This is a genomic window from Mesorhizobium sp. B3-1-9 (assembly GCF_006439595.1).
In the GTDB taxonomy this organism is placed as follows: Bacteria; Pseudomonadota; Alphaproteobacteria; order Rhizobiales; family Rhizobiaceae; genus Mesorhizobium.
Genome location: NZ_VFTJ01000002.1, coordinates 223,795 through 277,121, shown reverse-complemented (window position 1 = coordinate 277,121; position 53,327 = coordinate 223,795). Strand labels below are relative to the sequence as shown.

Genomic DNA, 53,327 nt, shown 5'->3' with positions numbered 1-53,327 from the left:
GCCCGTGGGCGGCATATGTCAGATACATGGTCGTGCCAGTTGAAGGCATGATGACGGCGATAAAGACACGTATGGGCGCGGAAGCGAAAGTCTTGCCGTCGGGGGCCGGCGAGCCAGCGATACTGGAAGGCGCAATTGTCATCGGCGCGGGCGCCGCGGGGCTTGCCGCCGCGCATGCGCTGGCCAAGGCCGGCGTGACGATGCAGATCCTGGAACGCGAGGAACGGCTGGCCGAGCCCTGGCATCGCCGCCACGACAACCTGCACCTCAACACGCATCGCGATCTTTCTTCGCTGCCGGGCGTTTCCTATCCCGCGGGAACGCCGGCCTTCCCGCACCGCAGCGCCGTCATCCGCCATCTCAACGATTTCGCCGAGACGCACAGGCTGCCGATCGCCTTCGGCGTCAAGGTCGACGAGATCGAATTTCGCGGCGACCACTGGCTGCTGCGGACAAGCGCGGGCTTGAAGGCGGCGCGATATGTGGTGGTCGCCACCGGGCGCGACCGGCAACCCTTCATCCCCGCCTGGACGGGCATGGCGGATTTTTCAGGATCGATCATCCACTCGGCCGATTTCGGCAAGGCGAGCGACTATGCCGGCAAGAAGGTGCTGGTGGTCGGCGCCGGCAATTCCGGCTTCGACGCGCTCAACCATCTTTCCCGCGTCGAGACGGGCCAGATGTGGCTTTCGGCGCGCAACGGACCTTCGCTGCTGCCCAAGCGCATCGGCAAGATCGCGGTGCATCGCATCTCGCCGGTGATGGCAAGCCTGCCGACACGGCTCGCGGACGCGGCCATGGCGGCAACGCAGCGCCTGGTGTTCGGGGATCTGACGAAATTCGGCCTGCCCCCTGCCCCGTCGGGCGGCGCCAGCCGGCTCGGCTCCGACTATACGGCAATCGCCGCCGACGACGGCGCGGTCGATGCCATCAAGGCCGGACGCATCATCGTGGTGCCGCAGCTGCGCGAATTCAGGCGCGACGGCGTCGTGCTGGACAATGGACAGACGATCGCGCCCGACATCGTCATTGCCGCCACCGGCTACCGCACCGGGCTGGAGACGATGCTGGGCGGGCTCGGCGTGCTCGACGCCAAGGGCGTGCCGCTGTTCAACGGCGCCGCGAATGACCCGAAGCTGCCCGGACTCTGGTTCACCGGCATGCGGCCGAGCATTCGCGGCTGCTTTGCCAATGCAAGGATCCAGGGCGCTGCGATCGCCAGAAAGATCGTCGGCCAGAAACGCTGAGTGGCATCGTCAGTTCCGACCTCGGTTTTTGTGTTGCCTTCCGGGCGTGCGCCCCCTATACGCCGCGGGACGTCGGAGTGTAGCGCAGCCTGGTAGCGCACCTGATTTGGGATCAGGGGGTCGCAGGTTCAAATCCTGCCACTCCGACCATTGCTTCCTTCCTAGACCAAATCGGTCTCGCCGTCCCTGCATTACAGCCGGAAGGACAGGGACGATTGGGACGCCAACACCGACATCATCGTCGTTGCGGATGTTTCCAGGACAGCTGACATGGGTACTCCGCGACCTATGGTCCTCCCCTCTTCAACGACGCGCGTCAATGCGGCCTCGCCATAGATGGTGGCAGCTTGCTGCTCGGCGCGGGACAGGCTCACGGGCAAGCGGCCATTCAACGGCGCGGGCGAATCGGCGGTAAACCCGCCGGGCGAGAACCCCAACACCTCGAGCCCGGCGAGCCTACAACCCGATCTGGAACGCGACCGGGGCCGGGATCAACCGGCATTGTCCGCGTTGCAAGAGCGATGCCGGAAAGACTGTTCCGGAATGGGACGGCTACGCCGCGTGCTCCCACGGTTGATCACGGAAACGCCTGCCGTGGCTCGAATAATCCCTCGCCTCCAACTTTGTCGCCGGTCTAGACTTCGAACCAGGGGGATTTTCGATGCCCGTTCTCGAGGCTCTGCTGTCGCTGATCGGCCCGGCCTATCTGGCCTATTACGGCTTTACGGTTGCGGTGATGGTGGTCTGGGCAATTCTGTGCGCTGCCCTGTGGGTTTGGAACAACCGGCCCAGCAAGAGGAATGGCGGCGTAGCCCGGTCGCGGTCCGCCGGCCTGATGTTCTTCATCCTAGTCGCCGCCTGTTATGTGGCGGCGCACACGGGAGTCTATCTTTTGGCCCGGCATCTGGCCGGACTATGGGCGTGACAGGCCTCAGATATCGAACTCGCCCTGCCCCTCGTCCATGGCGCTGACGGTCTCGGCGGCCAAGGCGCGGGTGATCGGCGTCTTGCGCTCGAGGGCGGCGCGATCGAGGCGCTCGACAACGCGCATCGCGGTGCCGAGCGAACGCTCGATGCGGCGCACCAGGTATTGCACCACATGCGGCTCGACTTCGACCTGGCGGTCGGCGAACAGCTTTGTGATGACGCCGGCAAGCAAAAGGTCGTCGGGCTCGTGGATCTCGACCGTCGCCGCCGCCTTCAGCCGCGAGATGAGATCGGGCAGCGCGACGCGCCAGGCCGAGGGGAACCGCCGCGCCGTCAAAAGCAGCGTCGAGCCCGCGCCGCGCACGGCGTTGATCAGGTGGAACAGGTCCTGCTCGTCGACCATCGCCTTGTCGATGTCGTCGATGAGCGCCGGCCTGCTGCCGAGCCCGGCAATGTGCTCGCCGATCCGGCCGGGGTCGATGGCGACGGCATGCGTCCGCTCCTGCCAGATCCGGGCGAGGTGCGTCTTGCCCGAACCGGGCGGCCCGGCCAGCACGACCACCGGCGACGGCCAGTCCGGCCAGCGGTCGATCAGCGATGCCGCTTGCGCATTGGTGCCCGAGACGACGAGCTCGTCGCGCGAATAGCCGGTGCCGTGGCCGAGATCGAGCGGCAGCTGGCGCGGCGGGTCGGCTGGCTGCGCAGCCATTTCAGTCGCGCGTCGAGCGATGGCCGCCGCCGCGATCGGCCGGCAATTGCGGCGCGGGCTGGGTGGCGTGGCCCTTGTAAAGCGGCGATTCGAGATAGCGGGCGATGGCGAAGCGCACCAGCACGGCAATCGCCGCCGATGCCGGCACGGCAATCAAAAGGCCGACGAAGCCGAACAGCGCGCCGAAGGCAAACAGCGCGAACATCAGCCATACCGGATGCAGGCCGACGCTTTTGCCGACCAGCCGCGGCTGCAGGATGTTGCCCTCGATGAACTGGCCGACGAAGAACACGCAGGCCACGGCGACCACCATGGTCCAGTCCGGCCAGAACTGGACGAAGGCGACGCCGACGGCGAGCACCAGCCCGGTCAAAGAGCCGACATAGGGGATGAAGGAGATCAGCCCAGCGAAGAAGCCTATGAGGATGGCGAAGTTCAAGCCGGTCAGCGTCAGGCCCGTGGCGTACATGGCGCCGAGCACCAGGCAGAGCGTGCCCTGCCCGCGCACGAAGCCGGCGGTGGCGGTGTTGATGTCGCGAGCAAGCGCGCGCACCGTCTCGACATGATCGCGCGGCACCCAGCCGTCGACCTCGGCCACCATGCGGTCCCAGTCGAGCAGCATGTAAAAGGCGACGACCGGGGTGACGACGAACAGGCTCACCACCGAGACCAGCGCCACGCCGGAGCTCCAGATCGAGGTGAAGACGGTGGTGAGCAGGCTGAAGCCGGAGGTCAGCAGCGAATTCAGCCCGTCGCGCAGGCCGGCGGCGTTGACGCCGAAACGCTGCTCCAGCCATTTCGGGTCGAAGCTGGTGATCAGCGATTGCAGGCGGGTGAGATATTCCGGCAGCTTGCGGGCGAAATCGGCCATCTGGGTAGCCAGCACCGGCACCAGGATGACCAAGGCCAGCACCACCACAACGATGAAGGCAATCAGGATCACCACGGTCGCCATCAGGCGCGAGAGGCCGAGCCGCTGCAGCCGGTCGGCGACTGGGTCGAGGAAATAGGCGAGCACCATGCCGGCGACAAAAGGCAGGAGGATGCCCGAGAAGATGTAGAGGAACAGCGCCAGCAGGACCGCCGTCGCCAGCCAGAAGAAGACCTGGCGGCGAAGCCCGCCCGAGCTGTCGTCGACCGCGATCACCGCGGCTTCACCGTCAGGCGCCCGTGTTGGAGCCGCCCGACTTGCCGATGCCCGACTTGATGTCGCCGGTTTGGGAGTTGCTCGTCCGGGAGCCTTCGCCATAGCCGCTCATATGCCTTAGCCAGGCCACGAGATAGGCTGCGGCCGAAGCCACGGTCAAGACCCCGGTCAGCAATATGAGCGCGGTCCGCAACGGGTCCAGGTGCACGGAAAAGGCAAGTTCGCCCAGCACGAGCGCCGCCAGCACGATCTGCGCGGCGGTGTTGGCCTTCGACACGAAGAGCGGCTTCACCTCGACCGGATGGCTCATCACGCTGGACAAGAGCACGGCGCAGACGATGAGCCCGTCGCGCGAGACCATGGTCACCACCAGCCAAAGCGGCAGTTCGCCGGCAAAACCCATGACGACGAAGACCGAGACCAGCAGAAGCTTGTCGGCGATCGGATCGAGATAGGCGCCGAGGCTGGACGACTGGTTCCAGCGGCGCGCGATGAAGCCATCGACGCCGTCGGAGATGCCGGCAACGAGGAATCCGGCGAAGGCCCAGTCCCAACGCGTCTGCAGCATGGCGAGCACCACCGCGGGCACGAGCAGCAGCCGCATGATCGTGATCATGTTGGGAAGGGTCACGTGAGGTCCCGTCGTGATTTTTATTGGAGAATAGATGATGGAGATGGCGGGTGGGCGCAAGGGCGGAACTGCTGATCTCCCCCCTCGTAGGGGAGATGGTCGGCAGGCCAGAGGGGGGCGCGAAGGAATGCCGACATTTGGATTTTGGCGAGGACAGCAGTCAGCAGGCATCTGAAAGTTGAATAGAGATTTCCCTGATATGCCAGCGGGACAGCGCCCCCCTCTGTCCTGCCGGACATCTCCCCCACAAGGGGGGAGATTAGCGCTCGCGCCTTGCTCCCCGAAACCATTCATGCGAAGAGCCCGCAATGACCAACAGGGACGAGCCGACGATGAGCAAGGGCGATAAGGCCAAGCGCAAGAACGGGCTCACCTACGCCGAGGCTGGCGTCGACATCGATGCCGGCAATTTGATGGTCGAGAAGATCAAGCCGCTGGTGCGCGCCACGCGCCGGCCGGGCGCCGATGGCGAGATCGGCGGCTTCGGCGGACTGTTCGACCTCAAGGCCGCCGGCTTCACCGATCCGGTGCTGGTCGCGGCCAATGACGGCGTCGGCACCAAGCTCAAGATCGCCATCGACGCCGGCAAGCACGACACGATCGGCATCGATCTCGTCGCCATGTGCGTCAACGACATCGTCGTGCAGGGCGCCGAGCCGCTGTTCTTCCTCGACTATTTCGCCACCGGCAAGCTCGACCCGGACCAGGGCGCTTCGATCGTCGGCGGCATCGCGCAAGGTTGCCGGCAGGCCGGATGCGCGCTGATCGGCGGCGAGACCGCCGAAATGCCGGGCATGTATCACGACAAGGACTACGACCTTGCGGGCTTTGCCGTGGGCGCGGCCGAGCGCGGCCAGTTGCTGCCGACCGACGACATCGTCGAAGGCGACGTGCTGCTCGGCCTTGCCTCGTCCGGCCTGCACTCCAACGGCTTTTCGCTGGTACGCCGGATCGTTGAAGGGAGCGGCCTCGGCTGGAGCGATCCAGCGCCGTTCAACGAGGAGCTCAGCCTCGCCGAGGCGCTGCTCGAACCGACGCGCATCTATGTGAAGTCGATCCTGAAAGCGATCCGCAACACGCATGGCATCAAGGCGCTGGCCCACATCACCGGCGGCGGTTTCCCTGAAAATATCCCGCGCGTGCTGCCCAAGGATTTTTCCGCCGAGCTCGACCTCGAGGCGATCGACGTGCCGCCGGTATTCTCATGGCTGGCCAAGACCGGCGGCGTGGCGCCGGAAGAGATGATGCGCACCTTCAATTGCGGCATCGGCATGATCCTCGCGGTCGCCTCCGGCCAGGCGGCGCAGGTCGCGGCGGTGCTGCAGGAAGCCGGCGAGACGGTGACGCCGATCGGCCGCATCGTGCCGCGCCGCGACGCCGGCGTCATCTATCGGGGCTCGATCGGCCTATGAGCAGGAAACGCACGGTCGTCCTGATCTCGGGACGCGGCTCCAACATGACGGCGCTGATCGCGGCCGCCGCCGATCCAAGCTATCCGGCGGAAATCGTCGGCGTCATTTCCGACCGCGCGAACGCGGCCGGCCTCGGCATCGCCCAGTCGCGCGGCATCGCCACCAAGGTCATCCAGCGCGCCGACCATCCGAGCAAGGATGCCTATGACGCCGCGCTCGACGCCGCGCTTGTCGGCTTCGGCGCCGACATCGTGGCCCTGGCCGGCTATATGCGGATCCTCGGCCGCGGCCTGGTCGAGAAGTGGCAGGGGCGCATGGTCAACATCCACCCTGCCCTGCTGCCGGCCTTCAAGGGGCTGGACACGCATGCGCGGGCATTGCGCGCGGGCGTGCGCATCCATGGCTGCTCGGTGCATTTCGTCACGCCCGAGATGGATGACGGCCCGATCATCGCGCAGGCCGCCGTGCCGGTGATGGTCGGCGACAACGAGGACACGCTGGCCGCGCGGGTGCTGAAGGTCGAGCACCGGCTCTACCCGCTGGCGCTGGGGCTTGTCGCCGAAGGCAAGGCGCGCATGGAAAAGGGCCACACCGTGCTTGCCCATTTCGCCGACGATGCCGAAAACGCCACCTCGGTGGTGATGGCGCCGGATCCGCTGCGCGAGGAGAGAGACCTCGAACAGCTGGCGCGGATCACGCCGTAGAGGCATCAATGCCCGTGAGACAGCTGCTTATCCTGCGCCATGCCAAGTCGAGCTGGGACGATCCCTCCCTCGCCGATTTCGATCGGCCGCTCGGGCCACGCGGGCTGAAGACGGCGCCGCTGATAGGGCGCGAGCTTGCCCGGCGCGGCTGGCTGCCGGACCTGGCGCTGGTCTCGCCGGCGCTGCGCACCCGCGACACCTGGCGGCTGGTCGCGGCCGAACTTCCCAAGCATGTGCCGGCACAATTTGCCGAGGAACTCTACGAGGCGGCGGCCGGCGCCATCCTGGCGCGTGTGCGGCAGGCCAAGGCGGAGAGCCTGCTGGTGATCGGCCACAATCCCGGCCTGCAGCATTTTGCGCTGCGGCTGGCCGGCGCCGGATCGGATGAGGCTGTCTTCAAGAAGATCGAAGCGAAGTTCCCGACGGCGGCGCTCGCGCGGTTCACGCTGGACGAGGATTGGGTGGACCTCGACTTCCACGGCGCGCGCCTGACGCATTGTGTTCGGCCGAAGGATTTGGCCTAGAGCGAACCGTCGATCTCCTCGCACTGGATCGGTGCTGCTCGCCGCATAAGACAAAAGGCGGCGGAGCAAGTCCGCCGCCTTTGACAGTTCAAAGCGTCAAAGATCAGTTGCCCCAGATGCCCTGGCCCGGGTCGGACCAAGCCTTGGATCCAGCCGAACCTGTCGTCATCGAGGTGTCGACATCGGCCTGCTTGGCAACCTCACGCTTGCCGACCGAAGCCGTGTAGGCCCTGTCGACGCCGGCGGTCGGCCGGTTGACGTCATTGGGGTCGTAGTGATCGCTGCCGGCGAAGGCGGAGCCCATCGCGAGAAGCATTGCGGCAGTGGTGAGAGCGATCCTGGTCATTTCGGTTTTCCTTGTTCGTTCGGCTTCATCGGGGCGGAGGCCTTGGGAGGATGACCCCGCTGCCGACAAGACCCGCGGCGGCCGGGATTTATTCCCGGCCCGCTCGCTTTCTTTAGCGGCCCCGGCAGCGTCGGCCCAAACTTCGCCGAGAAAAAGACAAACGATTACAAATGCTTGTGATACAAATACTTGTGAAGCGATTTCACAATGCCGGTAGCCGGCTGTAGAAAAACAGAGCGGCGGGACAAGCCCGCCGCTCGAGGTCTTGGAACCAGGCCATTCAGCGGTTGCCGAAAAGATCCTGATCAGCGGCCTGGGCCGCCGGCTTCTGGACATTCGCGCCCGAATTCTTGATCGAAGCGGTGAACGAGCTGTCGACCGAAGCAGTCGGCCGGTTGGCCTCATTGGGGTTGTAGTGGTCCGACCCAGCGAAGGCGGCGCCAGTGGCGACAAGCAGGGCGGCGGCGGTAAGAGCGATCTTGGTCATTTCAAATACTCCTGGTTTCGGGTTGCGCTGTTTGATCAGGCGCGATCGACGATCAGATGACCTAGTGGATCGGCACAGGGGTAGCCTCGGACATCGCCCGGGTGCTGCCCGCTCGTTCGACACACTTGAATTTCCTTGGCATCGGCCCCGTCTATCGGCCCTTACTCCCACTTCGACGGCACCAGGGGCATCGTTACAGCATCACCGCTTCGTGATGAATGCTTGATCAACCCTGAAAAAGCCTGCCCGGGAGCAGCCGGCCTTAGAAAAACAGAGCGGCGGGACAAGCCCGCCGCTTTGAAGTCTTGGAAGACCAGGGCGTTCAGCGGTTGCCGAACAGATCCTGGGCAGGAGCCTGGGTCGCCGGCTTCTGGACGTTCGCGTCCGAAGTCTTGACCGAAGCAGTAATCGAGGTGTCGACCGGCCGGTTGGCTTCGTTGGGGTTGTAGTGGTCGGACCCAGCGAAAGCGGCGCCAGTGGCGACGAGGAGGGCGGCAGCGGTAAGAGCGATCTTGGTCATTTGAGTTACTCCAAATTCAAGGATGATGGGTTGATGGTCAGATTTTGGTCAGGACTGGAACCAGCTTAGCGGTTGCCCCAGAGGCCCTGGCCGGATTCCTGCTGGTTCGAGCTGGGCGCATTCTTGATGAAGCGCTGTTCGAACTTGTTGATCGAGCCGGTAACGGTCCGGTCGACGTTGCCCGCAGGGGCCGTCACGGCCGACTGGCTGGCGTCGTTGGGGTTGTAATGGTCGCTGCCGGCGAAAGCGCTGCCCGTGGCAATGAGGAAAGCAGCGGCGGCAAAAGCAATCTTGTTCATTTTAGGTACTCCAGATTTCAAAAAGTCATGTCCGTCTAGTGGCGTGCCGTAATGGAAATTCGCGTCGCTCGGACCACCCCGAAATGGGTCGGCCCTGCTGCCATTTCCAATCACGAAAAGTTGTGAACCGAACCGTTCGGTTCGATCTTGAAATTGGGCGAAGGACGCAGCGGCCACATTCTTATCGTTTAATATCAATCGGTTACAGAAAAGGCAGCGCGATACGGCATCCTGGTAAGGGCTGCCGGTGTTCACCATAGCTACACGAACCGTCAACATTAATTGAACCGAACGGTTCGATTTCATCGCTTGCCCGACCGAACAAGCGGCTCGGCAGGTGCCGCGACCGGGATGGCGACCGCCGGGAAACCACGTTTGCCTTGCGCGCGGATCGATACTATCGGTTGCCTCGGGAACCAATTTGGACGCCGCCCGCCGCGCTTTGGCGTCGGTCGACGCCATTGGGAGGAAACAGCGACAAACGATGCGGCTGCTGCTTGTCGAGGACAACCGCGAACTGGCCGATTGGCTGAGCAAGACGCTGCGCCAGGCGAGCTATGTCGTCGATGTCGTGCATGACGGCGAGGATGTCGAGCATGCTTTGGCCGCTGGCGACCATGCCTTGATCATCCTAGATCTTGCCCTGCCCCGCATGGGCGGCATGGAGGTGCTGAAAAGGTTGCGGGCGCGCGGCAACCCGGTGCCGGTGATCGTGCTCACCGCCAATGCCAGCCTCGACGGCCGGGTCAAGGGCCTCAACGAAGGTGCCGACGACTATCTGGCGAAACCCTTCCAGATCGAGGAGTTGGAAGCGCGCATCCGCGTGCAGTTGCGCCGCGCCAACGACCGCACCGCGCCAGTCATTGCCTGCGGCGATCTGGTCTTCGACACCAATACACGCCTGTTCTCGCTTGCCGGCGCGACGCTGTCGCTGACACCGCGCGAGCACGCCGTGCTGGAACAGCTGGTCGTCAAGGCCGGCCGCACGGTGAGCAAGGCGGCGCTCTCGACCGCGATCTACGATTTCGAAACCGACGCCGACCCCAGCGCCATCGAGATCTACGTGCACCGGCTGCGCAAGAAGCTGGAGGGATCGCGCGTCCAGATCGCCACCTTGCGCGGCCTCGGCTACCTGTTGCGCCACGACGATCCGGCGCCATGAGGATCGACAGGTTTCGGATCGGCAGCCTTCGCCTGCAATTGCTGGCCTGGGTGGTGCTGCCGCTTGCCGGGCTCGCCGCCATCAATCTGTGGACCAGCCAGCGCAACGCGCTGGCGACCGCGGATCTCGTCACCGACCGCATGCTGGTCGGCTCGGCCCGCGCCATTGCCGAGCAGGTGGCAATGGCCGACGGCGCGCTCGACGCCACCGTGCCGCCGGCGGCGATCGAGATGTTCGACACCGGCGACCGGGACAGCGTCTATTACCGGGTCGAGACCGCCGGCGGGCGGCTGCTGACCGGCTATCCCGATCTGCCCGTGGCGCCGGAGCGCGGCAGCATCGAGGCTGCCTATCGCGATCACCCGCTGCGCCTGGCGACGCTCAGCCATGCCGTGATCGGCGCCGGTACGGATTCGCCGATCAAGGTCACTGTCGGCGTCACGCTCGCCGGACATGACGCGATGGTGAAGCGCCTGTGGCTCAGCGCCTTCGCCCAGCAGCTTGCCTTGGTGGCTATTGCCGGCGTGTTCGTGCTGCTTGGCCTGCGCCGCGGGCTGGCGCCGCTGATCCGGCTGCGCGACGCGGTGCGCTCGCGCAGCCGCAGCGATCTCGATCCGGTCGAGGTCCCGGGCGCGCAGAGCGAGATCCGGCCGCTGATCGAAGCGCTGAACGCCTATATGGAGCGCGTGCGGGCGCAGATGGCGGCGCAGCGGCGCTTCATCGCCAATGCCGCGCACCAACTGCGCACGCCGCTGGCGCTCTTGTCGACGCAGGCAAGCTATGCCTTGCGCGAAACCGCGGCCGACCGGCGCCAGGAGGCGCTGGTCGCCTTGCAGGCGAGCTCGGGCAAATTGGCGCGGTTGGCCGAACAGCTGCTTACGCTGTCGAGGGCGGAACCTGGCAGCCGACGGCCACGCGCCGACCGCATCGACCTCACCGAAGCCGCACGCCATGTGCTGGAAGCGCAAGCGCCGGCGGCGATCAACCGCGACATCGACCTCGGCCTCGAGGAAAACGGACCGGTGACGGTGGTCGGCGACGGCACGATGCTGCGCGAGATGATCGTCAACCTGGTCGACAACGCGCTGCGCTATTCCAGACCGGGCGGTAGCGTCACCGTGAGGCTGGCGACCGCGGATGGCGAGGCCGAACTCACGGTGAGCGATGCCGGACCGGGAATCCCGGCGGAAGAGCGGGAGCATGTCTTCGAGCGCTTCTACCGCCTCGCCGGCTCGGCCGAGGAAGGCAGCGGTCTTGGTCTCGCCATCGTGCGCGAGGTGGTCGAGAATGCCGGAGGCAGCGTCACGCTGGGCGACGCCGCGGCGGGCGGGCTCAAGGTCGAGGTGCGGCTGCCGCTTGCGTGATCAGGTCGAGTGGCGACCCTTTTACTCTTCGTCCGGCAATTCAAGCGTCCGGCCGGCGTAGAGAATCCGCAAGATGATCACTTTGTCACCGGCGACTTCAAACGCGATCGTCGCGCGTCGGCGCCATCCTACCGTGCGCAAACCCGAAGCGATTTCGTCATGACGTGTGCCGCGCTCGGGAAAAGTCTCAAAGTCGAGGCAATAATCGACAATGCGCCCGACAAAGCGCAACGCGATTTCCACGCCAGCCTTCGGCGCGAGTTCGCTCAGCAGTTCGGCTATGTCTCGCTCGGCTGCAGCGTGGAATCTGACCCGGTATTTCATGCACCCGAGCGTGGTTTGGCGACGATCGCGTTGATGTGCTCCGAGAGATTGCGGCGCATCTGCTCGGCCGTCAAAAGCTTCTCAGGATTGGCGCGCGCATCCTGCATCGTCGGCACGACTTCCTCGCGCAGCCAGCGTTCAACCGCCGCGTCACGCGCCGCAAGCGTACGTAGGCCATCGCGGATGACCTCGCTTTCGGTGGCGTATTCGCCCGAGGCAACCTTATTTTTCACCATCTGTGCCATCTCAAGCGGCAGCGTGATCGTCAGGGGCTGGGAGTTTCGCATGACTCGTCTCCTCGATGCCCTCAATATAGCACAGGCGCATGACTTTGTCATACATCTTAGGGGAAACCGCACACCAAACATGATGGTGTGCGGTGATCAATCAAGCCCCCTGCTCGTTGAACGGCGCCGGGCGCCACTTCACCACATAGTTCTCGAAGCGGGTGATGATGAACTCCACCACCAGCGCCATCACCGCCAGGATGATCATGGCGGCGAAGACGCCGTTGGCGTTGAAGGCGCCCTGCGCGGTGGAGATCAAGAGACCCATGCCCTGCTTGGCGCCGAGGAACTCGCCGACCACGGCGCCGACCAGCGCGAAGCCGAAGGAGACATGCAGGCTGGCGAGGATCCAGCTCATCGCCGAAGGGATGATGACCGAGGTGGTGATCTGCATCGGCGAGGCGCCGAGGATCTGGGCGTTGGCGATCATCGCCCTGTCGGCCTCGCGCACGCCCTGGAAGGCGTTGGCGAAGACGACGAAGAACACCATGACGACAGCCAGCGCCACCTTGGACGCCATGCCGAGGCCAAGCGCTATGATGAACACCGAGCCAAGCACCACGCGCGGCACGGAGTTCGCGATCTTGATGTAGATCGAAAAGACGTCCGCCAGCAGCTTGTTGCGGCCAAGGATGATGCCGGCCACGATGCCGCCGACGGCGCCGATGGCGAAGCCGAGGAAGGTCTCTTCCAGCGTCACATAGATCTGCAGCCAGAGCGGCCCCTGCGAGGTGCCTTCGGTGATCCAGGACCAGATCTGTTCCCAGATGCCCGACGGGCTGGAGAAGAAGAACGGATCGATGATGTTGTAATCGGCACAGAGTTCCCAGAGGCCCAGGAAGATGAGGAGGATCGCGAGGCGCAGGCCAATCACTAGAGCATGGCGCTTGCGCAGCCGTGCCCTTGCCTGCGCTTCGGCGGCGACGATCGAGGTGGCGCGGGCGGCGGCCTGATCGGTGGGAGAAATGGCGGTCATGCTGTGTCTCCTGTCAATGGCCGGTCTGGAGGCCGCGGCTTTGGCCAAGCTGCACCTCCTCGCGCAGATCGTTCCAGATAACCTTTGCGATCTCGATGAATTTCGGATCGTAGCGGATGTCTGCCATGACGCGCGGGCGCGGCAGGTCGATGCGGTAGACGCTCTTCACCGTGCCCGGACCGGCGGTGAGCACATAGACCTTGTCGGCCAGCGCCACCGCTTCCTCGAGGTCATGCGTGACGAAGACGACGGATGATTTCAGCCCCGACCAGAGGCCCAGCAATTCGTCCTGCATGGCCGTGCGGGTCTGCATGTCGAGCGCGCTGAAGGGCTCGTCCATCAACAGGATCTTGGGCTGGTTGATGAAGGTCTGGGCAAGCGCCACGCGCTTGCGCATGCCGCCCGAGAGCTGGTGCGGATAGTGTTTCTCGAAACGCGAAAGGCCGACCCGGCCGATCCAGTCGCGCGCCTTCTCGTAGGCTTCCTTCTTCGGCGTGCCGCGGAAGAGCGGGCCGGCGGCGACATTGTCGATGACGCTGCGCCACGGAAACAGCGCGTCGGCCTGGAAGACGAAGCCGATGTCGCGGCTGATGTCGGTCACCGGATTGCCCATGACGCGGACATTGCCGGTGGTCGGACGCAACAGCCCGGTGACCAGGTTGAGCGTCGTCGACTTGCCGCAGCCGGTCGGCCCGACGACACAGGCGAACTCGCCGCGCGCCACCGTCATGGTGAAATCGCGGATCGCCGTCATCATGTGGCCGTCGGGCGTGACGAAGCGCAGCGTCACGTCATCGATGGCGATCGCGGCATCGGCCGGCGGCGCGGCCGGAGACAGTTTCTCCGCCGCCATGGTCTGCAACTGCATGGCACACTCCTATCGTGGTGGTGCGAGGATGCCTTTGGCTAAAGCCAGAGGGCTTGCCGCAGCTTGGCATCCGGAAGGCGCCGCTGCAGAATTGATTCAGGCAGCCGGCGCAAGTCGTTGTTCTCTAGAGCGGTTCGCCGTTTCACGCCAAACCGCTCTATCTCTTTGCTTGACGCAATTCCGGGCGGAAAACCGTTTCACACTTTTCCTGGAATTGCTCCAAGGGCGGACCGATCGGCCCGCCCTCGCCTGCCGACGCTTACTTGGCGGCGTCGACGAATTCGGTCGTGTAGGTTTTCGACAGGTCGATCTGCTTGCCCTGCAGGCTCTTGGAGAAAGTCGACAGAACCTTCAGCACGGTCTCCGGTCCATCTGCCGGCATGCGTCCGTCAGGCGTGAACATCGCCTTGCCGCCGGCCAGGCCCTGCACATAGAGGTCCTTGCTGCCGGCGTAATAGTCCTTCGGCATCTTGTCGGCGATCTCTTCGGCCGAGTGGCCGGCGATGAACTTCATCGTCTTGACGAAGGCATTGGCGAGCTTCTGCGCCTCGTCCTTGTGGCCCTCGAGCCAGCTCGACTGGACGTAGAAAGAGGCTGCCGGATAGTCGCCGCCAAGCGCTGCCTTGGTCTTTTCGGGCGTGCGCATGTCGACCAACACCTTGGCCTCACCGGTCTGGAGCAGCTTGGCGATGGTCGGCTCGGTGGTCATGCCGGCCTGGATCTGGTCCTGCTTGACGGCGGCGATGAAGGTGTTGCCGGCGCCGACCGGAAGCAGCGTATAGTCGCCCGGCTTCAGGCCGCTGCGAACAGCGAGATACTGCGTCAGGAAATCGGTCGAGGAGCCGAGCCCGGTGACGCCGAGCGTCGCGCCCTTGAAGTCGGCCGGCGACTTGATCTCGGGATGCTTGGCCGAGACCAGCTCGACCTCGCCTGGCGCCTGGCTGAACTGCACGATCGACTGGATGTATTTGCCCTTCGACTGCAGGTCGACGGTATGATCGTAGAAGCCGACGACACCCTGTACGGCGCCAGCCAGCAATTCATTTTCGGCCTCGACGCCGGCGCGCGAGTTGATCAGCTCGACATCGAGCCCTTCATCCTTGAAATAGCCGAGCTGCTGGGTGAGCACGGCCGGCAGATAGATCTGCTTTTCCATGCCGCCGACGATGATGGTGATCTTGTCGGCAGCCGATGCCGCCGATGCGCCAGCGCCAACCATGGCAAGCGTCAGCGCCACTGAGCGCAGCGCGCGTTTAGAGATGAAACCGGTCACGTAATTTCCTCCACTGGGCGGCGCGCCGCGCCGCATTTCCTCCTGCCGGCCGCTCCCAGGCCGCTCATGTGGCGAACGCCACAAAACCGTCATGACATGGCCAAGCTTTCAGCTGGCTTTCAGCCGTTTTGGCGGCCGTGGAATGGAATCCGGCTTGGTTCCCGGTCACGAGGCAGTGAAGCCGAGAACGTCGCGCATATCATATTCGCCCGGCGGCCGCCCGGCGACCCAGAGTGCCGCGGCGATGGCGCCCTGCGCGAACATCGAGCGGTCGCCGGCGGCATGCGAGAGCGTAAGCGTCTCGCCTTCGGTGAGGAAGCTCACGCCATGCTCGCCGACGATGCTGCCGCCGCGCACAACGGCAAAGCCGATCTCGCCGGTTGGGCGCGGACCGACGTGGCCGTCGCGGGTGCGCTTCGCCACATCGTCCAGCTCGACGCCGCGCCCGCGCGCCGCCGCTTCGCCGAGCATCAGCGCCGTGCCCGATGGTGCGTCGACCTTCGTGCGGTGATGCGCTTCGAGAATTTCGACGTCACAGTCTTCTGCGCCGAGTGCGCTCGCCGCCTGTTCGACCAGCGCGGTCAGCATGTTGAGCCCCAGCGAATAGCTTCCGGAGCGCACGACGGCGATCTTCTTCGCGGCGTCGGCAATCGCCTCCAGTTCAGCGCCGTCGAAACCTGTCGAGCCGATTACCAGCGCCGGACCGCCGCGCGCGGCGCAGGCCTTGGCCAACTCGGCGGAAGCCGCGGGCGTGGTGAAATCGACGACCACATCGGCAAGCGCCAGCGCTTCGTCGCGCTCAAGCAGTTCCTGGTCCGTACTGCCCGGCCGATGGAAGCGCGCGACGAGCTGCAGCCGCGGATCGGCCGCGACGGTTTGCGCCATCTGCCGGCCCATGCGGCCGAGCGCGCCGGCGACGGCTATCCTGAGCGGCTGCGGCATGGCGATCCTTGTCGAAAGCTGAGTCGGAACAATCCTCTAGCACGCCGCCCTGGCAAATTGATTCAAGCGTTGATTCAGGCGGCGCCGTTGGTCTTCAGCATCATGCCGGCGATTTCCTTGACCAGCTTGGCGGCGACCAGCGCCGTCACGTTGGAGAGGTCCTGGCGCGGATTGTATTCGACCACGTCGGCGGCGACGATCGGTTGGTCTATTGCCTGGATCAGGCCGATGACCTGGCGGGTGGTGAAGCCGCCCGGTTCGCGGTGCGAGATGCCGGGGGCGAAGGCCGGATCGAGAGCGTCGATGTCCATCGAGATATAGACGGGCGTCTTGAGGTCGAGCTGCAGCCCTTCCCTGAAATGCCGCATCTCAACCACCTCGACGCCGAAGCGCTTGAACTGGTCGCGATGGTGATCGTTGACGGTGCGCAGGCCGATCTGGATCAGCCGGTCGGCCAGCTTCTCCTCCATGACGCGGGCAAAGGGCGAGGTGTGCGAGCGCGGATTGTCTTCATAGACATGATAGATGTCCGGATGCGCGTCGATATGGACGATCGTGAGGCTCCGGTGGCGGCGGCGAACGCCACGCAGTATGGGCCAAGAGATCGCATGATCGCCGCCGAGCGAGATCAGCGGATGGCCGGCGTCGAGCGCGCGGCCGACTTCGCTTTCGATCCGCTGCCACGGGTCGCCGGGCTGGGTGAAATCGATGTCGCCGTGATCGACGAAGCGGTCCGTCAGATCGAAACCTGTTTCCGACCATGAAGTGTAGGCGTCGCTTGCGAGTTCGCGCCGGATCAGCGGCGGCGCCTCGGCCGGCCCGCGCAAATAGGACGAATTCTCGTCATGCGGAATGCCCAGAAGCGAGACCTTGGCCACGACATCCTCCCTCGTTGCCGAGACAAGGGCCTCTATAGACGCCGGAGCTGGCGGGTGCGACCGGAGCCATTTGGGCCAGATCGCAAAGCGTGGTGCAGTCTTAGGCAACGCTGCGTGAACGTGAAGCGCCACACTCATCATCACTCGTGCGATGTGCTACTTTAGCGCCTGTGCGTCCGGCTGCACCCGGACCGTGTCCGAGGGGGGACGCCCATGCTGCGGCCAGTGCATGCCCTGGTTCTTTCTTGCCTCGCTTTGACGCCGTTTGCCGGCGGGGCCTTCGCGGCCCAGACATCTTCGGAAAAACCCGACGATGCGGCGAAGAGGGCGGCGCTCGCCGAGGCGATCAGTGTCTGCGACCGGGGCGCCTCGGTGCCGCTCGATCCTGGAGCCAAGGCGCCGCCTGTCCAGTATGGCGAGCTCTTCCCGCAAGACTTTGACCTCAGCAAGCTCAAAATCCTGGCCGACAAATGCCAGGCGGCAATGCTCGGCGCACCGCAGGAAAAGCGGCTGACGCTTGAATGGCTGCGGGTCCAGGTCGCGCTCAACCAGGCGGGACTTACCTTTCTCCTCCCGCAGATCAAGCTGCTCGCCGACGGCGGCAGCCCAGAGGCGAATTATCTGCTCTACGAGGTCTATTCGGTGCATCGGCACGACCGCGCCGATGCCGGTCCACCGCCGGTCACACGGGCGATGGCGCTCGATGCCTTGCAGAAGGCCGGCGCTGCCGGTCATCTCATGGCGCTTGAGACGCTGCTCCGTCAGTATATCGAAGGGCCGCTGCTGCGCCGCGACGCGCATAAGGTGGTCGAGACCGCGCAACGCGTCATCGACGCGCCAGCCCAGGGCCAGTCGCCCGGCGAATGGGACAGCCAATTCCGCGCCGCCATGCCGCTGCTGATTGCGCGGACGACGCTGACGGAAGACGGCTTCACGAGCGACGAGCAGCAAAAGGCCTTTCATGCCGTCGAGACGGATTTCCAGTCCGGGACCAACGGCTCCGGACGATCGGCGCTTGCTTACATCAAGGCGCTGCGGCTGGGCCGCGGGACCTCGCAGGATGCGGCGAAGGCCAGGCAGTTGCTGGAGGCGCGGGTCGGCAGCGATCAATATGCCATACCCATGCTGGCCGACATGCTGGCCAAGGGCGAAGGCGGCCCCGCCGACGGCAAGCGCGCCATCGCCATGCTGCGTGCCGCCACCAAGAATGTCGCCGAGGCCGGGCCGATGCTCGCCGGCCTGCTCATGGACGGCAAGTTCGTCGGCCGCCAGCCACGCGAGGCGATCCAACTGCTCAACACCTCGTGGGATCTCGACGCCGGCATCAGGCTTGCGGGCGTGCTGCTCGACTATGACGGCATGCAGATCGCCAATCCGGACCAGTTGGTCGGGCGCCTGAGCGACGGCGCCGATGCCGGCGAGCCAGGTGCCGCGCTGGCGCTGGCGCGGCTGCAGCTCTCTGACAATCAGCAGTTCAAGAACGAGGATTTGGCGCGCGCCATGCTGAAGCCGCTGGCGGACGCAGGCGATCGCGACGCGCTCTGGCTCTACGCCTCGACCCAATATGCCAATCTGGATTCTACCAGCTACCAGCCGTCGCGCCGCGACGACGGCTTGAGCGATGATCAATTGAAAGCCTTGATCGACGAAGGCGAGGCCAAGAAGGAGCAACAGGCGTATCTGCTGCAGGCGAAGCTCCTGCGCAAAGGCGCGGTCTATCCGCAGGACAATCAGAAGGCGACGGCGATGCTAATCAACGCCGCCAACCTCGGCAGCGTCGAGGCGATGGTGCTGCTGGGCGACGCCTATGACGACGGTCTCGGCATCGACAAGAATCCGCGCGAGCGCCTGCATGCTTGGCGCGAGGCGGCGCGGCTCGGCTCGCTGAAGGCAAAGAGCAAGCTCGCCAACGCCTTCACCTTCGATAGTTTCGACCATCTGATGACGCTGCGCGAAGGCATCACCGACCGCATCGCGCTTTACAATGACGGCATCGGCAGGATGGGCGCCGGCGTGCTCGGCAACGACGCGGCAAGCATCGAACTGAGCGGCCTCTTTTCCGGACCTGCCTCCAGCGCCGGAACGGCGGCGATCGCGGCCGCAGTGATGGACGCTTTTCGCGAGGCGCCGGCAGGACTCACGGAAGACAACCTCGTCGGTATCGGCAAGGCGCTGCCCGACGAGATCCGCGCCGCGATCGAGACGACGCTGAAGAGCGAAGGCTTTTACACCGGCGAGCCGAAGGGATATTTCGGCCCGGACGCGCGCAAGGCGCTGGCCGCCTGGGTCGACGCCAAAGGCCCGCTCGCCGAAATCCCCGTCCAGACCGCAGCGACGCAACAGACCGCGCCGGCCTCAGGCCTGCTTGCGAACGAAATCATCGACCGCATCGGCAAGAAGGTCTTCGCGCAGGCGCAGGCCGCCAAGACCGACAAGCAGAAGATCGCCGCCATCAAGCAGCTCGATTTGCTCGCCCGTTACGGTGACCTCCCGTCGCGCTGGGCGCTGGTGCGCAACTACCATCAGGCAAAGGTGGTGCGCGCGGTGGTCACGCCCGAGAAAGTCACCCGCTATGCGCTGGACATTCTTGTGTCGAAGCCTGCCGGCGTCGACAAGGCGGAATTCGAGTTCATCTTCGACCTGACGCAGATCGCGCAGGATCGCAAATCCAAGGTGGTGGGCAGCGCCACCATCCAGGCGATCCGCGACGATCCGCGCCTGCAGGATCCGCTCACGCTCGGCGCCATCATGGGTCAGTTCGCCTTCGCTCCGGACGCCTGCGACTCCGTGCTCGCCGCCGCCAAGAAAGCCGGCATCGACGGCGTGGGTTCGGACGGATGCGACGAGGACACGCGCACCGCCCTCATTGCCTTCGCCAAGGAGAAAGGCTTGTCCGGTGTCGATGCGGCGGCCCGCAAGGCGGCTGCGGATGAGATCAAGACGCTGGACGCTCAGGCGGCGAAGTAGCAAGGCAATAAGCCGCTACGGGCCTATTCCGCCTTGTCAACACGATCGAGGATCGCGCGATAGCGGCTGCATACGGTGGCGTCCTGATAAAAATCCACTTCCGTATCAATGATCTGGTCAAGGCTTAGTCCGCGATAATGTGCCTTGACCTTCGCCAGCACGTCTTGCGCTTGCCTGATTTCGCCGAGTTCGGAATGGCATATGATAAGACGAATGAGCGACCAAGGCGTTACAGTCGCCATTTTCGCGTAGCAGGCAGCCGCCTCGCGATATCGCCCAGCCGTCGTCAGCAGGACGCCGCGGAAGTCGTCATACCATCCCACGGCGTATGGGTCGCGGCGCTGGGCTTCGGTTATTTCATCAAGCCCTTGCTCCGGCCTGTCAGTGTGATTGAGGAAAATAGCACGGATGCTAAGAATGAACGGATCGTTCGGATTGAGCGCAACGGCCCGGTCAAGGCTGATTTCAGATTGCCTGAATTGACGGAGGTACAAGTGAGCGAAGCCGGTGGCGAGATGTCCATAGGCTTCGTCGGGATCAAGGCCCAATGCTGTTCTTGCGATCTCCAGTCCGGAATGCAAATGGCCGGGATTGTTGTAGTCCCAATAGTACTTGATGGACTCCACAAAGCTTAGCATGGCGTGGGCAGCAGCAAACTGCGGATCAAGCTTTACCGCCTGGTGCAGAAACGGTTCCGCTTCGAGCACCGTGTCATAAACGGCTGCCAGTTGCAGCGCCCGTAGGTAAAACTCGTAGGCCGACATGTTGTTGGTCGGCCGGGCCCTGGCGCGCGACGCAATCGCGGTTCTGGCCTGCCGGGCCAGACGCGCTGCAATCATCCGGGTGATTTCGTCCTGGATGGCGAAAATGTCGTCGAGTTCCCGGTCGTAGTGTTCGCCCCAGATATGAGCCATCGACGACGCATCGGTTAGCTGTACGGCGATCCGCACCCTGTTGCCGATCTTCCGCACGCTGCCTTCGACGACATATTGGACACCAAGCTTGCTCGCCACCTCGGCCGGGTCATGCGCCTTGCCGCGAAACTGGAAGGACGAGTTCCGCGCAATGACCAGAAACTCCTTATATTTGCCGAGCTCGACGATGATGTCTTCGGTAATCCCGTCGCTGAAATAGTCTTGCTCCGGGTCACCGCTCATGTTGTCGAAGGGAAGTATGGCGATGGACGGTCTGGACGCCGCCGTATCATCTGCCGTAACAGCGAAGGGCCTGGGGCCTGCATATTTGTAACCGCGACCATGCACGGTTGCGATCAGCTCGGCAGACAGCAGTTTTCGCAGCGCCGAAATGTGGACCTGCAGCGTATTCTCCTCCACCACCACGCCGGGCCAGGCCGCATCGAAAAGTTCGGTCTTGCCGATCACCTCGTCGGGCCTGTCGAGCAACATGGCGAGGATGTCGAAGGAACGTGCCGAAAGCTCCACCGGCCCTCTCGGGCCCAGCAACTGCCGTTCGGCTCGTCTCAAACGATAGTTCCCAAACTCCAAGTCCATTGGCCAAGAACCACCCTCGCGGGCAGGATAATCCAAGATGACCCTGAAGGCGAACTTCAGGGCCGTTTGGGATTCTTCTCTTCAAGCAATTTCAGAGCCATTCAGGACTCTTCAGGTTTAAGCCAAGGACCTGGGTGGGAAGCGCTGCCATTGTCGCCGCCACAGGAGGACATCATGACCGACATCCTCACCAGCGGCCCAACTGCCGTCCGGCGTCTCAAACTGCCGCGGCCAAGCATCCCGAGGCGGGCAATGCTCGCGACGTTCAACACCATCTTCAGTTTGATGGTCAATACACGCAAGGCAGCCTATCTGGACCCTTTCACCAGTCTTGAGCGCCGACCGCCGATCATCCCGGAAGACGATTTCGAAGGCCGGAATCCCAACTGGTGATCTGCAACGCCTTGCGGATTGGTGCCTGGCGGTGCGGCCTGCAGATCCGCGTTCTGGGCGCTTGCGCTTCTAATCCGAAGCGATCAAAGCGCCCTGAGCCAGACCTTGTTGTCATGGACGGCGGCGCCGCCATAGGGCGCAGGAGCATCGGCGCCGGTCAGCACGTTGATGCCCTCGCCGCGTTCATGCGCGCTGTTCGGCCAGATGCCTTCGGCGATCACCACGCCGCGCTTCACGCCATCGAAGAACCTGGCATGCAGCACCAGGTCGCCGCGCCGGTTGCCGACCTCGACGCGGCCGCCATCCTCGATGCCGAGCACTGCTGCATCTTCGCGGTGGATGAGCAGCTCGGGCCTGCCTTCCTTGGCCTTCGAGACCGGCGTCTCGGCAAAGCTGGAATTGAGGAAGTTGCGCGCCGGCGAAGTCGCCAGCCGGAACGGATGCTCCTCATCCGCCACCTCGATCAGTTCGACATGGTCGGGGAATTCCGGCAGCCGCCCGACCGGGCCGAACAGGCCCATGCTTTTCGGCGGCCGGTTGGGCGCCGACTGCCCGGTCCAATTCGGCCGGAAGTGGAACTTCCTGTCGGCATGGCCGAAGCCGTTGATGAAATGCGCGTCGTCGAAGCCGGGCTGCAGGTCGACCCACTTTTGTTGCTTCAGGCTGTCGAAGCTGCCCAGCCCGCGCTTGCCGAGGATAATGTCGATATGCTCGCGCTCCGTCAGTCCGAAGCCCGGACGGTCGCCGACGCCCAGCCGCCTGCCGAGCTCCTCATTGACATAGTGATTGGTGCGCGGCCCTTCCGGCGGCTCGATCAGCTTGGGGCCGAGCGTGATGTGCTGGTTGCCGCCGCCCTTGTAGATGTCGTCATGCTCCAGGAACATCGTGGCCGGCAGCACGACGTCGGCGAGCTTGGCCGTGTCGGTCATGAACTGCTCGTGCACGCAAGTGAACAGGTCCTCGCGCATAAAACCCTGTTTCACCAGCCGCTGCTGCGGCGCGACATTGGCCGGATTGGTGTTCTGGATCAGCATCGCCGTCACCGGGGGACCGCCATAGAGCGCATCCGCCGCACCGGTCAGCACCGGGCCGATGCGCGAATGGTCGAGATAGCGCACCTTCGGGTCGCGCATCGCTGTACCTTCCAGCACATCCTGGTTCAGCTTGAAGATGCCGGAGTTGGAGTGGAAAGCGCCGCCGCCCTCATACTGCCACGCGCCGGTGACGGCGGCGATGCAGGAGGCGGCGTGCATGTTGACCGAGCCGTTGCGCTGGCGGGCAAAGCCGTAGCCGAGGCGGAAGTAGGTTTTCTTCGTCGTGCCGACCAAATGCGCGAAAGCTTGTATCTCATCGGCGCTGAGCCCGGTGATGGCGGCCGCCCATTCGGGCGTGCGCGTCTTCAAATGCTCTTCCAGCCCGCGCGGATCGTCGGTGTATTTTTCGAGATAGGCACGGTCGGCCAGCCCATCGCGAAACAGCACGTGCATGACCGCGCAGGCGAGCGCGCCATCGGTGCCGGGCTTCAGGACAAGGCCGAGATCGGCCTGCTTCATCGTGGCATTGTCATAGATATCGATGACGACGATCTTGGCCCCACGCTCCTTGCGCGCCCTGGTCGCATGGGTCATCACGTTGACTTGGGTGACCACGGCATTGGTGCCCCAGATCACCACGCAGTCGGATTTCGCCATCTCGCGCGGATCGGGACCGCGCAGCGCGCCCGCTCCCATCATCCAGCCAGTCCAGGCGAGATTGGTGCAGATCGAGCCGAAGAAGCCCGAGTATTTCTTGGCGTGGCGCAGCCGCTGGATGCCGTCACGCTGCACCAGCCCCATCGTGCCGGCGTAGAAATAAGGCCAGACCGTCTCTGAGCCGTATTTTTCTTCGGCTGCGATGAATTTTTCCGCCACGAGGTCGAGGGCTGCTTCCCAGCTGGCTTCCTTCCAGGCGCCCTCGCCCTTGGCGCCGGCGCGCACCAGCGGTTTCAGCAGCCGGTCGGGATGGTGGACGCGGTCGGCATAGCGCGCGACCTTGGCGCAGACGACACCCGCCGTGTAGCTGTTCGCCTTGGCGCCGTGGACGCGGCCGATGCGGTTGTCTTCGAGCAACTCGACTTCGAGGGCGCAGGTGGAGGGGCAATCATGCGGACAGGCCGAATGGCCGATCCGGAGCTTGGCGTGCTGGTTCATGCGGGGTGTGTAGCGGGTTTTAGGGACGAGGTGTAGGGCCAGATAGAGCTCCTCCTTCTCCCCTTGCGGGAGAAGGAGAAACCGCGCTATTCCGCGATCCCTTCCTCATATTCCGCCGACATCGTCAGCCACTTGTCCTCGTTCTGCGCCAGCGTCTGCGCCAGTTGCGAGCGCTCCTTGGCCAGCCGCGTGGCGGTCGAGGGATCCTTCTCGTAGACCGCCGGATTGGCGAGCTCGTCCTCGATCAGGTCGATGCGCTTGCGCATGCGGTCCATCAGCGCCTCGGTGGCGCGGATTTCCTTCGCCAGCGGTTCCAATGCGGCCCGGCGCTGGGCGGCTTCGCGGCGGCGATCGGCCTTGGACGCCTTGTCGGCTTCCTTCTGCTCGCGGCGGTTGGACGACACGCCGGTGACCAAGGTCTTGTAATCCTCGAGATCGCCGTCATAGGGATTGACCGCGCCGTCCTTGACCAGCCAGAGCCGGTCGGCGGTGGCTTCGAGCAGGTGCCGGTCGTGCGAGATCAGGATCACCGCGCCCGGAAAATCATTGAGCGCATGGATCAGCGATTCACGGCTGTCGATGTCGAGATGGTTGGTCGGCTCGTCGAGGATGAAGAGGTTCGGGCCCTCGAAAGCCGACAGACCCATCAGCAGCCGCGCCTTTTCGCCGCCGGACAGGTCTTTCGCAGCGGTGTTCATCTTCTCGGTTGCAAGGCCGAACTGGGCGACGCGGGCGCGCACCTTGGCTTCCGGCGCGTCCGGCATCAGCCGGCGTACATGCTCGTAGGCGTTTTCCTCGGGGCGCAAATCGTCGAGCTGGTGCTGGGCGAAGATCGCCACTTTCAGCCCGGGCGCAACCGTCACCGTGCCGGTCTCGGCCTTCAGCCGGCCGGCGAGCAATTTGGCGAAGGTCGACTTGCCGTTGCCGTTGGCGCCGAGCAGCGCGATGCGATCGTCGGCATCGATGCGCAGCGTCATCTTCTTCAGGATCGGACTGCCCTCGGTGTAGCCGACATTGACGCTATTGAGCGCGACGATCGGCGAGGCCACCGTCTTCACCGGCTCCGGGAAGGAGAACGGCCGTACCGTGTCATTCACGACAGCGGCGATCGGCTTCAGCTTTTCCAGCGCCTTCAGGCGCGACTGCGCCTGCCGGGCCTTGGAAGCCTTGGCGCGAAAACGCTCGACGAAGGATTCCATATGCTTGCGCTGGGTTTCCTGCTTGACGCGGCTCTTTTCCTGCAGCTCGCGCTGCTCGGTGAGCTGGCGTTCGAACTGGTCGTAGCCGCCGCGCCAGAAGGTCAGCTTCTTCTGGTCGAGATGGACGATCGAGTTGACGGCGCGGTTGAGCAGATCGCGGTCGTGCGAGATCAGCAAAACCGTGTGCGGATATTTCGCGACGTAGTTCTCCAGCCACAGCGTGCCTTCAAGGTCGAGATAGTTGGTCGGCTCGTCGAGCAGCAGCAGGTCGGGCTCGGAGAAAAGCACGGCGGCCAAAGCCACGCGCATGCGCCAGCCGCCGGAGAAAGACGAGGCCGGCCGCCGCTGCGCGGCATCGTCGAAGCCGAGGCCGGCAAGGATGGTGGCGGCGCGGGATTCGGCCGAATGCGCGTCGATATCGGCCAGCCGCGTATGGATCTCGGCGATGCGGTGCGGATCGGTCGCGGTCTTTTCTTCCTCGAGCAGGGCCTGGCGCTCGACATCGGCTTTCAGGACGATGTCGATCAGCGGCTCCTCGGTGCCGGGCGCTTCCTGCGCCACCTGGCCGATGCGGGTGTTCTTCGGCAGGCTGATCGAGCCGGTCTCCGAAGGGAAATCGCCGGTGATCGCCTTGAACAGCGTGGTCTTGCCGGTGCCGTTGCGGCCGACGAGACCGGCCTTGGTGCCGGCCGGCAGGGTCAATGAGGCATGATCGAGAAGCAGTCGCCCCGCCATGCGCAGCGTAAGGTCGTTGATGATAAGCATGGCCGGCTTTTGCACGGGAGATCGGCGCTTCGCAAGAGCCAGGGGCTCGGATGAGGCCCGCCGCGCTGACTTAAAAGCGCGTCGCGCTGAAGCGGATTCAGGCCACGCGCTTTAAGCCTTTGTTTTGCTGCATGTCGTTGTCCCAGAACCGCTGCACACTTCTGGGCGACATGCATTGGCCGTTCACAGAAAACACGACGGACTGGAACCAGTTGCCGGCCGAAGCGTTTGGAGGCCCGTGATCCGCTATCTCGCCCTAGCCTTCATCTTCTTCCAGGTCGCCACGACAACCGCGCTGGCGACGCAGGTGGTTCTGTTCGAGGACCAGACTGCTCAAACTGCTGTCCCGACTGAGCCCGCGAGTGGGCCGCAGGCCCAACCAACCTCTGCGCAGGCGGGAAAGATTGCGAACAGCCCAGAGACGCGGGCGCCGGAACACCTGTTGATCCAGATCGATTCCGGGAAGGCGTTTTAGGCGTCGCCTATGAACGACTAGAGCAATTCCAGGAAAAGTGTGTGCGGTTGGGCTCGGCGCCTTCGCCATAGCCGCCATCCGGAATTGCGTCAAAACAAGGAGATGGTGGCGGGCAGGACAGCACCCTGCCCCTCCAGCCTCCGCAGCGATCGCGGAGAGCGGCGAGGCACCGTCCCGAGACTGGGCGCTGCTCCGTCGTAGCCAATCCGCGCCGGTCACACTTTGCTTGCCGCGTCGTGGGATTGGCGTTGATCGCGGCTGTTGTCTCAACCTATGCTGGCGCGAGCGGCGGGGTTCGATTCAAGCAGAGGGAAGATCAGATGTCAGGCAAGACCACGCTCATTTCGGCTTCACTGGTGATCGGGATTTTCGCGGGCGCTGCCAGCCTGTTTCTCACCACGCCATCGGCCCACGCGGCAGCCACCGACTGCGCGGCAGCGAAGACGCAGGCCGACCTTGCTACCTGCACGGCAGCGAATGCCGCTTCGGCCGACGCGGGCCTCAACGCAGTCTACAAGGCGCTGGCGGGACGTCTCGCTCCCGCCAACCTGAAGCGCTTGCGCGACGCGCAGCGCGCCTGGATCCCGTTCCGCGACAAGGAGTGCGCCTTCCGCACCCAGCCTTATGCTGATGGCTCAGTGTACTCGACCCTCATCGAGACCTGCAGGGCGGAGTTGACCAAGGCGCGGCTGGCGCAGTTGCAGCACCAATTGCAATGCCCCGAAGGCGATCTCTCCTGCGTGCCGCAAAGCGGCGGCAGTGCCGCGCCTGCGAAGGCCGCGCCCGCGACGGCTGGCGCCGCGCCCGCGAAACCCGCCCCTGCCAAGGCAAGCCAGAACGACACGCGGCCATGCGTGCAATCCGCCGGCAAGGCGAAGTCGGACCAGTATGTCTCGCAGTGCATCCAGGTGTCGCCGGCGACCAATCCGCCCTGCAACGGGCAGAATGCCTGCAGCATGATGATCGACGAGATCAAGCGCGGCTGCGCCATGATCGGCAAAAACAACCCGCCGGGCTTCTGCTCTGCTTATAAAGGCTGAGCGGCCATAGCCGGCCTGTTACGATCAACATTCCCTGGCGGAAAATCAGCCCAGCGCGGCAAGACGACCGCAAGTTCGGCTTTGGTTCAATATTAGCACCACAAGTGGTGATACCACCAAAAAAAGACGGCAAAATCTTCCGGGCTAAGCATGATGCTTATCAAAAATGATTTTCAGTTTTGCCGCAAACCTGCAAACCTGTAGGCGCGCCGTGAGTCGTGAGTGGGCGCCAACAATAACTTGGTTCACGTAACTTGGCCCAAATAACTTGGCCATATCAGGAGCTCACGATGGATAGAGCGCCCAGCGATTTACGAACGTTGCGATATGTCGCGGAGATCACGCGCAAGCTGGCCAAAATGCTCTCGCGCACGCGCTACCAGATGCTTGTCTATCTCCTTGAAATGACAGCGGTCGAGGCGGAGAGCCTTGCCGGCGAGCAGGATTCCAAGCGAGCCCGGCCGGTCAAGCCGCCTCAGGCCCACCGCTAGTCTAGGCGCGCGGCGAACTGTTTGCCGCAAGGCGGTCCAGGATAACCAAGCAATTCAGTCTTCGCGCTTCGATGGCCGACGGGTCGTCGCATTCGACGATGGCGCGCTCGAACCGGTCAAGCGCGTCGAGCGCGGCAAGCATGTCGCCGGAGGGATCGCCCAGCGAAAACAGGATGCGCCGCGCCCTGACGCCGTTGGCCGCGTCCACCGAGGACTGGGCGGCTACGCCACGGCGCAACGCGCCGAGGGCGGCCAGATGGTCGCGCCATGGTAATGGCGCGACATCATCTGTTGCGGGCAACATGCCTCAGGCCTTGGCCTTGCGCTTGCCCTTGCCCGCGTCGCCGCCGGCTGGCTTGCGGCCGAGGCCGGAGGATTTGGCCAACGCCGAGCGGGTCGCCGAATAGCTGGGCGCCACCATCGGATAGTCGGCTGGCAGACCCCATTTCGCGCGGTATTCGTCCGGCGTCAGACCATGGTCGGTCGCGAGGTGGCGCTTCAACGACTTGAACTTCTTTCCATCCTCCAGGCACACGATGTAGTCGGGGAAAACCGAGCGCTTCGGGTTGACAGCGGGCGTCAGAGCCACCGCCTCCTTGACAACGCTGCCGCTGGCGAGCTTGCGAACCGAGGCGCTGACGCTGGCGATCAGATCAGGCAGGCCAGAGGCGGGGAGCGGATTGTTGCCGACATAGGCCGAGACAATGTCGGCGGTCAGCTCGATTGCAGTCTTGTCGTCGATGTTGGACAATTTTTTCACCTTCTGCTGGCCCTCAAATCGCCAGCTCTTTTTTAAGACTTTCGTCGGTGTATCGAATTGGACCTGTCCCCCAACGGACCGTCCATAGTCAGTAAATCTACGAAACTCAATACCGGGCGATGTTTCTACGCGGACTGGAAACGCGCAAGTTAGGAATTCTAATAGCTATAGCCAGCGTTTTATAGCTCAGGCGGTCCGCCTGGATGCGCAAAAGGCGCTATAGCACTTCGATTCGCCGTGAAAGTTGCTGAAAAATCAAAGTTCAGGGCAAGTTCCGGCACGGCCGCGACAATCTACCGTCGGATAATCGAACATGCGCGATTCGGCGGCCCCATGGCAAATCGGTCATTTGGCGGCGACACCGCGCCTGAGTTCCGCGGGCGGCTTGTCCGCGAGGATCTCCAGCACGCGCTTCCAGCGCGCGCAGCGGCCGAAATCCTTCTGCTCGATGGCCTTTTCGGCCTTCATGGCCGCATAGAGCGGCGCCTCCGCGCCAAACTCCCTGACCAGCCAGTACGCCTCCTGCCTGGCGCGGCGTTCGTCATCGTCAACGGCCGTCTTGGACATCGTTCCGGGTCTCCGTACCTTCGACGCCGACCGCAAGGCAGCTGCCGATGACGAGGACGGCGCCGGCAACCGCCGTCATCGACAGGCTTTCGCCCGTGAGCGTCAGCAAAAATGTGGAAGCAATCGGCGTCAGATAGGCGACGACCGCTATCCTGCCGCCATGATCGAGCTTCGCCGCGCGCGACCAGAAATAATAGCCGAGCCCCATCGGGCCGGCACCGAGATAGAGGCCGAGCAGAAGGTGCGCGCCGGTCGGGCGCACGAAGCCGTCATGCAGGCACCAGGCAAAGGTGAGCGCGACGCCGATCAGCGCCGAGGGCAACAGCAGACGCTCCGGCGACACGGCAAGGCGGCCGACGGCGAGCGAGTAAAAGGCCATGCAGAGCGCCGAGCCGAAAGCGGCAAGGTAGCCGACGAGGCTGCCGCCTTGGAACCAGGTCTGCGCGCGGCCGCCCGAAATGACCAGCGCCACGCCGACGAAGCCGAGCGCCGCCGCCAGCCCGAGCAGCAGCGGACGGCGCGGACGGCCAAGCAGGATAACCGCCGCGGCGGTCATCAGCGGCCAAGTGTAGGCGACGAGGTTTGCCTCGATAACCGGCATCGAGGCGAAGCCGATATATTGCAGCACCATCGTGCCGACCAGGCCCACGAAGCCGACAAGGTAAGCGGCAAGCGCGGATCCACCTTCCCCGACAAGGGGGGAAGGAGGAGTGCTCGTCAGCCGGATCAGCGCGAAGACCATGGCCGCGCCGCAAAACTGCAGAAACTGCACTTGCGACACCGGATAGAGGGCAAGCAGTGTCTTGCCGACCAGGGCGTTGGTGGCCCACAGCGCCACGGCGCCGAGGGCGAAGGCCAGCGCCGCCCCGGGGGCGACGCTGGAACGGTTTTGACTTTCCGGCGCGACCGGGCCGAGGCTCAGAGACCTTGACAGCGGCTGACGGTCGACCGGGTCGTGGCTCATTACCACGACTCCCTCGCCGCGCCGGAAACCGCTTCCGCCGTCGGCTGCGGCACGGGATGCTCCTCGGCATGGCGGCGGTAGGCGGGCAGCTGATTGGTCCAGACATCCTCCGCCAGTTCGTTCACCCAGGCACGGTCATGGTCGTTGTCGGCGGCAAGGTAGAACATGCGGTTATCGTCGACATAGGGTTTGATCGCCGAGCGCTGGTTGAGCACCAGCGTGACGCGCTCGCCGAGCTGGATCGGCGCGGTGCGGTGGAGCACGCCAAGGAACTGGCCGAGCGTGGCATAGTTCATCTTGTGGTCGATGCGCATGATCTTGTTGCGCGGCAGATCGCGGCCGGATTCCAGGATCGAGCGGCCGGTCTCGGAATCGTCGCAATAGATCTCAAGATGGCCGCCGATGAGCGGGTCGCTGATCGACAGCGGAATGAGCTCGGTCACCGGAACGCCGTCGCAATGCCATTCGACCGCACCGTCTTTCGGATTCATGAAGGTGACGGTCGAGCCGACGATCGACAGTGGATACGGCTCAAGCTTGGTGCCCATCATGTCGGACAGTCTTTCCAGGCGCAGCTTGTCGTGCAAAAGCTCCTTGATCTCTGGAATAAAGCGGTCGGCGCCGGTGATGAAGGTGAGGTCGAGGTGCTTGTGCACGGCATGGCTGGCCTTCAACTTCAGGGCGGCTTCCTCGATGGCGGCAAGCAGAGCGGGGTCGTAACCGTGACGATACTGGGCGACGCCGAAACCAGACACTTTCCAGGACGTCTCATGACCAATGATGGCCTCGCGACTCATTGCGCAACGCAGTTCGGGAATTGTATGGGCGTTCATTCTACTTTCTCCAAGGTGGGGGCAACACTTGGTTAACAGTCATTTAAACGCCTACCCCTGTAAATTTAGGAATGCTGGTGGTAGCGTAAGCCCAGCTTAAGGACGAAACCCCGTGCGGCTGCTCAGTCAAGTCAACCTCAACTCGCTGAAAATCGTGGAGAGCGCCGCGAGGCACAAGAATTTCACGCGTGCCGGCGAAGAGCAGTTCATTACCGCTTCCGCCGTCAGCCAGCGCGTGAAGAGCCTGGAGGATCAGCTTCGCTTCAAGATCTTCGAGCGCGGCGGCAATGCCGTGTCGCTGACGCCGGAGGGTGAGACCTACGTGGCGCGCGTCCGCGAGGCGCTGGAGCGGATCGTGGCGGCCAGCATGGAGGCTACGGGCCAGTCGCAGGCACATGTGCTGCGGATCTGCGTGCTGCCGACTTTCGCCGCGCGCTGGCTGTTCCCGCGGCTTTCGGCCTTCCAGCGGCAATATCCCGACATCGAGATGCGGGTGTCGACCTCTTACGCCACGCATGAATTCTCAACCTCGGAATACGATCTCGAGATCCGATATGGCGACGGCAACTTCCCCGGCCTCACCTCGGAACTGCTGTTCAAGGAAGACCTGACACCGGTCTGCAGCCGCAAGCTCTTCCACGATGTGCTGGGCGACAAACCGCTGTCGAAGGTGACGCCGGAAGACCTGCGCTATTTCACACTGCTTCATTCCGACACCTGCACGCAGAACTGGCAGTCGTGGCTGGGCTTTGCCGGCGCGAGCTTCGTGCTTGGCGAAACCAGGAGCGTCTATTTCGATAGCTGCATGATGTCCTACGAGGCGGCCAATGCCGGAATGGGCTTTGCCGTCGCCAACCGTGCCTACATGGCAAGCGATATCCGCGCCGAACGGCTGGTGGCTCCTTTCGCGGTCCACCATCCCAATACGGCGGGCTGGTATTTCGTCAGCCCGATCAAGGCGCTCGGCGCCCGCAAGGTGGAGCTGTTCAAGCGGTGGCTCATGTCCGAAGCGGCGCTGACGCAGCGCCAGCTGGACATCGAGATCGCCGGCGGACAACAAGCGCGCTCGGCGGTGGCGTGAGGCCCCACGAATGCGCGCTGGAACGAATCCAGCACCCGCCGCGCAAGATATTCCGCGAAAGTGTGGTCGCTGGTGCTGATAAAGGTTTCCACCGGCATCTCGAATGAAGATGCTCGAACCCTTTTAATACTGCGTCGCCATCGGCTTTCGCACACTTGACATCGAGTACCTGTCGATCGACGTACCACAGCCATCTATTATATTGGTTGTTTGCTGGTAGGCGCCGTCAGCATCCGGATGCTTCCGCGGATAGATTAGGGTAACAGCAAATCCACGCGTCCCCGACAGGACAGTCAAAAAGGGACTTGCCATGAACGGATGATCCCATCGCTCGACGGCGCAGCAATCGGGGTTATCTTTTGCGTATTCGCCTGCGGCAGCGGCGCCGGAAATTGCGCGGGGAAAATCCGACTCCCGGGCTTCCAGAATGAGCGCGCTCTCAATCAACGCAGCGTCGGATGCGATCTGGCCCGTTTCACCGCAGTACCCATTCAACTCACCGGAATACCACGACGCCGCTGCCAATACGGCCAATAGAATTGCTGTTGTTGCCAACGCGCCCAATGCAAGCTTCCTAGTCATCCATGCCTCGATATTGAGAATGCGCAGATGCGGGCGGCGATTGCCGGCTACCAATGCTCTTGCATGTCTGTCTCAATGCCCCTGGTCTCCAATATTCGGCCATCCGCATCGATCGCGACTTCGCGGAAGTAATATTCCGGTTTCGGCGTCCTTTCGATGAGATAGCTCATCTGCACGATTGAGACGCCGTCTTCGTAGAGGCGCGCCGGAAACCGCAGCCACTCGTGATTGGAGTGACTGACGATGCAGCAGCCGGGGTTGCTTGACAGCAGTTCCTCGGCGGAGGCGTAGGCGATCGCCCCAAGCTCAACTCTTACCACATCCTCGGCAGCGATCGAGATGAGTTCCCGGTCGCCGAGATGTTGCTGATGGTTATACGCGACCGTCCAGATGACCGGCCCAGCGACGGTGAGCGCGGCGAGAGCAAGGGCAGTTGTTGCAACAGTCTTCATAGTTGGTTCCGATCGCGCGTCACCCAAGGCAGCATCAGAGACCCCACAATGGTGGAGCCTTGCAGAATTTCGGGATTTTCCGGTGATTTGCTCGAGGCTGTATAGCCGGCTACCGCGATCGCACCATGACGCAGGGTCGAGACTCAGCTATCTTTGGTCCCGCGGCGGGCCTGATTTTCCCGCTTGGCCGGCGCTATCAGCTTCCTCCCAAGCAGCGCCGGCCTTCTTCGTTTCAGGCTGACGACAATTCAGCCCGCCCTGCCCTATTGCTTCGGCGCTGTACCCTGCTGGTCGCCACCGGTGGTCGATTTCGGCACCGGGTTCTTGTCGACCTGAGGGTTCTGGTTGACTTCAGCGCCCGGCGCCTTGGTGGGTTGCACGCTGTTGTCACAGGCGACGAGCACGAGCCCTGCCGCAAGAACCAGCAGCACAGGAAGCTTCTTCTTCATGACAAGCTCCTCTCGTTTGCTCCTTGATCTCAAGGGCAACGAAGCGGTGGCGGTTTGGTTGCGTGGCGCGGTTTGGCTGGCTGGAGGGGAACCAACCTGCGCGCGCCCGGTTGAGACCCGATCGAACCGGATAAGGAGATGGCCATGATCCGCCTGCTGTTAACAGGGCTGTTTGCCTACACCGCCTACCGCGTCGCCATCAGGATCATCGATGAGGTTCCCGGCGATGTCGCACCGCTGGACATGCCGGGCGACGAGAGGCGCAATTTGCGGCGCCAGTCGGCGGCGATGGGAGTCGAGCCGAAGCGGTAGAATCTCCCCTTCTGGGGAAGATCGTCTGTCGCGTCGGCTTTCGCCAATCGCCAGCGCCATACCCGTTGCGAACAAAGCGGAAACGATGCTTGATGGGCGATGAACATCGCCGCTCGTGATTCGTCCTTCGAGGCGCCCGCCTATCTTGGCCGGCTGAACGACGAGCAGCGGCTGGCGGTGATGCATGGCGACGGCAAGGTGGCCGCGCCGCTGCTAGTGATCGCAGGTGCCGGTTCCGGCAAGACCAACACGCTGGCGCATCGCGTCGCCCATCTCATCGTCAAGGACGCCGATCCGCGCCGCATTCTGCTGATGACCTTCTCCCGTCGCGCCGCTGCCGAGATGGCCAAGCGCGTTGAGCGCATCGCCGGCGAGGTGCTGGGGCGCGACGCGGCCATCATCGCCGACGCGCTCGCCTGGGCCGGCACTTTCCACGGCATCGGCGCGCGACTGCTGCGCGATTATGCCGAGCAGATCGGCCTCGATCCGGCCTTCACCATCCACGACCGCGAGGATTCCGCCGACCTGATGAACCTTGCCCGGCACGAGCTGGGATTCTCGAAAACCGAAAGCCGCTTTCCGACCAAGGGCACCTGCCTGCAGATCTATTCGCGGGCGGTGAATGCGCAGGCGCCGCTGGGTGAAGTGCTGGGCTCGGCCTTCCCGTGGTGCGCGGCATGGGCGGACCAGCTCAAGGCGCTGTTCGCGGCCTATGTCGAGGCCAAGCAGGCGCAGAACGTGCTCGATTACGACGACCTGCTGCTCTACTGGGCGCAGATGGCGGCGGAGCCTGAGATCGCCGCGCATCTTTCCAGCCGCTTCGACCATGTACTGGTCGACGAATACCAGGACACCAACCGGCTGCAGGCCTCGATCCTTCTGGCGCTGAAACCGGACGGCGCGGGCTTGACCGTCGTTGGCGACGACGCGCAGTCGATCTATTCCTTCCGCGCTGCGGAAGTGCGCAACATCCTCGACTTTCCAAGACAGTTCGCGCAAGAAGCAGCGGTCGTCATGCTGGAGCGCAATTACCGCTCGACCGAGACGATCCTGGCCGCGGCCAACAAGGTGATTGGCGAGGCCAGCGAGCGCTTCACCAAGAATCTGTGGACCGAGCGGCGATCATCGCACAAGCCGCAGCTGGTCAGCGTGCGCGACGAGGCCGAGCAGGCCAATTATGTCTGCCAGGCGATCCTGGCGGAGCGCGAGGCCGGCACGGCGCTGAAGGCGCAGGCGGTGCTGTTCCGCACCTCGAGCCATAGCGGGCCGCTGGAGGTCGAGCTCACGCGCCGCAACATCCCTTTCGTCAAGTTCGGCGGCCTGAAATTCCTCGATGCCGCGCATGTCAAAGACATGCTGGCGATGCTGCGCTTCGCCGAAAACCCGCGCGACCGCGTCGCCGGTTTTCGGGTGCTGCAGCTCATGCCGGGCATCGGCCCATCCGCCGCCTCGCAGATCGTGGACGCCATGGCGACATCGCTGGACGAGACGCTGGGCCTTGCCCGCTTCCGGCCGCCGCAGCGCGCCGCGCAAGATTGGCCGGTCTTCCTCGACATCTATGGCGGCTTACGCGCCGGCGCCAAATGGCCGGCCGACCTCGAGCGGATCAGGCTCTGGTACGAGCCGCATATGGAACGCATCCATGAAGATGCGATCACGCGCCGCGCCGACCTCATCCAGCTCGAACAGATCGCATCGACCTATCCGTCGCGCGAGCGCTTCCTGACCGAGCTCACCCTCGACCCGCCCGACGCCACCAGCGACCAGGCCGGGCCGCCGCATCGTGACGAGGATTACCTTATCCTATCGACCATCCATTCGGCCAAGGGCCAGGAGTGGAAGAACGTCTTCGTGCTCAACACCGTCGACGGCTGCATCCCTGCCGATCTCGGCGTTGGCACCAAGGAGGACATCGAGGAGGAGCGGCGCCTGCTCTACGTGGCGATGACCAGGGCCAAGGACAGCCTGCATCTCGTCGTGCCGCAGCGCTTTTATCCGCACAACCAGCCGGCTCGCGGCGACCGCCACGTCTATGCCTCGCGCACCCGCTTCATCCCGGCCTCGATGCTTTCGGCCTTCGAGCAGTCGTCCTGGGCAAGCGCCGCGCTCAAGGACGACCCGCGCCAGAAGCCGGGCGTCAAGGTCGATCTCGGCTCCCGCATGCGCGGGATGTGGAAATAGGCCGCCTGCCCGACGGATCACGTCCAGTACGGAAAAATCGGCGCGCGCGGAACCACTCGCCGCAAGCCGCGTTGTGTGACGTCCTCCCTCCAGACCGGAGGCGGCAGCCCCGCTTCCACAGCCAATAGACGAGGTCCGAATGTACGACAGGATGTTCTTCACCCCGGTCGCCCTCAGCGTCGGCGCCGGCCACAAGCGCATGATCGCCTCGCTGTTCGAGATGCATGACTTCCTGACCGAGTTTCCGCCGTCGCGCCGCCGCCTCAGCTACGGCGCCGCGGTGAAGGCCTGCGAGGCGGCGCGCAGTGGAGAAATCTCGGCCGAGGCGGCGCGCGATGCGCTGATCACCTTCGCGGTGACGGCGGGCGTGCTCTGGCCCTCGGAGCAGCCGGTCGTCTCGGTCAAGCCGGTGGCGCGCGGATATGGCGGTTTCGCCGGCTGAGTTTTACGGCAAAGGATTACCCTCCCGCGAAAAACCCGCCCTCAGTGGCGGGTGCCGTCATTCCGGCTTGGCGGCGCCGGGCGCGGCCTCAACGATCGGCGCGGCCGGTTCGGCCGCGGCGACGAAGGGATAGACAAGCTGCTGGTGATAGAATTGCGGCACCGGCTCGTCGACGCCGTATTTTTCCGGCATTCGTTGCGGCATGAACAAGGTGCCGCCGATCAGGTCGAGAAAGGGCAACTGTCCGGCGAAATTCCTGTCATAGGCCTGGCGTTCGTTGGCATGGTGCCAGTGATGGAACTGCGGCGAGGCAATCAGCCATTTCAACGGCCCGAATTTGATGCGCGTGTTGGAGTGGATGAACACCGACTGCCAGTGATAGATCAGCACGTAGATAAGAACCGCCTCGCCGGAAAAACCCAGCGCGAACAGCGGCAGGAACGAAGCCGACTTGGTCAGGATCTGGTCCACCGGGTGCACGCGGTGGGCGGCCAGCCAATCCATCTCCTCGATCGAGTGGTGGATGGCGTGAAAGCGCCACAGGAACGGCAGCGCGTGAAAGGCGCGATGGGCAAGGTAGAAGCCGATATCGGCGATGAGCACAGCCTCGATTGCCTGCAGCCATAAAGGCTGCGACTGGACGGCGGCGGTGAGCGCTTCGGGAACGAAACGCTGCACCACAAGCATCGCCGCGCCGACCACCAGCAACATGCCGAGCTTGATGACGATGCCGTTGAAGAGCAGATAGACGACGTCGTTCAGCCAGTGCCGGCGCGTCGCCGATTGCTCGGCATGCAGCGGCAGAAGCTGCTCGAGCGGAATGAAGATGAGGGCGATGACCAGCACCGCCTTGAAATCGATAAGGTCGAACACGGTCGCTCGCGGATCGGCTGAGGCCAGCCTCCGACACTAGCCGCCAAAGGATGAACGGACCGTTGATGGCAGAGCATGATGCCGAAAAGCGTGAAGCGGTTTTCGGGCGACATCATGCTCTATCTCTTTGATTCAGAGCAGGATTCAGATTTCAGGTCGAACAGACCTGAAATCATCCGGCTCTAGGCATGCGCGGCGCCGCGACACCCTATGAAACTTTTCGAGCGCTGCGTGAAACACCGCACGGACCGCTCGCGTTCACCATGTCAGTGCGGACGCGCGGCAAGGAGGGCGGATGTTTCTCGATCCCGAGCGTTTCAAGCCGGCTGCCGAAATGCGGCTCAGCCGGGACAGATCCTCCATCCGGGTGACGATAACCGACCCCACTGTGTGCGAACTCGGCGAAGCCGTCTATGCCTGGATCACCGCCGGAGGCAAGCCAGTCAGGATCGGCACCTGCGGCGCCTCGGCGGGCAAGCGCCTGCTTTCCTATCCCGGCTATATCAACCGCAGCCTCACCGGCCGCGGCGGCGCGACGCCGAAATGGGAGGCGCTGAAGTGGCTGAACCTGCTCACCGAACACGGCACGCTGACGGCGGTGGTGCACCAGCCGGAGCCGACCACGACCGCGGCCGGCCTGATCAGGCCCTATCTCGATGTCGAGCGCCAGTTGATCCGCCAGCACAGGCCACTGCTCAACCGCAGCCACCGTTGACCTCGGCTTCCAGGGCCGCAGGCACGGCAACGAGCGGCTACGGCGCGGTTGCCGGGCCTAAACGGATCGCACTTTCCTGGAATTGATTAGTGGACCGTGCCGGCGGCGTCGCCCGCCAGCCCGCCACGCGGGCTCTCGAAGCTAACCTGGTCGCGGCCATTGGACTTGGCCTTGTAGAGATGGCGGTCGGCGACCTCGAACATGTCGTGGTAGGTGGTCGGGCCGCGGAAGGCGGTACCGCCGATGCTCACCGAAAGCGGCCAGGGCCGCCCGCCGGGTGCAAACTCGGCCTCGCGGATGCGGCGCCTGATGGATTCGGCGACCAGGAAGGAGCGCGCGGCGTCGGCGCCGGGCAGGAAGACCGCGAATTCCTCGCCGCCGATACGCCCGACAATGTCGGCGCCGTGCAGTTGCCCCTTGATCGTCGCCGCGATCAACCTCAGCGCCTGGTCGCCGCAATCGTGACCGAGGCGGTCATTGATCGACTTGAAGTGATCGGCATCGACGATCAGCAGCGCGCCGGCATCGGCGACCGTCTGACCCCGCGCCCGCTCGAGATAGGCCTCGACCAGCATCGAGAAGGCGCCGCGGTTGAAGACCGCCGTCAGGCTGTCGGTCGCGGCAATGACGCTGAGTTCCTTCTGCGTGATCGCCAGCTGGCGCATCTTCCACATCAGGAAGAACAGGAAGGAGCCGCCGAGGACGAGCGGCAGGAACAGGTCCGTGAGTTGCGCCCACAGCAGCGCCTGCGGCGACAGCGAGGGGAAATTGAAGGAATCGACGAAGAAGGCGGCGGCAATGAAAAAGGCGGTGCCGGCGGCGGTGACCACCACGACCCTGCCCCAACTCGTGGGGGACAAATCGATGCGCATGTCATTGCTCCCACTGCAACTGGCTTATTGTGCAGCGCGAGCGCAAAAGAAGTCCTAACATATTAGCTTCAACGCAAGTGTGGTTAACACGCCGTCGGCATCGCCTTTAGTGACGGGCTCTCCGGCTGGCCGGAGGTTCTCGTCAGCGCGCCGCCGCAGCCGGCGACGCGGTAGGAGAATGCCGCGGAGCCTCACGGCCGGTTCGACACTCCCGGTTGGCCGTTGCCTTGACTTTTCTTAAATTTGGAAAACTTCTCAATAACAACCCGGCCGCAAACTCAGCCATTCATGGACAATGCAGCCCGATATGCCACTTGACCGGCTATTACCGGAGAACTCGCATCGAGCACTTCTTCCGGCCAACGCGCTTTCAGGCGTAGGCGCGACCTTCCTCGGAGCGCTGGAACAGCGCAAGGTCGAGCGGCACCGAGGGCCGGCCGAGCACCGTGAGCACCATATGCGCCTGGCCGCGATGGTGGGTCTGGTGGTTGAAGAAATGGCTGAGCGCAGGCGAAAGGCGCTGCGAGACGGTGCGCATGTCCACAGTCATGTAGGAGAAACGGCCGGTGATCGCCTTGTCGCCCATCCCTGTCACCCAGTCGACGACCCTCCTGTCCTCGGCCTCGCGCGCCAGCCTCAGGGCCGGCAAGGCGTGGTAGAGTATGGCGGCGGTGTTCGAGGGCGCGTCGCCCTCGCCGGTGAAACGCTTCATCCAGACGCGGTCGACGGCGAGCAGATGGTTCAGCGTGCCGAGCATCGAGCCGAAGGCGGCGCCGACGTCGCGACCGAGTTCGTCTTCGCCAAGATCGGCGGCGGCATCGTAGAGGCGGCCATTGGCCCATTGATTGTAGGCCGCAAACATCATGAAATGCTGCTTCATTCTTCCCACCCGGCTTAACCCGAATCCAGCCCCTTCGTAACCCGCAGCAACGGACCCGCCAATGACCATTCTGCTTTACGACCTTGTCGGCCATGACACCGCCCGCCCCTTCAGCCCGCATTGCTGGAAGACCAAGATGGCCTTGGCGCATAAGGGGCTCGCCGCCACCAAGGTGCCGACGCGCTTCCTGGAGGTGCCGAAGGTCGAGGGCGGCGTATCGAAGACGGTGCCGGTGATCCGCGACGGCGAGCGCGTGGTGGCCGATTCCTTCGCCATCGCGCTCTATCTCGACGAAGCCTACCCCGAACGGCCGACGCTGTTTTGCGGCGAAGGCGGCAAGGCGATGGCGCGCTTCATCGAGCGCTGGTCGCAGTTCACCATCCACCCTTATATCGCGACGGTGGCTCTGACCGATCTGCATGCGATGCAGGACGAACCGAACGCGGCCTATTTCCGCGAGAACCGCGAACAGCGCTACGGCAAGCGCCTGGAAGACGTCGTGGCCAATCGCGAGGCCGGACTCTCGGCCTTCCGCGCCGCGCTGGAGCCGCTGCGCTCGACGCTGACCTACCAGCCCTTCATCGGCGGCGAGGCGCCTCTGTTTGTCGATTACATCGTGTTCGGGGCGCTGCAATGGGGCCGCATTGCCTCGCCTTTCCAGTTGCTCGACGATGGCGACAGCATCGCGCGCTGGTTCGAGCGCTGCCTCGACCTGCATGGCGGGATCGGCCGGCAGGTCGCGGCTGCGGCGTGAGCGCCGCGAGCGCGGGACTGCCATGTTGCGCTATGAGACGCGGGCCGAGATCTGGGTCTATCCCGGCAAGGGAGGTTGGCATTTCATGACGCTGCCGACGGACGTCGCGGCGCGGATCAAGGCGGCGACGGCGGGGCTAGCGCGCCCTTGGGGCTCGCTCGGCATCACGGCGACGATCGGCAAGACCAGGTGGCAAACGTCGCTCTTTCCCGACAAGCCGTCCGGCAGCCTGCTGTTGCCAGTCAAGGGCTCGGTGCGCCAGCAGGAAGGCCTCAAGGCGGGCGATGAGCCTACAGTGACCGTTGAGATCGAGCTTTAGCGCCTATTTCTGGGGCGCCTTGGTCGTCTCGCCGTTGTCGACCAGCCTCACGCAAATCGGGTCGCCCTCGCCCATGCGCGTGCATTGCCATTCCGGGCCGAAGCCGAAATTGTGATCTCGCGGCGGCAGGGCCAGTAGGACGAAGATGATCACGGCGCACATGACCGCCATGAGAACTATGCCTGCCATGTCGCCGCGTCTGAGATAAGGCCGGTTCATCGCCTCGGGCTCCGCCGCCGCGGCGCTCCGGACCTCGCGCCCGAGGCGCATGCAGCTGCCTTATTATCCCGCAAACGGCTCGCCTTGACCAGAAGCCGCCTCCCCTTGGCAAGCCGCCGGGCGACTTGTATAGAGCCCGCCACTCCAATTTCCATTCCCACAACAAGGACGACCCTATGGCGATCGAACGCACCTTCTCCATGATCAAGCCGGACGCGACCAGGCGCAATCTCACCGGCGCCATCACCAAGATGCTGGAAGATGCCGGCCTGCGCGTCGTCGCATCGCGCCGCGTGTGGATGAGCCGCCGCGAGGCCGAAGGTTTCTACGCCGTGCACAAGGATCGCCCGTTCTTCGGCGAACTGGTGGAATTCATGTCGTCGGCGCCCACGATCGTGCAGGTGCTGGAGGGCGAGAACGCCATCGCCAAGAACCGCGAAGTGATGGGCGCCACCAACCCGGCCAACGCCGCCGAGGGCACTATCCGCAAGGTGCATGCGCTGTCGATCGGCGAGAACTCCGTGCACGGCTCGGACGCGCCGGAGACCGCCGCGCAGGAGATCAAGTACTGGTTCTCGGACACCGAGATCGTCGGCTGAGCCTGTAGGTCGAAATCTGGAAAAGGGTCGGCGCTTCGCCGGCCCTTTGTTTTTGGGTTCAGTCGCCATCGCCGTAGCGGATGACCTCGACCTTCTCCCTGGTGATTAGGCAGCTCTTCGTCCTGGTCAGCGCCTTGATCTCGGGGATCAGCGCATCGATCTTCTCCGGCGCGTCGACGATCTCGACGACGATCGGCAGATCCTGCGACAGGCGCAGGATCTTGGCGGTGTGCAGCACGCTCGATCGGCCGAAACCGAGCGGGCCCCTCAGCACCGTCGCGCCCGCCATGCCGGTCTCGCGCGCCTTGATGACGATCGCCTCATGCAGCGGCTTGCCATCGGCTGCTCTGTCGTCCTCGCCAAAGAAGATCCTGAGCAGCGCTCATTGGGTGGGAAGTTCCATGTTCTCTTCTCCCTGATCACCTGTTGGCCCGATCACCTGTCGGCCGGCAAGCGGTTGAGCCTGGACGCCATGAGATAGCCCAGCCGCGCCGCGGCGAGCGACAGGCCGACCACACTGATGAGATAGGTCGCGGCCAGCGGCCAGTCGCCCTCGAACAGCAGGATAAATGTATCGAGGCTCATCGCCGAAAACGTGGTGAGGCCGCCGCAGAAGCCGGCCATGACGAAATTGCGGCTGGCCGGGCCGACCATCAGGCGCCCGTCCGGCCCGGTCAGCGTGGCGAAGGCCATGATGACCCACGAGCCGACGACATTGACGAAAGCAGTCGACCAAAGCGCGTTTATGCCGAGCAGCGAGACGATGACATAGCTCGACAGGAAGCGGGCCAGCGAGCCGATCGCCGCGCCACAACCGACCGCCAGATAGAGCCGCATCGCCATCTGTCCGTCCATCATCGCTCAGCCCACTACCCAGGCGACGGCCCAGAAGCCGAGCGCGACGAACAGCACGCACAGCACCGACGAAGCGACGACGTTGAAAGCGGCGAGCCGCCCCTCGCCGCCGAGCGCGAGGTTGAGCGTCTGCAGGCAGAAGGACGATACCGTGGTGTAGCCGCCGAACAGGCCGACGACGATCAGGTCGCGGACGAGATCGCCGGCGAATACGCCGCCGACAGCCCGCGCCGCGCCTGCGAAGGCGCCGATGGCCAAGGCGCCGGAAACGTTTACCAGCAACGTGCCCCAGGGAAAGGTCTCGCCGATGGCACGGCCGACCACGCCGGAGAGGAAAAAGCGGGAAATGCCGCCGAGGAAACCGCCAATCAGGACCAGGGCGCAAGCCGCAAGGGTCATCGCTTCAATGCCTTTCCAAACGCGATTCCGCATCGGAACCACTTCACGAAATCAGGCATGATGCGAGCGGGAAAAACAAATCCTGCCGCGCGAGAACACGCCTGGCAGGAGTCATCAGCCCATAAGGGCGGTTTCGGGGGAACCCCATCCCCATTTTCGAGGGAGCCTAGGAGGTCGAGGCGGCGCGGTCAATTGGTGCCCTCAGCGGATCAGCGGCGTGTCCCAGAGATCGCCAAGCAGCGTCTTCAATTCCTGGAAGCGTTTCGGCCCAAGCTCCTCGGCCCATTCCCGCTCGATGTCGAGCAGGATGTCCGCCATCTTCTGGTAAGCGGCCCTGCCCCTGTCGGTGAAGTTCACGACGGTCCCACCGGCATCGTCAGGCGCCGCGCTGCGGGTGATGTAGCCCATCCCTTCCAGCGTCTTCAGCAACTGATTCATGGCCTGCTTGCTCATGGCGGCCCGCTCGGCAAGCGCGCTGGGGCGCATCCCGTCCGGCCCCGGATACTGGATCACGGCCATATGGGGCGGGCTCAAATCGTCGAAGCCGGATGCCCGCAAATCCCTGATCAGCTTGCGGTGGATGGCCAAGGCCGGCACACGCAACAGCGCGCCGATCAATGGCGGTTTTTTCGGAGGATCGTCCGTGGATTGAGGCATTGACATACTAGTAAATTGAGTTTACTCATTTCGGTAAATTCGATTTACCACATGGGAGGATGGAATGCTAGGGAAAGCCAGCAATGTGCGCGTCAATCCGGCGGAAGAAACGATCAGCGATGACGGCGGCCTCGCCATTCACTTCCTGCTCACCGGCGACCAGTCCAACGGCAGCATCGCGGCCTTCGAACTGACCGTGCCCGGCTCGCAGCGGCTTCTCGCCCCGGCGCACAGCCACGACCACTACGAAGAAACGATGTACGGCATCGAGGGCGTGCTGACGCTCACGGTCGACGGCCAGAGACACGAGGTCGGGGTGGGACAGGCTCTCTGCATTCCGCGCGGCGCGGTCCATCGCTTCGACAACAACACCGCGGAAACCGCCAAAGTGTTGTGCGTGGTCACACCCGCGGCGATCAGCCCGGACTATTTCCGCGAGGCCTTTGCCATTTTTCGCGCCGGCGGCCCGCCGGACCGGGCCAGGATCATGGACCTGATGCGCCGCTTCGGCCTGACACCGGCGGCGGCGACGCCGCAGGCTTGAGTTCCTGGCGCATGCCGCAAATCGAACTGGGCTGAATGGAATCCCGACTGACCTCAACTCGCGTCAAGCAAATCAAACCGATTGGCAAGCTTGGGAAGGATTGCGGTCGTTCGATGGCCGAGCGGGATTTTTATTCGCGCTGTTGACGCGGTCCGGCATGCTAGAGCGTTTCACCATTTCCTGGAAACGGCGAACCGCTCTATCTCTTTGTTTCACGCAATTCCGGACGGAAAACCGCGTCCCACTTTCCTGGAATTGCTCTTAAAACCCGCCGCCCCCCCGGCGGGCGGACGTCATTTGGCTTGACGGTCTTTCACATTCGCATGGGCGTTCGCCGCCTCGGTATCGGTAGACGGCGTCTTCGTCTCCTCGCCGGCGAACGGACTGCCCTGTCCAGGCGCAAGGTCGCCGCTGTGGCCGGCCTTGTTGGTCTGGAAAGGCTGGCTGTCGGGGCTGAGGCCGTGCTGCGTGGCGTTGAACAGGTGATCGTCCGCCCTGGCAAAACCGGCCAAGGCGATCAGCGATATGCTTGTGACTGCGAGAAAGAGCGTGTGCCTTTTCATATCTGGTCTCCTTTGAGTGCCAGATCGATCCGCGCATTCGGTCTGGCGGTTAAGTGAAGGGACATCGTCCCTTTGCCTGCCCGCCATCTGCATAAGTCAACGCCTGGCGTTGCCGGCTTATTCCGGCGAACACGGTTTCGAGGCGGAAAAGTCGCGCGGTCAGGCGCGGCGCACGACGTCAGTGCGCCATTTTCAGCAAAACCGTCTGCGGCTTGCCGTCCAGCGGATCGACCTGATGACGAGTATCAGGGATGAACATCAGCCGCTCGCCGACCGTGATGCGGGCCTGCAGCGCGTAGGTCCGGCCCTTCTGGATAGCCTTGGGGTCAAAGCCGATGTCGAATTTGATCGGCACCTGGCCGGTGGGCGCTATCCTGCGCTTGGCGATCACGGTCGCCGGTGCGTCTGCCAGCGAGACGTCGGTGAGCTCGACCACGAGCACGGCATCGGGTGGCAGGGCGATGCGTTCGCGATAGGTCACCTCGCCCGCGATCGTCTTTTCGCCGGCATTGGTCATTTCCGGCACGGCAAGCACGCCGACGACCAGCGGCACCAGCCCGAAGATGAAGAACTCCGCGATCCCGTCCAGCATGAGATTGCTCCGCCAAGCAAATCAAACCGATTGGCAAGCTTGGGAAGGATTGCGGTCGTTCGATGGCCGAACGGGAGTTTTTTTCTGATGCATGTCGTTGCCCCAGAACCGCTGCACACTTCTGGGCGACATGCATTATTCGCCTTGTTTCTTCCAGCGGTCCGCGGCGTGATCGTCGGCTTCCTTGGCCTCGACCCAGCCACCTTGAGTTCCGTCGGCGAGATGCTCCTTCTTCCAGAAGGGCGCGCGCGACTTCAGGTAATCCATGAGGAAATTCGCCGCCTCGAAGGCCGCCTGGCGGTGCGACGAGGCCGCGACCACCAGCACGATGTTTTCGCCCGGCGCTATCTTGCCATGGCGATGGATGACGGTGAGCCCCTGCAGCGGCCAGCGCTCGAGGGCTTGCGCGGCGATGCGGCCGATCTCGGCCTCGGCCATGCCGGGATAGTGCTCGAGCTCGAGCGCCGACAGCGCACCCTGCTCGTCGCGGCAAAGGCCGGAGAAGGTGACCACGGCGCCGATATCGGTCCGGCCCTCGGTCAGGCCGGCTATCTCGGCGGCGACGTCGAAATCCTCGCGCTGGATGCGGATGGCGGGCACGACCGCGCCGGCCATCTCAGCCCCCGGTCATCGGCGGAAACAGCGCGATTTCGCGCGCGCCCGCTATCTTCTCGCGGTGGCCGACATGTTCCTGGTTGATGGCGACGCGGATGACGTCGGGGTATTGCAGCGCGTTCTCATACTCCTCGCCGCGCGACTTCAGCCAGCGCAGCAGATCGGCGACCGTCTCGATGCCGGAAGGCAATTCGACGTCCTCTTCCGGCTTGCCGATCCGCTCGCGCACCCAGGCGAAATAGATGAGCTTCGTGGGCATTGTCTTCACTCGTCCATGATGTGCTTGAGGCCGGCGCGGAAATAGTCGTAGCCGGTGTAGAGCGTGACGAGCGCCGCGACCCACAGCAGCACCAGGCCGATCTGGGTGGTCAGCGGAAAGATCTTGTCGCCGGCCGGGCCGACCAGCAGGAAGGCGATGGCGACCATCTGGATCGTGGTTTTCCACTTGGCGAGCTGGGTCACCGGCACCGACACCTTCAAGGCGGCCAGATATTCGCGCAGGCCCGAAACCAGGATCTCGCGGCACAGGATGATGATGGCCGCCCAGAGCGACCAGCCGGCGATGCCGCCATGGCGGTCGGTGTCGGCGGCAAGCAGGAGCAGGCAGGTGGCGACCAGCAATTTGTCGGCGATCGGATCCAGCATCTTGCCGATGTTGGAGGTCTGCTGCCAGGCGCGCGCGAAATAGCCATCGAAGTAATCGGTGATGGAGGCCAGCAGGAAAATGACCAGCGCCGACCAGCGGGCGAAGTCGGACGACTTCAGATGCCCCTCGAGAAAGAAGCACAGCACGACCAGCGGCACCGCGACGATGCGGGCATAGGTGAGGATGTTCGGCAGGTTGAACGCGCGTTGTGCCATGTTGTCTCGGGAAATCTCCTCCGCCAGACGTACTCAAATCAGAAGCGAATGTAGGGGGTCAACAGGCGAGATTCGATTGGACAGGGAAAAATGGCGCGAAGGTCGGCGTTCTCTGGCCTGGGCATCCCACGTCAGAGGCAGAGATTGGCAACTTCGATGTAAGCTCTTTTTGCAACGTTGGGGATTGGCGAAGCCCAGGCAACTTCGTCATCCACGGGCGGAGCGGGAGCGAAGCGGACGCGCAGACCCGAGGATCCATTCCGTGACCTCGCGCGGAACGGAGGTTTTCTGAACCGCTGCAACGCGTAGAGGTAACGGAATGGATTCCAGGGTCTGCGCCGCGTCGCTGCGCTCCTTGCTCCGCCCTGGAATGACGACGTGGTGGGCGTTTGAGCTAATCGCCAAGGTGCAACATCCCTCACCACACGGACGCCTTGGTCAACCTTCCGTGCACGCGACCAGCCCTCAGCTCTCGTGGAAGTGATTGTAGACCAGCTTCGCCACATGCTCGGAAATGCCGTCGACCTTGACCAGGTCCTCGACCGCGGCGCGGCTGACCGCCTTGGCTGTGCCGAAGGCGAGCAGCAGGGCGCGCTTGCGGCCCGGGCCGATGCCGGCGATCTCGTCGAGCGGGCTTTTGACCATCTCCTTCTTGCGCCGCGCCCGGTGCGAGCCGATGGCGAAACGGTGCACCTCGTCGCGCAGGCGCTGGACGAAATAGAGCACCGGATCGCGCACCGGCAGCATGAAGGAGTCCCTGCCCTTGACGAAGAAGCGCTCGCGGCCGGCGTCGCGGTCCGGGCCCTTGGCGATGCCGATGGCCACCACCCGGTCCTCGACGCCGAGATCGGCGAGGATCTGGCGCACCGCCGTCATCTGGCCTTGGCCGCCGTCGATCAGGATGACGTCCGGCCAGGCCGGGAAGCCGCCATTGCCGGCGACCAGATCCTCCTCGCCTGTTTCGTCCTCGACCGCCGGGCCGGGCTGAACGTCGCCATGTTCCTTGAGCAGCCGCGAAAAGCGCCGCTGCATCACTTCGCGCATCATGCCGAAATCGTCGCCTGGCGTGATCTCGGTCGAGCGGATGTTGAATTTCCGGTACTGGTTCTTCACGAACCCTTCCGGCCCGGCGACGACCATGGCGCCGACCGCATTGGTGCCCATGATGTGCGAGTTGTCGTAGACCTCGACGCGCACCGGCGGTTTTTCCAGGCCGAAGGTCTCGGCAAAACCCTTGAGCAGCCGCGCCTGGGTCGAGGTCTCGGCCAACCTGCGGCCAAGCGCCTCGCGCGCGTTCTGCAGCGCATGGTCGGTCAGGTCCTTCTTCTCGCCGCGCTGCGGCACCGAGATGGATATCTTGCGGCCGGCATGGGTCGAGAGCGCCTCCGCGAGCAGTTCTTGCTCCTGCGCGGTCTGCGACAGAAGCAGCGTGCGCGCCGGCAGCTTGTCGTCATAGAACTGCGCCAGGAACGAGCCCAGCACCTCCGCCGGCTCCAGCGCCGGATCGGCCTTGGGGAAATAGGCGCGGTTGCCCCAGTTCTGGCCGGTGCGGAAGAAGAACACCTGGATGCAGGTCTGGCCGCCTTCCTGGTGGATGGCGAAGACGTCGGCCTCTTCCACCGTCTGCGGGTTGATGCCCTGATGCGCCTGCACATGCGAGAGCGCCGCAAGACGGTCGCGGTAGATGGCTGCGCGCTCGAAATCGAGCTCCTCCGAGGCCTGCTGCATGGCGGCCGAGATTTCGGTCTTCACCTTCTGGCTGCGGCCGGAAAGGAAATCCTTCGCTTCTTCGACCAGCTCGGCATAGCCCTCATGCGAGATCTCGCCGGTGCAGGGACCGGCGCAGCGCTTGATCTGGTAGAGCAGGCACGGCCTTGTGCGGTTCTCGTAAAAGGAATTGGTGCAGCTCCTGAGCAGGAAGGCGCGCTGCAGCGAATTGATGGTGCGCCCGACCGCGCCGGCCGAGGCGAAAGGGCCGAAATAGTCGCCCTTGCGCGAGCGCGCGCCGCGATGTTTGTAGATGCCGGGCGAGACATGGTCGCCGGTCAAGAGGATGTAAGGAAACGACTTGTCGTCCCGCATCAGCACGTTGAAGCGGGGCCTGAGCCGCTTGATGAGGTTGGCCTCCAGCAGCAGCGCCTCGATCTCGGTGCGGGTGACGACGAACTCCATCGTCGCCGTCTCGCGCACCATGCGGCCGATGCGGGCGGTGTGGAACCGCCCCTGAGCATAGTTGGTGACGCGCTTCTTCAGGCTGCGCGCCTTGCCGACATAGAGCACGTCGCCGGCGGCGTTCATCATGCGGTAGACGCCAGGCTGGTTGGGCAGCCGCTTGACGAAGGTCTGGATCACCTCGGCGCCGACCATGCCGTCGGCGTCGCCGGCATGAGGCGTCCAGTCTATGGCCGTGAAGGCGACGTCAGGCCCGGTCGGGATCGACTCCGGCTCGACGATCTCCTCCGCCGCCTCGTCCTCGATGTCGAGATCGACATCGGGCGGCAGATCGTCGGCGGCGCCGTTTCTTTTATGTCTTTGGGCTGCGGGACTCATTCCACCATGCCTGTCACATCGGGCGTCTGCCACGCAAGATGCTGGCCGCCGTCGAGCGCGATCATCTGGCCGGTCACCGAGCGCGCCTGCCAGAGATAGCGGATCGTGGCGCCGAATTCGGGCAATTGCGGGCCGCGCTTCAGAATGAGGCCGTCGACCTGCTTGCCGAAATCATCGTCGTCCTGTCGCTTGTTCTTCAGCGTCGGGCCAGGACCGATGGCATTGACGCGGATGCGCGGTCCGAGCGCCTGCGCCAGCATCTCGGTCTGCGTCCACAGCGCCGATTTCGACAGCGCATAGGAGAAATAGCGTGGCGTCGGCCGCCAGACGCGCTGGTCGATGATGTTGACGATCAGCCCCTCTTCGCCTTCAGGCAGGGCGCGGGCAAAGGTCCGCGCCAGAAGCGCCGGCGCCTTCACATGGATGGCGAAGTGGCGATCCCAGGCCTGCCAGTCGAAATCCTCGACCCGGTCGTCGACGAACAGGGAAGCGTTGTTGACCAGCAGCGTGACAGGTCCGAGCGCCGCTTGCGCGCGACCGACAAGGCCGCCCACGGCTTCCATGTCGGTGAGGTCGGCGGCTACCATGGCGGCGCGGCCGCCTTCGCCCGCGATCTTCTCCGCCAGCGCCTCGGCCTCGTTGCTTGACCGGTTGGCGTGGATGGCGACAGCAAAGCCATTGGCGGCAAGGTCCTCGACGATCGCCTTGCCGATCCGTCTTGCTCCACCCGTCACCAGCGCGACAGCCGTGGCTTGTCTCATCTTGTCAATCCTCAATCGGCTTCACGATTCCGGGAAGCCGGCACAATATGACGGGCCAAGCGTTAAATGCCATTTCCACCTGGGGCAAGAATGTGGCGAAGCGGCCCGGACGCGCTTCCGCCCCGCCGGATTCGGGGCACCGCTCCCGGCAATATATGTCGCTGGACCCCTTGAACCAAGCGGTGTGCAGCGCAACATATTTAGCCTGCTGACATTCGCTGTTGCGAAGATGCAACGTCAACTTTCGGCCTCATTCGCGCCGGGATATGACCCAAGTTCAGGTTCGCTTCAGCCGCATTTCAGCACGACATTTGGAACCGTTGAGCGCCAAGCCCGTTTATCCCCCCGGACGGGCCGGGGCGTTTCATGAACAAACAAGCCTAAGTGTCTTGTGGCTTAAGGAGAGTATAACAATGAAGACCAATCTCAAATTCGCGCCGCTCGCTGCTGCGCTCGGGCTGTTCGCCCTTGGTGGTACCGCCTTCGCGGCCGACGTCGTTTCCGAGGAGCCGCCGGCTCCCGCCCCGGTTGCCGAGCTTCCGGTTGCTTCCTGGGCCGGCCCCTATGCCGGTATCAATCTCGGCTACGGCTTCGGCGGCCATGTGAAGGCCCCGGGCGTCGACGCCAAGACCAAGGGCTTCATCGGCGGCGTTTTCGGCGGCTACAACTGGCAGCAGGATAACTTCGTCTACGGTGCTGAAGCCGACCTCGGCTACAACGGCACCAAGGGTTCGGACAACGGCCTTTCGGCCAAGACCGGCATCGAAGGTTCGCTGCGCGCTCGCCTCGGCTATGCCGTGACCCCGGAAATCCTGCTCTATGGCACGGGTGGTCTCGCTGCGAAGAACCAGAAGATCGACGACAGCGTCACCGGCGTGAACGACAGCAAGGCCATGCTCGGCTGGACCGCCGGCGCCGGTACCGACATCAAGATCACGGACAACGTGTTCGGCCGCGTCGAGTATCGCTACACCGACTACGGCAGCAAGAACTTCGGCGACACGGGCAAGGTCAAGTCTTCGGACAACCGCGTCACGTTCGGCGTCGGTATGAAGTTCTAAGTCGTAAAAGCCACGACACGGAAAAGCCGGGCCTTGCGCCCGGTTTTTTTGTGTCCGCGGAAGACAGAAGGGCTGCGAGCTCCCCAGTCGTCCTCATTTCGACCGCTTCGGCAGTTTCGCCTTCGCCGGCAGCGTCTCGACGAAAGCCAATGCGCGGCCGAGCCAACCGGCAAGATCGGCGTCGGTTGCCGTCCCTTCGGACGCGACACGGATATAGCCTTCCATCGAGCGTCCACCCATCTCCATCGCGCTTGCATGAGGAAGTGCCGCGGCGGCCGCATGTGCGCCCTTGCCGACACGTACCAGGAGCCCGCGCTTCGAGGTGCCGATCAGCATGTTGCCGTTGATCATGAAACAGGTGCCGCCGAACATCTTCTGCTCGGTGAAGGCGCGTCGACCGAGGGCGGCGCGCAGGCGTGCGACCATCGGGTCCGGCGCGGCGCTGGTTGAGGGCTTTGCCATCTTCACCACTCCGACTTGGGTGATGCCATGCAAGCATGGAAGGGAATGGGGTTCAAGTGGGGGCGGCGTTATGGAGAAGTGCAGCGGCGAAGCTGCTGATCTCCCCCGCAAAGAGCGAGATTGGCAGTTCTCACCCCGGCACGCTTGCCTTCAGCTCCGGGAACTTCTCGTCAAACCTCGCGGCCCAGCGCACGAGCCGGCTGTGGCCTTTCTCCCATTGGCCGGAAAAACGCAATGCGAGATAGCCGAGGGCGGCGCGCAGCGCCATGTGGCCGGCGGTGATCTTCTTCGGCAGCTTCGGCGGATTGGCGTTGATGAAGTCGAGCGCGGTGGCGATCTTGGTCCACTGGCGGTCGAGCCAGGGCTGGTAGACCATCGCCTCGGGCCGCGTGCGGCGCTCGTAGACCATCGACAGGGCGCAGTCGCAGATGCCGTCGGCCAGCGCCTCGAGAACTTCCGCCTCGAGCCGCTTGTCCGGATTGCGCGGGAAGAGTGCGTTCTTCGACAACCGGTTGAGATGCTGGGTGATGGCGCGGCTGTCATGGATGGAGCGGCCGTCCTCAAGCACCAGCGCCGGGATCTTGCCGAGCGGATTGGCCGAGATCAGATCGGCAGGCTTGTCCTCCGTCTTGACCGGCACGAGGTCGATCGCGATGCCGGCATAGGCGGCCGCCATGCGGACCTTCGAACTGTAGGGCGACGTGGAAGCGTAGAGCAGTTTCGGCATGATCGGATTCCCAGTTGTTTACGGCACTGTTGACCGATCGGGATCCGAAGGGCAACGGCCAGCCGGGCAATCCGGATTGGCCAATGCATCTTGCCGGCGCAGGCACCCCAAAGAAAAAGCTCCCGGACGTTTTGCCTGGCGGCAAAATTTCCGAGAGCTTTAGGAGGAGCGCCCGCTCCGACTCCGCTCGCTCTGACACCGAATTGGCGAGAGGGGTGCCAAGGTGGCACCCGCCCTCACCTGTTGCGGTTCGCGAGCGAAGCTACGCGATTACTTTTTGGCGGCCGGCTTCTTCGCCGGAGCTGCCTTCTTGACAGCGGCCGGTGCCTTGGCGGCGGCGGCCTTCATCGGAGCCTTGGCGGCGGGCTTGGCCGCGACCTTGGCTGCCGGCTTCTTGGCGGCAGGCTTGGCCGCCGGCTTTGCCGCGGCCTTGGCGGCGGGCTTGGCCGCTGCCTTCGCCACCGGCTTCTTGGCGGCGGGCTTAGCCACAGCCTTCGCCGCTGCCTTGGCCGGAGCCTTGGCGGCGGGCTTGGCCGCTGCCTTCTTCACTGCTGCAGGTTTCGCGGCAGCCTTAGCTGCCGGCTTCTTTGCCGGCGCTTTCGCCGCCGGCGCCTTGGTTGTCGTCTTTGCCATGCGATGCCCCTTGCGTTTTGCCGATGGTCGTGAGTGACCCGGCGTGTCTATGCATATCTGACTCGCGACTGTCTAGCCAGCGAAGCAACACAATGATTTTCAGTTATTGAATTTTGGTTACACGAAACGCTCGAAG

At 63.9% G+C, this 53,327-nt stretch carries 65 protein-coding genes, 1 tRNA gene and 1 riboswitch; of the genes, 23 read left to right on the top strand and 43 right to left on the bottom strand.

Features of this window, described 5'->3' with window-relative positions; all coding sequences use genetic code 11:
* The first annotated feature begins 71 nt into the window (after positions 1–71).
* From FJW07_RS04750 to FJW07_RS04740, 3 genes are all read left to right on the top strand, one after another.
* A complete protein-coding gene (locus tag FJW07_RS04750; protein ID WP_140855160.1) occupies positions 72–1,247 on the top strand; it encodes an NAD(P)/FAD-dependent oxidoreductase in 1,176 nt (391 codons plus the stop codon).
* Positions 1,248–1,320: 73 nt separating this feature from the next.
* Positions 1,321–1,397 (top strand) — tRNA-Pro (locus tag FJW07_RS04745).
* Between the two features lie 511 nt (positions 1,398–1,908).
* Positions 1,909–2,172, top strand: a complete 264-nt coding sequence (locus FJW07_RS04740) for a hypothetical protein (RefSeq protein ID WP_140703318.1) — start codon at positions 1,909–1,911, stop codon at positions 2,170–2,172.
* Between the two features lie 6 nt (positions 2,173–2,178).
* Here FJW07_RS04740 and hdaA read toward each other — a convergent pair whose 3' ends face one another.
* From hdaA to FJW07_RS04725, 3 genes are read right to left on the bottom strand one after another with little or no spacing between them, the layout of a single operon-like run.
* Entirely contained in the window at positions 2,179–2,883 is a 705-nt protein-coding gene (hdaA, locus tag FJW07_RS04735; protein WP_140854787.1) for a DnaA regulatory inactivator HdaA, read from the bottom strand.
* Position 2,884: 1 nt separating this feature from the next.
* A complete protein-coding gene (locus tag FJW07_RS04730; RefSeq protein ID WP_140854785.1) occupies positions 2,885–4,030 on the bottom strand; it encodes an AI-2E family transporter in 1,146 nt (381 codons plus the stop codon).
* A gap of 13 nt (positions 4,031–4,043) precedes the next feature.
* Positions 4,044–4,661: a CDP-alcohol phosphatidyltransferase family protein gene (locus FJW07_RS04725; RefSeq protein WP_140854783.1), complete on the bottom strand. Its 618-nt coding sequence runs from the start codon at positions 4,659–4,661 to the stop codon at positions 4,044–4,046.
* Positions 4,662–4,993: 332 nt separating this feature from the next.
* Between FJW07_RS04725 and purM the strand changes: the two genes are divergently transcribed.
* The 3 genes from purM to FJW07_RS04710 are packed head-to-tail and all read left to right on the top strand — an operon-like array spanning position 4,994 to position 7,301.
* Positions 4,994–6,073, top strand: a complete 1,080-nt coding sequence (gene purM, locus FJW07_RS04720) for a phosphoribosylformylglycinamidine cyclo-ligase (RefSeq protein ID WP_140855157.1) — start codon at positions 4,994–4,996, stop codon at positions 6,071–6,073.
* Positions 6,070–6,777: a phosphoribosylglycinamide formyltransferase gene (gene purN, locus FJW07_RS04715; RefSeq protein ID WP_140854781.1), complete on the top strand. Its 708-nt coding sequence runs from the start codon at positions 6,070–6,072 to the stop codon at positions 6,775–6,777. Before purM ends, purN begins: the two co-directional genes overlap by 4 nt.
* An 8-nt stretch (positions 6,778–6,785) precedes the next feature.
* A complete protein-coding gene (locus tag FJW07_RS04710) occupies positions 6,786–7,301 on the top strand; it encodes a histidine phosphatase family protein (protein WP_140854779.1) in 516 nt (171 codons plus the stop codon).
* Between the two features lie 103 nt (positions 7,302–7,404).
* Here FJW07_RS04710 and FJW07_RS04705 read toward each other — a convergent pair whose 3' ends face one another.
* The 4 genes from FJW07_RS04705 to FJW07_RS32355 form a co-directional block, all read right to left on the bottom strand.
* Entirely contained in the window at positions 7,405–7,647 is a 243-nt protein-coding gene (locus FJW07_RS04705) for a DUF680 domain-containing protein (RefSeq protein WP_140648057.1), read from the bottom strand.
* Between the two features lie 280 nt (positions 7,648–7,927).
* Positions 7,928–8,134, bottom strand: a complete 207-nt coding sequence (locus FJW07_RS04700) for a DUF680 domain-containing protein (protein WP_140648058.1) — start codon at positions 8,132–8,134, stop codon at positions 7,928–7,930.
* 322 nt (positions 8,135–8,456) lie between these two features.
* Positions 8,457–8,654, bottom strand: coding sequence for a DUF680 domain-containing protein (locus tag FJW07_RS04695; protein WP_140648059.1), 198 nt, complete (start codon positions 8,652–8,654; stop codon positions 8,457–8,459).
* A 65-nt stretch (positions 8,655–8,719) separates the two neighbouring features.
* On the bottom strand, positions 8,720–9,415 hold the full coding sequence (locus FJW07_RS32355; protein ID WP_348640176.1) for a DUF680 domain-containing protein: 696 nt from the start codon (positions 9,413–9,415) through the stop codon (positions 8,720–8,722).
* 22 nt (positions 9,416–9,437) lie between these two features.
* On the opposite strand from FJW07_RS32355, the gene FJW07_RS04685 reads away from it, so the two are divergent.
* Positions 9,438–10,115, top strand: a complete 678-nt coding sequence (locus FJW07_RS04685) for a response regulator (protein WP_140648061.1) — start codon at positions 9,438–9,440, stop codon at positions 10,113–10,115.
* Entirely contained in the window at positions 10,112–11,479 is a 1,368-nt protein-coding gene (locus FJW07_RS04680; RefSeq protein ID WP_140854777.1) for a sensor histidine kinase, read from the top strand. Before FJW07_RS04685 ends, FJW07_RS04680 begins: the two co-directional genes overlap by 4 nt.
* A gap of 21 nt (positions 11,480–11,500) precedes the next feature.
* Here FJW07_RS04680 and FJW07_RS04675 read toward each other — a convergent pair whose 3' ends face one another.
* From FJW07_RS04675 to speB, 7 genes are all read right to left on the bottom strand, one after another.
* A complete protein-coding gene (locus FJW07_RS04675; RefSeq protein ID WP_140854775.1) occupies positions 11,501–11,803 on the bottom strand; it encodes a type II toxin-antitoxin system RelE/ParE family toxin in 303 nt (100 codons plus the stop codon).
* On the bottom strand, positions 11,800–12,090 hold the full coding sequence (locus FJW07_RS04670; RefSeq protein ID WP_140648064.1) for a type II toxin-antitoxin system ParD family antitoxin: 291 nt from the start codon (positions 12,088–12,090) through the stop codon (positions 11,800–11,802). Before FJW07_RS04670 ends, FJW07_RS04675 begins: the two co-directional genes overlap by 4 nt.
* Before the next feature lie 100 nt (positions 12,091–12,190).
* Positions 12,191–13,066 carry an ABC transporter permease gene (locus FJW07_RS04665; protein WP_140854773.1) on the bottom strand — a complete coding sequence of 292 codons (876 nt, stop codon included), beginning with the start codon at positions 13,064–13,066 and terminating at the stop codon, positions 12,191–12,193.
* 13 nt (positions 13,067–13,079) lie between these two features.
* Positions 13,080–13,934, bottom strand: coding sequence for an ABC transporter ATP-binding protein (locus tag FJW07_RS04660; protein WP_140651876.1), 855 nt, complete (start codon positions 13,932–13,934; stop codon positions 13,080–13,082).
* 259 nt (positions 13,935–14,193) lie between these two features.
* Positions 14,194–15,153: an ABC transporter substrate-binding protein gene (locus FJW07_RS04655; protein ID WP_246680683.1), complete on the bottom strand. Its 960-nt coding sequence runs from the start codon at positions 15,151–15,153 to the stop codon at positions 14,194–14,196.
* Between the two features lie 219 nt (positions 15,154–15,372).
* Positions 15,373–16,149, bottom strand: a complete 777-nt coding sequence (gene dapB / locus FJW07_RS04650; RefSeq protein ID WP_140854769.1) for a 4-hydroxy-tetrahydrodipicolinate reductase — start codon at positions 16,147–16,149, stop codon at positions 15,373–15,375.
* A gap of 74 nt (positions 16,150–16,223) precedes the next feature.
* Entirely contained in the window at positions 16,224–17,027 is an 804-nt protein-coding gene (gene speB, locus FJW07_RS04645; RefSeq protein WP_140854767.1) for an agmatinase, read from the bottom strand.
* Between the two features lie 213 nt (positions 17,028–17,240).
* On the opposite strand from speB, the gene FJW07_RS04640 reads away from it, so the two are divergent.
* Positions 17,241–19,994, top strand: a complete 2,754-nt coding sequence (locus FJW07_RS04640) for a sel1 repeat family protein (RefSeq protein WP_140854765.1) — start codon at positions 17,241–17,243, stop codon at positions 19,992–19,994.
* A gap of 23 nt (positions 19,995–20,017) precedes the next feature.
* On the opposite strand, the gene FJW07_RS04635 is transcribed toward FJW07_RS04640, so the two are convergent.
* Complete coding sequence (locus FJW07_RS04635) at positions 20,018–21,436, bottom strand: winged helix-turn-helix domain-containing protein (RefSeq protein ID WP_246680655.1); 1,419 nt, start codon at positions 21,434–21,436, stop codon at positions 20,018–20,020.
* Between the two features lie 243 nt (positions 21,437–21,679).
* Here FJW07_RS04635 and FJW07_RS04630 point away from each other — a divergent pair, with 243 nt between their 5' ends.
* The gene (locus FJW07_RS04630) at positions 21,680–21,898 is read left to right on the top strand and encodes a hypothetical protein (RefSeq protein WP_140854762.1); all 219 of its coding nucleotides are present in this window, start codon (positions 21,680–21,682) and stop codon (positions 21,896–21,898) included.
* A gap of 83 nt (positions 21,899–21,981) precedes the next feature.
* On the opposite strand, the gene FJW07_RS04625 is transcribed toward FJW07_RS04630, so the two are convergent.
* Both FJW07_RS04625 and FJW07_RS04620 read right to left on the bottom strand, forming a co-directional pair.
* Positions 21,982–24,087, bottom strand: a complete 2,106-nt coding sequence (locus FJW07_RS04625; RefSeq protein WP_140854760.1) for a molybdopterin oxidoreductase family protein — start codon at positions 24,085–24,087, stop codon at positions 21,982–21,984.
* A gap of 86 nt (positions 24,088–24,173) precedes the next feature.
* Entirely contained in the window at positions 24,174–26,051 is a 1,878-nt protein-coding gene (locus FJW07_RS04620) for an ABC-F family ATP-binding cassette domain-containing protein (RefSeq protein WP_140854758.1), read from the bottom strand.
* A 238-nt stretch (positions 26,052–26,289) separates the two neighbouring features.
* On the opposite strand from FJW07_RS04620, the gene FJW07_RS04615 reads away from it, so the two are divergent.
* The 3 genes from FJW07_RS04615 to FJW07_RS04605 all read left to right on the top strand — a co-directional run bounded on the left by FJW07_RS04615 (position 26,290) and on the right by FJW07_RS04605 (position 28,057).
* A complete protein-coding gene (locus FJW07_RS04615) occupies positions 26,290–26,526 on the top strand; it encodes a hypothetical protein (RefSeq protein WP_140854756.1) in 237 nt (78 codons plus the stop codon).
* A gap of 242 nt (positions 26,527–26,768) precedes the next feature.
* On the top strand, positions 26,769–27,566 hold the full coding sequence (locus FJW07_RS04610; RefSeq protein ID WP_140854754.1) for a lysozyme inhibitor LprI family protein: 798 nt from the start codon (positions 26,769–26,771) through the stop codon (positions 27,564–27,566).
* Between the two features lie 290 nt (positions 27,567–27,856).
* Positions 27,857–28,057: a hypothetical protein gene (locus tag FJW07_RS04605; protein ID WP_140648077.1), complete on the top strand. Its 201-nt coding sequence runs from the start codon at positions 27,857–27,859 to the stop codon at positions 28,055–28,057.
* Between the two features lies 1 nt (position 28,058).
* Here the strand turns inward: FJW07_RS04605 and FJW07_RS04600 are convergent, their stop codons facing one another.
* The 5 genes from FJW07_RS04600 to FJW07_RS31585 all read right to left on the bottom strand — a co-directional run bounded on the left by FJW07_RS04600 (position 28,059) and on the right by FJW07_RS31585 (position 31,181).
* Positions 28,059–28,361, bottom strand: a complete 303-nt coding sequence (locus FJW07_RS04600; RefSeq protein ID WP_140648170.1) for a hypothetical protein — start codon at positions 28,359–28,361, stop codon at positions 28,059–28,061.
* A 3-nt stretch (positions 28,362–28,364) separates the two neighbouring features.
* A complete protein-coding gene (locus FJW07_RS04595; protein WP_140648171.1) occupies positions 28,365–28,808 on the bottom strand; it encodes a MucR family transcriptional regulator in 444 nt (147 codons plus the stop codon).
* Between the two features lie 354 nt (positions 28,809–29,162).
* Entirely contained in the window at positions 29,163–29,384 is a 222-nt protein-coding gene (locus FJW07_RS04590; RefSeq protein WP_140648172.1) for a hypothetical protein, read from the bottom strand.
* On the bottom strand, positions 29,365–30,348 hold the full coding sequence (locus tag FJW07_RS04585; protein ID WP_140854753.1) for a DMT family transporter: 984 nt from the start codon (positions 30,346–30,348) through the stop codon (positions 29,365–29,367). Before FJW07_RS04585 ends, FJW07_RS04590 begins: the two co-directional genes overlap by 20 nt.
* Positions 30,348–31,181, bottom strand: coding sequence for a hypothetical protein (locus tag FJW07_RS31585; RefSeq protein WP_181181982.1), 834 nt, complete (start codon positions 31,179–31,181; stop codon positions 30,348–30,350). The genes FJW07_RS04585 and FJW07_RS31585 overlap by 1 nt, the downstream gene beginning before the upstream one ends.
* 112 nt (positions 31,182–31,293) lie before the next feature.
* Between FJW07_RS31585 and FJW07_RS04570 the strand changes: the two genes are divergently transcribed.
* Complete coding sequence (locus FJW07_RS04570) at positions 31,294–32,262, top strand: LysR substrate-binding domain-containing protein (protein ID WP_140854751.1); 969 nt, start codon at positions 31,294–31,296, stop codon at positions 32,260–32,262.
* A 123-nt stretch (positions 32,263–32,385) separates the two neighbouring features.
* Here the strand turns inward: FJW07_RS04570 and FJW07_RS04565 are convergent, their stop codons facing one another.
* The 3 genes from FJW07_RS04565 to FJW07_RS04555 form a co-directional block, all read right to left on the bottom strand.
* The gene (locus FJW07_RS04565; protein ID WP_210239855.1) at positions 32,386–32,826 is read right to left on the bottom strand and encodes a hypothetical protein; all 441 of its coding nucleotides are present in this window, start codon (positions 32,824–32,826) and stop codon (positions 32,386–32,388) included.
* 65 nt (positions 32,827–32,891) lie between these two features.
* Positions 32,892–33,296, bottom strand: a complete 405-nt coding sequence (locus FJW07_RS04560; RefSeq protein ID WP_140651865.1) for a hypothetical protein — start codon at positions 33,294–33,296, stop codon at positions 32,892–32,894.
* Between the two features lie 263 nt (positions 33,297–33,559).
* Positions 33,560–33,745, bottom strand: coding sequence for a hypothetical protein (locus tag FJW07_RS04555; protein ID WP_140854747.1), 186 nt, complete (start codon positions 33,743–33,745; stop codon positions 33,560–33,562).
* 144 nt (positions 33,746–33,889) lie between these two features.
* Between FJW07_RS04555 and FJW07_RS31580 the strand changes: the two genes are divergently transcribed.
* The 3 genes from FJW07_RS31580 (at position 33,890) to FJW07_RS04545 (ending at position 36,680) form a co-directional block, all read left to right on the top strand.
* Positions 33,890–34,057, top strand: a complete 168-nt coding sequence (locus FJW07_RS31580; protein WP_181182563.1) for a hypothetical protein — start codon at positions 33,890–33,892, stop codon at positions 34,055–34,057.
* Positions 34,058–34,156: 99 nt separating this feature from the next.
* Complete coding sequence (locus FJW07_RS04550; protein WP_140854745.1) at positions 34,157–36,238, top strand: ATP-dependent helicase; 2,082 nt, start codon at positions 34,157–34,159, stop codon at positions 36,236–36,238.
* 139 nt (positions 36,239–36,377) lie between these two features.
* Complete coding sequence (locus FJW07_RS04545) at positions 36,378–36,680, top strand: DUF982 domain-containing protein (protein ID WP_140854744.1); 303 nt, start codon at positions 36,378–36,380, stop codon at positions 36,678–36,680.
* A gap of 57 nt (positions 36,681–36,737) precedes the next feature.
* Here the strand turns inward: FJW07_RS04545 and FJW07_RS04540 are convergent, their stop codons facing one another.
* A complete protein-coding gene (locus FJW07_RS04540) occupies positions 36,738–37,553 on the bottom strand; it encodes a sterol desaturase family protein (RefSeq protein WP_140854742.1) in 816 nt (271 codons plus the stop codon).
* A 295-nt stretch (positions 37,554–37,848) separates the two neighbouring features.
* Between FJW07_RS04540 and FJW07_RS04535 the strand changes: the two genes are divergently transcribed.
* A complete protein-coding gene (locus FJW07_RS04535; RefSeq protein WP_140854740.1) occupies positions 37,849–38,268 on the top strand; it encodes a hypothetical protein in 420 nt (139 codons plus the stop codon).
* Between the two features lie 86 nt (positions 38,269–38,354).
* Here the strand turns inward: FJW07_RS04535 and FJW07_RS04530 are convergent, their stop codons facing one another.
* On the bottom strand, positions 38,355–39,140 hold the full coding sequence (locus FJW07_RS04530; protein ID WP_140651861.1) for a GGDEF domain-containing protein: 786 nt from the start codon (positions 39,138–39,140) through the stop codon (positions 38,355–38,357).
* Positions 39,141–39,510: 370 nt separating this feature from the next.
* A complete protein-coding gene (locus FJW07_RS04525; RefSeq protein ID WP_140854738.1) occupies positions 39,511–40,020 on the bottom strand; it encodes a DinB family protein in 510 nt (169 codons plus the stop codon).
* A 61-nt stretch (positions 40,021–40,081) separates the two neighbouring features.
* On the opposite strand from FJW07_RS04525, the gene FJW07_RS04520 reads away from it, so the two are divergent.
* Together FJW07_RS04520 and FJW07_RS04515 are read left to right on the top strand one after the other, a co-directional pair.
* A complete protein-coding gene (locus FJW07_RS04520) occupies positions 40,082–40,774 on the top strand; it encodes a glutathione S-transferase family protein (RefSeq protein ID WP_140854736.1) in 693 nt (230 codons plus the stop codon).
* A 22-nt stretch (positions 40,775–40,796) separates the two neighbouring features.
* Entirely contained in the window at positions 40,797–41,093 is a 297-nt protein-coding gene (locus tag FJW07_RS04515) for a DUF1905 domain-containing protein (protein WP_140854734.1), read from the top strand.
* Positions 41,094–41,096: 3 nt separating this feature from the next.
* Here the strand turns inward: FJW07_RS04515 and FJW07_RS04510 are convergent, their stop codons facing one another.
* Entirely contained in the window at positions 41,097–41,363 is a 267-nt protein-coding gene (locus tag FJW07_RS04510; protein ID WP_140854732.1) for a hypothetical protein, read from the bottom strand.
* Positions 41,364–41,488: 125 nt separating this feature from the next.
* Here FJW07_RS04510 and ndk point away from each other — a divergent pair, with 125 nt between their 5' ends.
* Positions 41,489–41,911: a nucleoside-diphosphate kinase gene (ndk, locus tag FJW07_RS04505; RefSeq protein ID WP_041010781.1), complete on the top strand. Its 423-nt coding sequence runs from the start codon at positions 41,489–41,491 to the stop codon at positions 41,909–41,911.
* A 58-nt stretch (positions 41,912–41,969) separates the two neighbouring features.
* Here the strand turns inward: ndk and FJW07_RS04500 are convergent, their stop codons facing one another.
* From FJW07_RS04500 to FJW07_RS04485, 4 genes are all read right to left on the bottom strand, one after another.
* Positions 41,970–42,290 (bottom strand): DUF190 domain-containing protein, encoded by a 321-nt coding sequence (locus tag FJW07_RS04500; RefSeq protein WP_246680682.1) that lies wholly within the window; start codon positions 42,288–42,290, stop codon positions 41,970–41,972.
* Positions 42,291–42,346: 56 nt separating this feature from the next.
* Positions 42,347–42,769, bottom strand: a complete 423-nt coding sequence (gene crcB / locus FJW07_RS04495; protein ID WP_140854730.1) for a fluoride efflux transporter CrcB — start codon at positions 42,767–42,769, stop codon at positions 42,347–42,349.
* Positions 42,770–42,772: 3 nt separating this feature from the next.
* Positions 42,773–43,165: a fluoride efflux transporter CrcB gene (crcB, locus tag FJW07_RS04490; protein WP_140854728.1), complete on the bottom strand. Its 393-nt coding sequence runs from the start codon at positions 43,163–43,165 to the stop codon at positions 42,773–42,775.
* A 98-nt stretch (positions 43,166–43,263) separates the two neighbouring features.
* Positions 43,264–43,326, bottom strand: a riboswitch (Fluoride riboswitch).
* A gap of 40 nt (positions 43,327–43,366) precedes the next feature.
* Positions 43,367–43,783, bottom strand: a complete 417-nt coding sequence (locus tag FJW07_RS04485) for a MarR family winged helix-turn-helix transcriptional regulator (RefSeq protein WP_246680654.1) — start codon at positions 43,781–43,783, stop codon at positions 43,367–43,369.
* 103 nt (positions 43,784–43,886) lie between these two features.
* On the opposite strand from FJW07_RS04485, the gene FJW07_RS04480 reads away from it, so the two are divergent.
* Positions 43,887–44,366: a cupin domain-containing protein gene (locus FJW07_RS04480; RefSeq protein WP_140644529.1), complete on the top strand. Its 480-nt coding sequence runs from the start codon at positions 43,887–43,889 to the stop codon at positions 44,364–44,366.
* 293 nt (positions 44,367–44,659) lie between these two features.
* On the opposite strand, the gene FJW07_RS04475 is transcribed toward FJW07_RS04480, so the two are convergent.
* The 7 genes from FJW07_RS04475 to FJW07_RS04440 all read right to left on the bottom strand — a co-directional run bounded on the left by FJW07_RS04475 (position 44,660) and on the right by FJW07_RS04440 (position 50,308).
* Positions 44,660–44,929, bottom strand: coding sequence for a hypothetical protein (locus FJW07_RS04475; protein WP_140854727.1), 270 nt, complete (start codon positions 44,927–44,929; stop codon positions 44,660–44,662).
* A gap of 178 nt (positions 44,930–45,107) precedes the next feature.
* A complete protein-coding gene (locus tag FJW07_RS04470; RefSeq protein WP_140703238.1) occupies positions 45,108–45,521 on the bottom strand; it encodes a YbaY family lipoprotein in 414 nt (137 codons plus the stop codon).
* Between the two features lie 135 nt (positions 45,522–45,656).
* Complete coding sequence (locus tag FJW07_RS04465; protein WP_140703236.1) at positions 45,657–46,136, bottom strand: molybdenum cofactor biosynthesis protein MoaE; 480 nt, start codon at positions 46,134–46,136, stop codon at positions 45,657–45,659.
* 1 nt (position 46,137) lies between these two features.
* Positions 46,138–46,395, bottom strand: a complete 258-nt coding sequence (moaD, locus tag FJW07_RS04460) for a molybdopterin converting factor subunit 1 (protein ID WP_140651850.1) — start codon at positions 46,393–46,395, stop codon at positions 46,138–46,140.
* 5 nt (positions 46,396–46,400) lie between these two features.
* Positions 46,401–46,997: a CDP-diacylglycerol--glycerol-3-phosphate 3-phosphatidyltransferase gene (gene pgsA, locus FJW07_RS04455; protein ID WP_040984724.1), complete on the bottom strand. Its 597-nt coding sequence runs from the start codon at positions 46,995–46,997 to the stop codon at positions 46,401–46,403.
* 465 nt (positions 46,998–47,462) lie between these two features.
* Positions 47,463–49,547, bottom strand: a complete 2,085-nt coding sequence (gene uvrC / locus FJW07_RS04445; protein ID WP_140854725.1) for an excinuclease ABC subunit UvrC — start codon at positions 49,545–49,547, stop codon at positions 47,463–47,465.
* Complete coding sequence (locus tag FJW07_RS04440) at positions 49,544–50,308, bottom strand: SDR family oxidoreductase (protein WP_140703230.1); 765 nt, start codon at positions 50,306–50,308, stop codon at positions 49,544–49,546. The genes uvrC and FJW07_RS04440 overlap by 4 nt, the downstream gene beginning before the upstream one ends.
* 413 nt (positions 50,309–50,721) lie before the next feature.
* Here FJW07_RS04440 and FJW07_RS04435 point away from each other — a divergent pair, with 413 nt between their 5' ends.
* Positions 50,722–51,369 carry an outer membrane protein gene (locus FJW07_RS04435; RefSeq protein WP_140644522.1) on the top strand — a complete coding sequence of 216 codons (648 nt, stop codon included), beginning with the start codon at positions 50,722–50,724 and terminating at the stop codon, positions 51,367–51,369.
* Positions 51,370–51,462: 93 nt separating this feature from the next.
* Here FJW07_RS04435 and FJW07_RS04430 read toward each other — a convergent pair whose 3' ends face one another.
* The 3 genes from FJW07_RS04430 to FJW07_RS04420 form a co-directional block, all read right to left on the bottom strand.
* Complete coding sequence (locus tag FJW07_RS04430) at positions 51,463–51,831, bottom strand: TfoX/Sxy family protein (RefSeq protein WP_140854723.1); 369 nt, start codon at positions 51,829–51,831, stop codon at positions 51,463–51,465.
* 130 nt (positions 51,832–51,961) lie between these two features.
* A complete protein-coding gene (locus FJW07_RS04425; protein ID WP_140651846.1) occupies positions 51,962–52,558 on the bottom strand; it encodes a glutathione S-transferase in 597 nt (198 codons plus the stop codon).
* A 270-nt stretch (positions 52,559–52,828) separates the two neighbouring features.
* The gene (locus FJW07_RS04420) at positions 52,829–53,191 is read right to left on the bottom strand and encodes a hypothetical protein (RefSeq protein WP_181182562.1); all 363 of its coding nucleotides are present in this window, start codon (positions 53,189–53,191) and stop codon (positions 52,829–52,831) included.
* Positions 53,192–53,327 lie beyond the last annotated feature (136 nt).

Bases quoted from the DNA above. Each gene is read 5' to 3' on its own strand.
- FJW07_RS04750 (WP_140855160.1), top strand. From the start codon at position 72: ATGGGCGCGGAAGCGAAAGTCTTGCCGTCGGGGGCCGGCGAGCCAGCG.
- FJW07_RS04740 (WP_140703318.1), top strand. From the start codon at position 1,909: ATGCCCGTTCTCGAGGCTCTGCTGTCGCTGATCGGCCCGGCCTATCTG.
- hdaA (WP_140854787.1), bottom strand. From the start codon at position 2,883: ATGGCTGCGCAGCCAGCCGACCCGCCGCGCCAGCTGCCGCTCGATCTC.
- purM (WP_140855157.1), top strand. From the start codon at position 4,994: ATGAGCAAGGGCGATAAGGCCAAGCGCAAGAACGGGCTCACCTACGCC.
- purN (WP_140854781.1), top strand. From the start codon at position 6,070: ATGAGCAGGAAACGCACGGTCGTCCTGATCTCGGGACGCGGCTCCAAC.
- FJW07_RS04710 (WP_140854779.1), top strand. From the start codon at position 6,786: ATGCCCGTGAGACAGCTGCTTATCCTGCGCCATGCCAAGTCGAGCTGG.
- FJW07_RS04705 (WP_140648057.1), bottom strand. From the start codon at position 7,647: ATGACCAGGATCGCTCTCACCACTGCCGCAATGCTTCTCGCGATGGGC.
- FJW07_RS04700 (WP_140648058.1), bottom strand. From the start codon at position 8,134: ATGACCAAGATCGCTCTTACCGCCGCCGCCCTGCTTGTCGCCACTGGC.
- FJW07_RS04695 (WP_140648059.1), bottom strand. From the start codon at position 8,654: ATGACCAAGATCGCTCTTACCGCTGCCGCCCTCCTCGTCGCCACTGGC.
- FJW07_RS32355 (WP_348640176.1), bottom strand. From the start codon at position 9,415: ATGGCGTCGACCGACGCCAAAGCGCGGCGGGCGGCGTCCAAATTGGTT.
- FJW07_RS04685 (WP_140648061.1), top strand. From the start codon at position 9,438: ATGCGGCTGCTGCTTGTCGAGGACAACCGCGAACTGGCCGATTGGCTG.
- FJW07_RS04680 (WP_140854777.1), top strand. From the start codon at position 10,112: ATGAGGATCGACAGGTTTCGGATCGGCAGCCTTCGCCTGCAATTGCTG.
- FJW07_RS04675 (WP_140854775.1), bottom strand. From the start codon at position 11,803: ATGAAATACCGGGTCAGATTCCACGCTGCAGCCGAGCGAGACATAGCC.
- FJW07_RS04670 (WP_140648064.1), bottom strand. From the start codon at position 12,090: ATGCGAAACTCCCAGCCCCTGACGATCACGCTGCCGCTTGAGATGGCA.
- FJW07_RS04665 (WP_140854773.1), bottom strand. From the start codon at position 13,066: ATGACCGCCATTTCTCCCACCGATCAGGCCGCCGCCCGCGCCACCTCG.
- FJW07_RS04660 (WP_140651876.1), bottom strand. From the start codon at position 13,934: ATGCAGTTGCAGACCATGGCGGCGGAGAAACTGTCTCCGGCCGCGCCG.
- FJW07_RS04655 (WP_246680683.1), bottom strand. From the start codon at position 15,153: ATGGTTGGCGCTGGCGCATCGGCGGCATCGGCTGCCGACAAGATCACC.
- dapB (WP_140854769.1), bottom strand. From the start codon at position 16,149: ATGCCGCAGCCGCTCAGGATAGCCGTCGCCGGCGCGCTCGGCCGCATG.
- FJW07_RS04640 (WP_140854765.1), top strand. From the start codon at position 17,241: ATGCTGCGGCCAGTGCATGCCCTGGTTCTTTCTTGCCTCGCTTTGACG.
- FJW07_RS04630 (WP_140854762.1), top strand. From the start codon at position 21,680: ATGACCGACATCCTCACCAGCGGCCCAACTGCCGTCCGGCGTCTCAAA.
- FJW07_RS04625 (WP_140854760.1), bottom strand. From the start codon at position 24,087: ATGAACCAGCACGCCAAGCTCCGGATCGGCCATTCGGCCTGTCCGCAT.
- FJW07_RS04620 (WP_140854758.1), bottom strand. From the start codon at position 26,051: ATGCTTATCATCAACGACCTTACGCTGCGCATGGCGGGGCGACTGCTT.
- FJW07_RS04605 (WP_140648077.1), top strand. From the start codon at position 27,857: ATGGATAGAGCGCCCAGCGATTTACGAACGTTGCGATATGTCGCGGAG.
- FJW07_RS04600 (WP_140648170.1), bottom strand. From the start codon at position 28,361: ATGTTGCCCGCAACAGATGATGTCGCGCCATTACCATGGCGCGACCAT.
- FJW07_RS04590 (WP_140648172.1), bottom strand. From the start codon at position 29,384: ATGTCCAAGACGGCCGTTGACGATGACGAACGCCGCGCCAGGCAGGAG.
- FJW07_RS04585 (WP_140854753.1), bottom strand. From the start codon at position 30,348: ATGAGCCACGACCCGGTCGACCGTCAGCCGCTGTCAAGGTCTCTGAGC.
- FJW07_RS31585 (WP_181181982.1), bottom strand. From the start codon at position 31,181: ATGAACGCCCATACAATTCCCGAACTGCGTTGCGCAATGAGTCGCGAG.
- FJW07_RS04560 (WP_140651865.1), bottom strand. From the start codon at position 33,296: ATGAAGACTGTTGCAACAACTGCCCTTGCTCTCGCCGCGCTCACCGTC.
- FJW07_RS04555 (WP_140854747.1), bottom strand. From the start codon at position 33,745: ATGAAGAAGAAGCTTCCTGTGCTGCTGGTTCTTGCGGCAGGGCTCGTG.
- FJW07_RS31580 (WP_181182563.1), top strand. From the start codon at position 33,890: ATGATCCGCCTGCTGTTAACAGGGCTGTTTGCCTACACCGCCTACCGC.
- FJW07_RS04550 (WP_140854745.1), top strand. From the start codon at position 34,157: ATGAACATCGCCGCTCGTGATTCGTCCTTCGAGGCGCCCGCCTATCTT.
- FJW07_RS04545 (WP_140854744.1), top strand. From the start codon at position 36,378: ATGTACGACAGGATGTTCTTCACCCCGGTCGCCCTCAGCGTCGGCGCC.
- FJW07_RS04535 (WP_140854740.1), top strand. From the start codon at position 37,849: ATGTTTCTCGATCCCGAGCGTTTCAAGCCGGCTGCCGAAATGCGGCTC.
- FJW07_RS04530 (WP_140651861.1), bottom strand. From the start codon at position 39,140: ATGCGCATCGATTTGTCCCCCACGAGTTGGGGCAGGGTCGTGGTGGTC.
- FJW07_RS04525 (WP_140854738.1), bottom strand. From the start codon at position 40,020: ATGAAGCAGCATTTCATGATGTTTGCGGCCTACAATCAATGGGCCAAT.
- FJW07_RS04520 (WP_140854736.1), top strand. From the start codon at position 40,082: ATGACCATTCTGCTTTACGACCTTGTCGGCCATGACACCGCCCGCCCC.
- FJW07_RS04515 (WP_140854734.1), top strand. From the start codon at position 40,797: ATGTTGCGCTATGAGACGCGGGCCGAGATCTGGGTCTATCCCGGCAAG.
- FJW07_RS04510 (WP_140854732.1), bottom strand. From the start codon at position 41,363: ATGCGCCTCGGGCGCGAGGTCCGGAGCGCCGCGGCGGCGGAGCCCGAG.
- ndk (WP_041010781.1), top strand. From the start codon at position 41,489: ATGGCGATCGAACGCACCTTCTCCATGATCAAGCCGGACGCGACCAGG.
- crcB (WP_140854730.1), bottom strand. From the start codon at position 42,769: ATGATGGACGGACAGATGGCGATGCGGCTCTATCTGGCGGTCGGTTGT.
- crcB (WP_140854728.1), bottom strand. From the start codon at position 43,165: ATGACCCTTGCGGCTTGCGCCCTGGTCCTGATTGGCGGTTTCCTCGGC.
- FJW07_RS04480 (WP_140644529.1), top strand. From the start codon at position 43,887: ATGCTAGGGAAAGCCAGCAATGTGCGCGTCAATCCGGCGGAAGAAACG.
- FJW07_RS04475 (WP_140854727.1), bottom strand. From the start codon at position 44,929: ATGAAAAGGCACACGCTCTTTCTCGCAGTCACAAGCATATCGCTGATC.
- FJW07_RS04470 (WP_140703238.1), bottom strand. From the start codon at position 45,521: ATGCTGGACGGGATCGCGGAGTTCTTCATCTTCGGGCTGGTGCCGCTG.
- FJW07_RS04465 (WP_140703236.1), bottom strand. From the start codon at position 46,136: ATGGCCGGCGCGGTCGTGCCCGCCATCCGCATCCAGCGCGAGGATTTC.
- moaD (WP_140651850.1), bottom strand. From the start codon at position 46,395: ATGCCCACGAAGCTCATCTATTTCGCCTGGGTGCGCGAGCGGATCGGC.
- pgsA (WP_040984724.1), bottom strand. From the start codon at position 46,997: ATGGCACAACGCGCGTTCAACCTGCCGAACATCCTCACCTATGCCCGC.
- uvrC (WP_140854725.1), bottom strand. From the start codon at position 49,547: ATGAGTCCCGCAGCCCAAAGACATAAAAGAAACGGCGCCGCCGACGAT.
- FJW07_RS04440 (WP_140703230.1), bottom strand. From the start codon at position 50,308: ATGAGACAAGCCACGGCTGTCGCGCTGGTGACGGGTGGAGCAAGACGG.
- FJW07_RS04435 (WP_140644522.1), top strand. From the start codon at position 50,722: ATGAAGACCAATCTCAAATTCGCGCCGCTCGCTGCTGCGCTCGGGCTG.
- FJW07_RS04430 (WP_140854723.1), bottom strand. From the start codon at position 51,831: ATGGCAAAGCCCTCAACCAGCGCCGCGCCGGACCCGATGGTCGCACGC.
- FJW07_RS04425 (WP_140651846.1), bottom strand. From the start codon at position 52,558: ATGCCGAAACTGCTCTACGCTTCCACGTCGCCCTACAGTTCGAAGGTC.
- FJW07_RS04420 (WP_181182562.1), bottom strand. From the start codon at position 53,191: ATGGCAAAGACGACAACCAAGGCGCCGGCGGCGAAAGCGCCGGCAAAG.